Source organism: Lactobacillus sp. UMNPBX6, assembly GCF_002553975.1.
GTDB lineage: Bacteria > Bacillota > Bacilli > Lactobacillales > Lactobacillaceae > Lactobacillus > Lactobacillus gallinarum.
Window position 1 is genome coordinate 1 of the sequence record NZ_PCZD01000008.1, and the last position, 50,077, is coordinate 50,077.

The window sequence follows — 50,077 nt, forward strand, 5'->3', positions numbered from 1 at the left end:
AAGAGTCCATTTGTGACCTCCAATAGATGTTTTTGTGGATATTAACATTCTATCAAACAGGTCCAGATGGACTTTTATTTTTATAAAGTGTTCAACTTGATTTTACAATCGGCGAATAAAAATCAACACTAAATTAATATTTTTATTATTTTTAGTCAAATTTCCTCGTAATCCTTTGCCAAAGTGATGCATTCAATCTTATCAACTTTATTTTGCAACTCCGAGCTCTTCTCAGCACTAGTTAACAACCTTTGTTGACATTGGTTATAAGGCCACCAAGAAAATTTAAGGCAAAGAACTGCATCAACAGCTAAAACAAATGGGTTACGAACTTTGGACACCATATCGTAAAAATATGACAGGAGCTAAAAAGCACAATGATCATCAATTGATGGCTATTCGCAGAACAATTGAAAGCGACTTTTCGCTTCTGGCCTATTACAATGCCGAGAACAATCGAGCACGTAGTCTGATAGGCTTTCAAAGCCGGTTGGAAATTGCAATTTTGGCTTATTGTCTAGAACGATTTAACTAGCACCACGCGTATACATAGCTATATTTTCTAAAAAATTTCTTCATCTTCATTATCTAAATTGAAGAAAATTACATTAGGTGCTGGTGTAGTCTTTCCAGTTCGTTTATCATACTTGCCGCCAAAATATTCATAACGAAATTTCCCTTTACCAAATGGATCTTCACGGCATAAAAACACAACATAAGCTGCCTTGAATTCTTCTTCAGGGCAATCCAATCTACCGAAGATAATTTCTTCTTGATAGCCATTAGCCACTTCAAGAATGTTTTCACCTGCTCGTTGTGAACCTACTTGGATTATCAAACCATACTTGCTGCGTTTTGCATCCCGTGCGATTACGTGAACCACTGCTCGTTCTCCCAAAGCATTTCCGTTCACGTCATCAAGCGATTGCACTTCTTTGATATCAAGCTCTGGAAACAATCGCTGCACCGCAGAAAGTAATTTATCATTATACTTCTTCAAAATTCCAGCGGTTAAATGGTCCACCATCTCTGCCGACAGTTCGTTGTTTAACATAATAAAACCTCATTCCAAAAAAATAGTAGAGTTTTTCCCCTCTACTATTTATTACGCAAAAAAGGCGTAAAATTTTTTTGAAATTTAGTCTTCTTTTCTGAAAAATGGACTTAATAGTGAGACTAATAAGCCGTAAATGAAGTACCAGCGATAGATATTAGCTAAATCTTGGTTTTGAACCCACAGAACTAAAGCAATTACTGCTAAGACTGCTCCTAAAAAGATCGTTGAACCTAAATTTTTATCGGTAAAAAAGCTAGCGCTGGCGCCTAATGAAATCAATGCGATCAAACTATAAATTACAACAATGACCGGTCCCTTAGTTTGCACGTCAACGTCAAGTAAAGTTGCATCGGTGAATAATTGCCAAACAAGAAAGCCAGCTAAGGCAATACCTGCAAGCAATACGATTAATCTAACAAAAAATGAACCAAATTTTTTCATAAATATGTCCCCTCTAATATGTTCCCATTGTACCAAAAAAGCGCTTGGAATTTCTCCAAACGCTTCTTTGTAATTAAGTATTTTATCAATTAGTCCAAACCACACTTCTTGAAGATATCATCAACATGACGTAAGTGGTAGTGATAATCGAATGCATCATCAATATCTTCTTTAGAAAGGTAGTTCATAATTTCGCTATTTTCAACTAGAGGTTTAAATTGTTTTTGTTCATTCCATGACTTAGCAGTCAACTTTTGGACCATATCATAGGCCTTTTCACGAGAAAGTCCTGCTTCATCAATCAACTTAAGGAGTACACGTTGTGAGTAAATCAAACCGTAGGTACGATCCATGTTCTGGAGCATAGTTTCTGGGAAGACATCCAAGTTGCTCAAAATACGGTTGAAGCGGTGCAACATGTAGTCGATACCGATTGTGGTATCAGGTAAAATTACACGTTCAGCACTTGAGTGAGAAATATCACGTTCGTGCCAAAGGGCAACATCTTCATAAGCTGTAACGACATGACCACGCAATACCCGGGCCATACCACAAAGGTTTTCTGAACCAATTGGGTTACGCTTGTGAGGCATTGCGGAAGAACCCTTTTGACCTGCACGGAAGTGTTCTTCAACTTCATGAATTTCACTTCTTTGAAGTCCACGAATTTCAGTAGCCCAGTTTTCAATACTGGTTGCAATCAAAGCAAGCATTGCGATGTATTCTGCGTGCAAATCACGTGGCAATACTTGGCTAGTAATTGGTTGTTGCGTTAAACCAAGTTGCTTCATAACGCTTGTTTCAATCTCAGGTGGAACGTTAGCAAAAGTACCAACAGCACCTGAAATCTTGCCTGATTCTACCCCTTTGGCTGCGTGTTCAAAACGTTCAATATCACGGTTAATTTCGGCATACCAACGAGCAAGCTTCAAACCAAAAGTAGTAGGTTCAGCTTGCACACCGTGGGTACGACCCATTTCAACAGTGTACTTGTACTTTCTAGCCTTTTCCGCAATGGTTTCCTTTAATTCATGCAAATCTTTTCTAATGATTTCATCGGCTTGCTTAAGCAAAAGTCCTTGTGCAGTATCTACTACATCAGTAGAAGTAAGGCCGAAGTGAACCCACTTCTTTTCAGGACCAAGGCTTTCAGAAACCGTACGGGTGAAGGCTACAACGTCGTGATGAGTAACTTGTTCAAGTTCTGCCACACGTTCTGCAGTAAATTTAGCATTCTTAGCAATCTTTTCTGCATCTTCTTTTGGCACTTCGCCTTGTTCAGCCCAAGCTCTAGTAGCAGCAATTTCTACTTCAAGCCAAGCTGCATATTTATTTTCGTCTGTCCAAATTTTCCCCATTTCTGGGCGAGTATAACGTTCAAGCATAAATTACATTTCCCATGGATTCTTCAAAACAATAGTTTGTTCACGATCTGGACCAACTGAAACAGTTACCAAAGGAACGCCAACCAACTCTGAAACGCGGTTCAAGAATTTCTTAGCATTTTCTGGAAGAGCGTCCCAAGTCTTAACTTGAGTAATATCTTCATCCCAAGCTGGAAGTTCTTCATATACAGGCTTACATCTGTATAATTCCTTCAAACTTGCTGGATAATAATCAATCTTTTCACCATCAAGTTCATATGCAGTACAAATCTTGATCTTGTCAAAGCCTGAAAATACATCAAGCAAGTTCAAGCTAAGGCCATTGATACCAGCAACACGCTTTGAGTGACGCAATGCAACGGAGTCAAACCAACCAACACGACGTGGACGACCAGTAACAGTACCATATTCATGAGCAGTTTCACGAATACGGTCACCAACTTCATCAAGCAATTCAGTTGGGAAAGGACCGGCACCAACACGAGTAGTGTAAGCCTTGCAGACACCAATTACAGTATCAAGACGATTAGCACCTATACCAATACCTGAACAAATACCACCAGAAATAGTATTAGATGAGGTTACAAATGGATAAGTACCTTCATCAATATCAAGCATCACACCTTGCGCACCTTCAAATAAAACTTTCTTATTTTGGTCAAGTGCATCATTCACTAAGACAGAAGTATCAGTTACATACTTCTTCATTCTTTGACCATATTCATAGTATTTATCAAAAATGTCTTCAAATTTAAGTGCTGGCTTACCATAAACCTTAGTAAATAATTCATTCTTTACTTCAAGGTTAGCACGCAATTTTTCTTCAAAGGTGTCTTTTTCAAGCAAATCACAAACGCGGATTCCAATTCTTGAAGCCTTGTCCATGTAAGTTGGTCCAATACCATTCTTAGTAGTACCAATCTTGTTAGCCCCCTTAGCTTCTTCTTGATATTCATCTTGCTTAATATCATAAGGCATAATGATGTGGGCACGATTAGAAATTCTCAAGCCACTAGTATCAATGCCACTCTTTTCAAGATTTTCTAATTCGCCAAACATTACTTCTGGATTGATTACGACACCATTACCAATAACTGTATTGTCCTTGGCTGCAAAAATACCAGAAGGAATTAAACGCATCTTGAAAGTTTGACCATTAATATCAATAGTATGACCTGCGTTGTTACCACCATTTGAACGAACTGCAACTGCAGCATCCTTACTCAAAAAGTCAGTAATCTTTCCCTTACCTTCATCGCCCCATTGGCTTCCTACGACTGCGACTGCTGTCATTTAAAATTCACCTCATAAAAATCTCTATAAATATTACGTATGCTAGTCTAGCAATTAATTTACAAATAATCAATATAAAATCCGAATTATTTTATTTTTAAATTATTTCATAGTTCGATTTTTATATTGACAAACACAAATTATTCCCATATAGTATGTCTCGGTCAACAAACAAGATTAAAGGGAGCAGTTTTAAAATGAGTAACTACTTTAGTATGGAAGCCTTTGACTATGATGATATCCAACTTGTACCTAATAAGGGTATCATCAAAAGCCGTCGTGATGCAGATACCAGTGTCAAGTTCGGAAACCGAACATTTAAAATACCGGTTGTTCCTGCCAATATGGAAAGTGTCATTGATGATAACCTTGCTATTTGGCTAGCCCAAAACGATTATTATTACGTAATGCATCGTTTTGAACCCGAAAAGAGAATTCCCTTCATCAAAATGATGCATCAAAAAGGATTATTTGCATCTATTTCGGTCGGCATTAAAGACAGTGAATATGATTTTATTGATGAATTAGTCAAGGAAAACCTTAAACCAGAATATATTACTATTGATGTAGCTCATGGTCACTCCGTTTACGTGATTAAGATGATCAAGTATATTAAGGAAAAATTACCTGATTCATTTTTAACAGCGGGCAATATTGCTACGCCAGAAGCCGTACGTGAACTCGAAAATGCAGGCGCCGACGCAACCAAGGTTGGTGTGGGACCTGGTAAAGCATGTATTACGAAATTGAAGACTGGCTTTGGTACTGGTGGTTGGCAATTAGCCGCATTAAGAATGTGCAGTAAATCTGCTTCTAAGCCATTAATTGCCGACGGTGGGATTCGTCATAACGGCGATATCGCTAAGTCAATTCGTTTTGGCGCTACCATGGTTATGATTGGTTCAATGCTGGCCGGTCATGAAGAATCACCTGGTAATGTAATCAAAATTAATGGTAAAACTTACAAGCAATACTGGGGCTCAGCCTCTGAGGTTCAAAAAGGTGCTTACAAAAATGTAGAAGGTAAGCAAATGTTAGTGCCATACCGTGGCTCAATTAAGGATACTTTAAAAGAAATGAAGGAAGACTTGCAGTCATCCATCTCATACGCTGGTGGTCGCGATCTTAATTCCATTAAGTTAGTCGACTACGTAATCGTTAAAGACAATATTTTTGATGGTGATAAGTAATTTTAATAAAATTTTTGCATTTTTATTATTTTCCTGTTAAGAATATTACGATAATATAGTATTATCTATCTTTTTTCGATAGAATAATATAGGTCGAGTTATTGTAGGGTAGTCAATAACTCGGCTTTTTTTGATTATTTTTTAAAAACGATTGGACAGAGTTTTAAATTGTGTTATACTAGTTGTCGTTGATGAATGCGCCCTTAGCGCAACTGGATAGAGTGTCTGACTACGAATCAGAAGGTTGAAGGTTCAAATCCTTCAGGGCGCACTTAAAAACGGGAAATGGCTCAGTTTGGTAGAGCACCTGGTTTGGGACCAGGGGGTCGCAGGTTCGAATCCTGTTTTCCCGATAAGTTAACCGCATTTCATTGAAGTGCGGTTTTTTTGTGTAAAAAAATAAGTATTTCCTCGGAAATACTTATCATGCTATGCCCCTTTAGTAGCTCGTCTAAAGATAATCTGTGTATCTGAATCTACATATTTCAATAACGGTAAATCGTAATCTTTAACCTGGGCCAAAACATTTACTTTCTCATTGCATGGCAAATCGCGTTTAGTAATCTCGATTTCGCCCTCATAACGCGGATACAAATGATTATCAATCGTCACGCTGCCAGTTGGTCTAGCATAAATATTATCTTGCGGCTCTGTTGACAAAAACATCTTTTTTCTGCTTTCCTTTAAGCGAACTACGTCACGCGCCACATCTGGACGATTATGCCAATCATTGCCAAACAATTCTGGTATATCAGTATCTAAATGCAGTGTAATTGCACCCTGTTTTTGATAATTAGTAATCGATTCAATTGCATCCCTCGTAAGTTGCGGATCTCCCACAAAAATGTGATCGCAATCATAATCTTTCAATTCTAAGATCGCAGCTAATGGGTTTTCATATCGCTGCTTCTCCAACGTTGGCAATCCTGCAAAAATTGGTCCACGCAATTTGCCATTTCCTGAAATAAAGGCTGCTGTTTTCAAACCATATTGCTTAAGCCACTCATTCTTCTTTTGCATCCAGTGTGCATCAAGACCTGTTTCAGGACGTGGGTAGAAGTTATGTCCTGCTGTTAATTTTTCAAAATTTGCATTGCTATAACGCAGATCATCAATATTTTGTTGCGTAATAATGCTGGCATTTAGAACTATCGGCATTTCTTTGGACAACTTGGCAATAATATCAGTAGAAAATCCATGATCTACTCTAAGACCAGTTAGACTCAAGCTTTTAATTTGCTCAACACTATTGACATTAATACCCAAATCTTGCAGATCATCTGCCGTGACATCTGCAATAATTTTCAAGTCTAGTTTTTGACACCAATTAGTTAAGTCCGCCAGCCGATTTAAAATCGTCTCACTATCAGTATCAGGTACAGCTAGCTGAGTAAAAACGCAGGTAAATCCACTATTGCGCATCGTCAGCAAATAATTGTAATTCTCGGACGTCAAATCGTGTCCTAGATAAACAGAAAATCCTAACATTCTTATTCCTCTAAAATTAATTAATTTCTTTTATTATCTATAACTTAAACGCTTTCCTAAATATCTTACTACATTTTTTGCTTGCTTTTTTCTAAAAAATAATGTTAAATACATATAAACAAATTAAAAAGCGATGAAAAAGACGAGTAAATAATCTAATTCTTTCCAGTGAATTAGTGCTAGTGTGAAACTAATAGACCCTGGATTATTGAAAAACACTTTTAGCAGCTCACCGAAATAACAATCCTTAGAGTAGGTTGAGACGTCTCCGGTACGTTACCACGCCGGTGGAGCATGATAGTGCTTCATGAGTCGGTCTATTAAAATATAGACAATGTGGGTGGTACCGCGGAAAAAAGCCTTTCGTCCCTGTTTTTTTAGGGAGCGAAGGGCTTTTTCTTTGCTCTAAGTACATTAGAAAGAGGACTTATATTATGACACTTATTTTACCTAAAGATTATCACCCAACATTAACTGTGCGCGACACTGAAGCTGCGATTGTATTTATTCGTGAAACCTTCCAAGATAAATTGGCAGAAATTCTCGGTTTACAAAGAATGTCAGCTCCAATGTTTGTCGAAAAGAAAACTGGTTTAAACGATAACTTAAACGGCGTTGAGCGTCCTGTTGCCTTTGACATGAAGGCAATGCCTAAAGAAGATACTATCGAAGTAGTTCACTCATTGGCTAAATGGAAGAGATTGGCTTTAAAACGCTATGGTTTCGGAATGCATGAAGGACTTTACACCAACATGAACGCCATTCGCCGGGACGAAGATCTTGATAACTTCCACTCCATCTATGTTGACCAATGGGACTGGGAAAAGATTATTAGTAAACAAGAACGCAACACCGACACACTTGAAGTTACTGTGATGAACATTTTTAAGGCAATTAAGGCAACTGAAAAGCTGGTTGCTGCACGCTACCCTGGCTCTACTTACCGCTTAGCTGATCACGTTTCATTTATTACTACTCAAGAATTAGAAGATCGCTGGCCTGATCTTTCTCCAGAAGAGCGTGAAGATAAGATTGCTAAAGAAGAAAAAGCCGTCTTTATTATGAAAATTGGTGACAAGTTAAAGCGTAGTGGTGAACCACACGATGGCCGTGCACCAGACTACGATGATTGGCAATTAAACGGTGACTTAGTCTTCTGGTACGAACCTTTACAAAGTAAGCTCGAAATTTCTTCAATGGGTATCCGTGTTAGTGAGGAAAGCTTACGTGAACAACTAAAGAAGGCACATTGCGAAGATCGCGAAAAATTGCCATTCCACCAAATGCTTTTGAAGGGTGAATTACCTTATTCAATCGGCGGCGGAATCGGTCAATCTCGTCTCTGTATGTTGCTGTTAGGTAAGGCTCACATTGGTGAAGTACAAGCTTCTATTTGGCCAGAAGATATGGTTGAAAAATGCGAAGCAGACGATATTAAATTACTTTAAGAAAAATGAACTAAAAAAATCAATTTGCTTTTTGATGCAAATTGATTTTTTATTTTGCTTATTCTAATTTATTTCCGTTCTCTTTTAGAAATCCAAGCCATAATCAATGGTAACAATACAAAGCCAAAGATCATCATGGCAATAGCATACCAGTTAACACCCACAACTTGTCCTGCTGCGTTCACTACGCCAAATTGCGCCTTCCAGTTATATTCAACTAACAAGAAGATTACGATCACAATAGATAAAATCGGCACAATGACGTCAGTCATCACGCTCTTATTAGCCTTTAAAACATCTTCTTTTGCCTTACCACGATAGAACTGAATAACAGCTAGCGGTACTACGATAAAGCCCAAGAATCTAACCATCGCACTTAAAGTAATCAAATTGACCATATTGTATTCAAAAGCCATTGGAATTAAGATAGCTAAGCCAACTGAAATAAAGAAAGTTCTAATTGGGAAATTATTCTTTGTTCTCTTGGTAAGTGCTTGTGACATTTGACCTTCACGTGCCATTGCCTCAAGGATACGTGGTGCATTAAAACTAGATGCCACATTTATCCCAAACATTGAAACTAATGCTCCAACTAAGATGACATCACGTAAAATTTCATTTTTAAAAATTGCTGCAATCGCTACAACTTGCTTAGTCGTCATTAAAGCGCGTGGGTTAAGTATCATCGCTACCGCTACAACGCCGATATAAACTACCGCAATGATTAAAATTGCCAATGGAATTGCTCGTGGCAAGTTCTTTTCTGGATCTTTCATGTCTTCTGAACCAGAAGCTACTGATTCAAAGCCAGTAAAGGCATAAAAGGCGGATACAATCGCCATGACAAAAGTAGTAGTAGTCAAAGTTGACACAATTTTTTGACCATTCTGAGTCAATTGATCTACTTCAGACAAATGACTAGAAGCACCAGTCGTAATTAATAAAACCACCCCAGCAATAATAATTAACACCAATGCAGCCAACTTACCGATCGTGGCTAAATTCATTACATACTTAACTACTTTTTGACCAAACAAGTTGATCACGGTAATAATTGCCATCAAGATCAAAAAGCCAATTGTGACATTTATTGCCTTATTGGGATTTCCGCCAAAAATTGAAATAGTTGACTTAATTACCCCAACAGCCATTACGCCCCAAGCTACACTGGCTGAGAAGTAACGCAGAACTCCCATATAAAAGCCAATTTTTTTACCAAAAGCGGCCTTGGAATAAGCATAGGCAGCACCAGATTTAGTGACATACTTTGAAGCTGCCGCAAACGAAATGGCCAGAATCGCTGCAAAAATTGCCGCAATTAAATATACAACTAAGGCTTTACTACCGGCTTGTTGTACTACACTACCAGGTGTTAAAAAAATACCCGAACCAATAATGGCATTAATTGCTAATAGTACAATTGACCAAAAGCCTAATTTATCTCCTGTTTTTTCATTCATCTATTTGCTTCCTTACTTTGCATTATCAACAACAAACTTAAATAAGTTATTCATAAACGCTACATCGGAATTACGGTGCAACATTTCAGGGTGCCACTGCACGGCAATGACATTACCTTTTTTATTTTCAAGTCCTTCAACCACACCATCAGGAGCTGTTGCCACTGCTTTTAAATCTGGTGCAACGTCTTTAATTAATTGATGGTGGAAAGAATTAACGCGAAATTCAGTTTTACCCAAAATTTCAGCCAATTTACTATCAGCTTCCACTTCCATACTATGAGTAGGCAAAGTTGGCGTATGACCTTGCATGTGTTTCAAAGTAAGTTCTTTTCTGTATGAAAGATCTTGGTAAAGCGTACCGCCATGAGCCACATTAATAATTTGAGCACCACGACAAATGCCGAGTACCGGAATACCATTTTCTTCTGCTAACTTTAACAAGCGCATATCAAAATGATCGCGTTCAGGCCAAGTAGCACCAATCTTTTGCATTGGTTCTTCGCCATAAAAACGTGGATCAACATCATGACCGCCAGATAAGATCAAACCTTGAACATGATTAAGCTGTTCACGAATTACCTCATCATTTTCAGTAAATGGAATAATGTAAGGTACACCGCCATTTTGAACTACTGAATCTACATAGTCTTCGTTCACATAACTACGATGATAACCAGGGAAAATTCCTCCATCGTCAATAATTACAGAACCTGAGATACCGATAATTGGTTTTGTCATTTATGCTCCTCCTTTTGCTTACTTTTTGTATGTAATATTATAGAGGATTTCTTTGAAAAAGTACAATATTAGATTTGAATTGAATACGATAATTTTTGAATATTTCTTATTCTAGTCCCTGCTCAAAGCGATACTGTCGCAATACATATTCCTTGAAAAACGGTAAAGTAAAGGCCACTTCACCATAATTTGTAGATTTGATAACTTGATCATCTAACAAGCGTCTACGATAGTTAGCAACAAAATTGCTTGGACGGTTTAATCTTTCACGGATTTCTTTAATTGAAACACGGTGTTTCGAACTCTGAGCCATAGCTAAAACAAATTTTTTATCTTGTGGAGATAAACTACTAAAAATCTTAGTATAGGTATTCTGATCTAATTCAACCAGATACTCTGGCTTAATCTCATCTAGTAGACTTTGGTCTATCACTTTATTTTCTTTAGCAGCATTCCAGACTAAATAGCCTAGTAATTGAAATGCATAAGAATAACCCATTGTCATTAGTGCCATTTTACTAAGAATGTCTTCTGTTACTTGATATCCAGATTTTTTGAAAACATTATTATAACTAATTTCTACTTGAGCTAGGTTTAAGGCTGATAAAGCTATTCTTTTGCCGCGTAATAAAAAAGTCATTACATCTTCATTTTGTAATTCAGAAATATTTTCAGGTAAACCAGTCATCATTAATGCAACGGGATAGTCTTGCCGGTTTAATAATTGATAATATCCTGCAAAAGCTTTTAGCTCTGAATTTGATTTAACTTCATCTAAAGTAATCAAAACTTTGATCCCTTTTTTCTTTAGCTTATCAAACATATTCGTTAATATTCCCTGATAAGTAGAAAAAGTAGGTTTACTAATATTTGCAGAAAGTTGTAATCCAAATGCAGAAAAATTTACACCTTTAATTGATTCAAAAGCTTTTTGAAATTCATTTCCTGCTTTCATATATAAATTATCAACTAAAGCCGCCATTAAATCAGATCCCATAGCCAAATCTACCGCTATCCAATCTGGTTTTTCTACAATTCTCTTGCTCACTTCCGTTAAAAATGTAGTTTTACCTACTCCTCGCATCCCGTAAACAATCGAAATCTTATACGGACTATTTGGATTATTTATTTCATTAACCACATCATCAATCAATTGACCTCGATGCAAAAAAACAGCGGGAATTCTACCAAAACTAGGATTAAATGGATTGTTCATTTTATCAACTCATCAATTACTCTATCTTTTATGTTTATTATATTATTTTTGTGTATCTTTGTGTATCTCTATGTATCTTGAATTCATTTGTGTATCTTTATGTATCTTACTGCAATAAAAAAGCAGCAGGCCTCTCGCCTACTGCTCAATTTTATTTATCTTTTCGATGTTTCACCACATAAACCAGCGCCGCAATAATCAATACTGCTGCACCAACTGCTACCGAAATTTGCGTCTCCGGATTGATAAACATGAAGACAACAATCACAACCAGCATAATCAGCGCAAAGTAATTTGAATATGGATAAAGTGGCAACTTAAATGGGTGGTTTTCCATCAAATGCGGATTCTTTCGTCTGAAGCGCAATTCTGCCAGCAAAATAACAAACCAAGCTACCATCCCTGGCAAAACAGATGAACTATAGACAATCACGAAGATATTAGCCAATGATTTATTCAAAAATTGGGCCAACACATTAAGCATAAAACCAATGAAAATCCCACTAGTGATCCCAATGATCGCGTGACTAGGCACGATCCTTTTTGAAATATGACCAAAAGTCTTCGGTGCTTCTCCTTCATGAGCTAATTTATAAAGCATCCGACTTGATGAATAAATTCCAGAGTTAGCACCAGACAAAGCGGCAGTCAAAACCACAAAATTAATCACTGAAGCTGCTGCCGTAATCCCTACTTTAGCAAAAGTCGTGACAAATGGGGAGCCAATGCTATCTAATTTATTCCATGGATAAATTGTGACAATCACAAAAATTGCCCCAACATAAAAGATCAAAATCCGCCACAATACTGACTTCACGCTTTTAACAATGGCCTTATGCGGATCAGATACTTCACCAGCTGAAATCCCAATTAGCTCAATTCCTTCATAAGAACCAACAATAATGGCCATTGAGAAAAAGAAGCCCTTGAGACCACCAGTGAAGAAGCCGCCATGATTCCACAGGTTAGAAAAGCCTACTGGATGACCGCCATTACCAAAGCCAAATAGAATTACCGCAAAGCCAAGTAAAATCATTAAGATAATCGTTACAACCTTGATCATGGCAAACCAGAATTCCAAGGTTGCATAAGCTTTCGCACTAGCTAAGTTAGCCACCAGCAAAAATAAAATAATAATTACGCCGGCAGCCCAATCAGAGGTGCCTTTCCACCAAAAGCGCAAATACTCTGTTGTTGCCACCACCTCAGAAATTCCGACAACAATGTATTGAAACACATTTGCCCATTCGGCTAAATAGCCGGCAATTGGATGCACATGCTCTGAAGCATAGTCTGCAAAAGAACCAGTACCTGGATCAACATAAAGCATCTCACCTAATGCCCGCATTACGATATACAAAATAACCCCAACAAAAATATAAGCTAGCAGTACTGAAGGACCGGTCCACTTAATGGTTGAGCTAGCCCCCATGAATAGTCCAACACCAATTGCTCCTCCAAGTGAGATCATTTCCATCTGTCCGGCTGTCATCGACCGCTTTAATTCAGGTGCTTTCTTCGCCATTTCCAACTCCCTTTCTTTAGCATCTGTAAAAATTTCCTAGGAAATATATCTATTCTCATTTATCTTTAATCACTATACCTTATCATTTTTTCGAACAAAACTGTAGCTGATCGCTAAAAAGATTGCAAATAAAATCGAAATAATCAAAGCCAGCTGCGTTGATTTGATAAAGAATAATAAGATTAAAATACCAATGTAAAAGGCAAGCGTAAGCCAGCTAGTTACTGGGTAGCCCGGCATTTTAAAGCTGCCTAAATTCTGCTTATTCTGTTTGCGATAAACAATATGTGCTGCCATAATCATGATCCAAACAATCACAAAACAAATCGTTGAAACAGTTGAGACAACGGAGAATATTTCTGCTGGCATTAAATAGTTTAAGGCAACTACTACAAATAAAATTAATGAAGAGGTCATCAAAGCGTTCATTGGAATTGCTTTTTTGGTCAATTCACCTAGTCTTTTAGGTGCATGGCCGTTACGTGCTAATGAATAAAGTGATCGACTAGTTGAAAAGATTGCACTATTAGTCGCTGACATAGCTGCAGTCAAAACGACAAAATTTAAAATCCCTGCAGCCGCTGTAACACCGATGCCGGTAAAGACCTGGACAAAGGGACTTGAAGTAGTTGTAATGTGATTCCATGGATAAACAGACATAATTGCCAACATTGAGCCCACATAAAAAAGGCCGATTCTAACTGGCAAAGTGTTAATTGCCTTAGGAATATCCTTTTGCGGATTAGCTGTTTCACTAGCAGTTTGACCTACAATTTCTACCCCAACAAAGGCAAAAACAACCATTTGAAATGATAAAAGAAAGCCCCAAATCCCAGTTGGGAAAAAGCCACCATGATTAACTAAATTAGTTAGTGAAACATAACCGCCCTTTACATGCGTATGAAGTAACAACATTACAGCACCGGTAATGATTAAGACTACAATTGCCATTACCTTAATCATTGAGAACCAACTTTCCAGTTCACCAAATAATCCGACATTTACCATGTTAATCAACATCAATAAGATCACAATTACTAAAGGGCCAACCCATTGCGGTAGCCACGGAAACCAGTATCTTAAATAAATTCCTGTCGCAGTCAAATCAGCCATAGCTAAACTAAGCCAGCAAGCCCAGTACATCCAGCCCGCTACAAATTCGGCACGCTTACCTAAATATTTTTTGATTGATTCTAAAAATGAATGACTATCAGGATCGGCTAAAATAAGCTCTCCTAAAGCACGCATCATAAAAAAGGTGATAATCCCTACGATTAAGTACGACAAAATAATTGAAGGGCCAGCACTATGAATGGCTGAACCAGAACCTAAGAATAGGCCAGTACCAATGGCTCCCCCTATTGCAATCATTGTTACGTGACGACTCTTAAGCCCGCGTTTTAATCTCGGCTTCTCATCCATAATTACTCGCACCTTCCTCAAAATAAAAAATGGAGCGGCATGTTTTTTAAATGAAACATGTTGCTCCATCAAGTTTGCTTTTTTTGAATTATATAGTCTTATGCCAATTCATGCAATTATTTTTTATCTAAAAAAGATATTCCCTTAGGAATATCTTCATTATTAGTAAACTTTAAATTGGTTCAACGGCCAGTAACGTACTTTAACTACGCCAACGATACTACTACGCTTAATGGTTCCGATATAACGGCTATCCTTAGAAACGCTCCGGTGATCACCCATTACGAAATATGTTCCTTTCGGAATGCGCCCAGTATCCTGCACATATTTAATCTGCGCTCTAGTAAAGTATTGCTGGTAAGTCCGCGCCCGCATCAGTGACTGCATAGTAAAATTCTGAGTCTCAGAATAAAATGTATCTGAGCCATTATCAATTAACTTCGTTCCTTGTTTCAACCAAGGTTGAGCAATCTTTTTATTATTAATGTAGATTTGATTATTTTTGCTGACGATTTTTTCACCAGGCAAACCAATAACACGCTTAATGTACAAAGCACCTGGTTCATCTGGGGCTTTAACAATGACCACTTCACCACGTTTGATTTGTGCATGACGTTCCGCAATCAATCGATCACCATTTTGAAAGGTTGGTTGCATTGATGGACCAGACACCGTATCGTTGCTCAAAACGAAGTGGAAGAGCAACATATAAACGCCAAATAAAATACCCCAGATAATTAAGATATCTAGGAAAAACTTACCCCATGATTCTTTTTCTTCTTTTTTTTCAGCCATAATTTTCTCCATTTTGTCTTTTTTCACAGTTTACAACTTTATGAAGAAATTGCCAAATCAATAGGAAGCTAGAGCAACTGGGCTACTTAATTAGTCAACTCTAAAATTTGCCCATATTTTTGCTTATACTCGTCACTTAAATTATGCTCAATGTCGATTACAGTACCTTTGAAATCAACAATTAACTGAAATATAGTCTGCATACTTTGATGATCTAATCCCGACAAGGCCTCATCTAATAATAAAATTGTCTTCTTTCTTAATAATGCACGAGCTAATTCAATTTTACGCTTTTCACCTCCAGAAAGATGGACTCCATTCTCACCTAATCTAGTATCCAGTCCTTCTGTTGAGGCAAATTTATCCAATTCAACCTTTCGTAAGATTGCAATCATGTCTTCATCAGAGAAATCTTCGCCTAATGTCAAATTAAAGCGCAAGCTTTTTGAAAAAATAAACGTATCTTGACTAATGATACCAGTTTGATGCTTCAACTCATTATCATTTAACTTAGAATTAACTAGAATTTCTCCTGAAAAGAGTGGTATTTCATTTAATAAAGTTTTGAAAATTGTTGACTTTCCCACACCAGATGGTCCCTCAATCATCACATGACTATTACCTTTAACAGCAAAATTAATATCTTTTATCAATGCATGATCATACCCAAAACTAGCGTGATCAAATTCAAGTAAAAGATCCTTAGATAGATTTTGATAAGTTAAATTATTAATTTGCTGCTGCTTAGATTTATCAATCTCTGCTTCCAAAAGTGGAGTGGACGAATTAATCTGATTCAAGAACTGAACAGAACTCAAAATAGGACTCGTTACCCTATCGGCTGCCAAATATAGCGAAATAAAGGCACCAACTGTGATTTGACCATTCATAATAAACAACACACTAACTAATAGGGCAATAATTGTTGAAATCACATAAGTGGTATTTGATAATAAACGTGAAGTTTCTTGATGCAAGTTCATTTTAAAATACGCATTTTCTTCTTGCTTAAGCGAATGTGTAATTAGCTTTTGCATCTTAGCTGTAACGCCATAATTATTAATCAGATGAAAACCTTTAACTCCTTCCGAAACTTCTAAGTTATACTTCTTATATTTAGCGGACCACTTCTTGGTTCCCTTTTCTAGCCATTTTTTAGTAAGCCTGGGAACAACCGTTGGTAAAAAACCACAAACAAGGTAAACCAATGCTACCCAAGAATTAATATAAAGAATATAGATTAAAGTGATCAATGCTTGCTCAAAGCAATAAATTACCATTACTACCGCATTGATAAACTGATTTTCAATTTGCTTTACATCTACATCTATAAAGGAAATTACTTTCGATTCATCGCGATTATCACTGGCAGTAATAAACTTATCATAAGCATCTGCACGCAATTTGGTATTAGCAACTTGAATAATTTTTAAATTAAAATATTGCCAAAACCAAAAAGCAATATTAGTAAATGTCATTGCCACAAAGAAAAGTGCAATAACTAACCAAACTCGATTAAATTGACGTTTTGTTAAAATATTCGTAAGAATTCCCATAACGGCGGGGGAAATAATGCCATCTAAGCCAGTAAAACCGCTAGCTATAACTAAGCCTAGCCACAAAGATGAGTGCCCTTTAAAAATATCTCGAAGATATATAAATTTTTGCTTCATAATTATTCCTCATTGAAGATCTTTTTTAATCATATTCAATACCGCTTCTTAAGTAGTTACTTACAAATCAAAATGAATTCCTTAAAAGAGCTTCTTTATTATCGTCTAAACAAAGATAATGAAGAATTAATTTTGTTTATAGTTTCCTTACCTGAGGTACTTAATCTGCCTAAAGTATCTCATAATTTTTCTGAACTTTTTCACCGAATTAAAAGCTTATAATTATCTTATTTTTTATATTTTTATAATACTCTTATTTTAATTTCAGATCAAACAACTTTGCAGAAATGCAAAACTAATTCAATTTCTGCACAAAAAGAGGATATTCCCTAGGAAATATCCTCTTTTTCTTTATTAACTATTAATTAATCTTATTTTTTATCTTCGGCTTTAGTTTTGTCTTCCTTAATTTTTTCTTCAATCTTTGGAGAAATATCGAAGATTGCTTCACCGTTTAAGTACAAGTGCTTGTCATCTGCAGTGAATTCAAGCTTCTTAGTTTCAGGTTTTCTCAGGATCAACTTAGCAGCTGGAGTTTCAAGATTTTGTTCAACTACTCTTCTAAGTGGACGAGCACCGAACTTCTTGTCGTAGCCCTTTTCTGCCAAGAATGCCTTAGCTTCGTCTGAAACTTCTACCGTTACACCCTTCTTAGCAAGAACATGAGACATCTTCTTCAAGTAAATGTTGATGATCCTGCCCATGTCTTGTTCAGTAAGTGAGTTGAATGGAACGATTGCGTCCAAACGGTTCAAGAATTCAGGTCTGAAGTAGTTTTCAAGGGCTGAGATTAACTTGTCTTGGTCAACCTTGCCATCTTCAAGCAACTTGTCTGAGAAGCCGGCGTTTGAAGTCATAATCAAGATAGTATCCTTGAATGAAACAGTTCTACCTTGTGCGTCAGTCAAACGACCGTCATCCATAATTTGCAATAATGCGTTGAAGACTTGTGGGTTAGCTTTTTCAATCTCATCAAATAAAATCAATGAGTATGGTTGGTGACGAACCTTTTCAGTTAATTGACCACCTTCACCGTAGCCAACATAGCCAGGTGCTGAACCGATCAACTTGTTAACTGCCATTTCGTCTTGGTATTCACTCATGTCCAAACGGATTAAGTGTTCCTTGTTACCAAATAATTGAATTGCCAATTGTTTAGCAAGTTCAGTCTTACCAACACCAGTAGGTCCAGTGAGTAAGAATGAACCAGTAGGTCTGTCGCTGTCTTTGAAGATTTGCTTACGAGCAATAGCGTCAGTAATTACATCGATAGCTCTGTCTTGATCAATAACATTCTTCTTAAGTTTCTTAGCTAAGTCCAAGTTCTTTTGAGCTTCATCAGCGTGAAGTTCACTCATTGGGATCTTAGTCTTTTGTTCAATAATTGCGTAGATGTCTTTTTCAGTTACTTCTGGAGTATTCTTAGAATCTACATTCTTAAGTTGTTTCTCAAGTTCAGCAATCTTACTCTTAATTTCTGAAGCCTTGTCGTAATCCTCTGCCTTAGCAGCTTCAGTCTTCTTAGCTTCAAGAGCTGAGATTTGGTTCTTTAAGCTCTTTTCATCAGTTGGTTGTACAAGCAATGCCTTCTTAGCACCAGCTTCATCCATCAAGTCGATAGCCTTGTCTGGTAAGTAACGGCCTTGAATGTATCTTTCTGATAATTCAACAGCTAATTTAAGACTGTCGTCACTGTATTTTACGTGGTGGTAGTCTTCGTACTTCTTCTTTAAGCCTTCCAAAATCTTAACAGCTACATCAGTAGATGGTTCTGGAACTTGAACAGCTTGGAATCTACGTGATAAAGCTGGGTCTTTTTCAATTCTTTGGAATTCACTAGTAGTAGTAGCACCAATTAACTTCAATTGACCACTTGCCAAAGCTGGCTTCAAGATGTTAGCAGCGTCACCGTTGTTGTTTTCTGAATCAGTAGAACCAGCACCTACAATGTTGTGTAATTCGTCGATGAATAAAACAATGTTAGGATCGCTCTTAGCCTTGTCGATAACCTTCTTTAATCTTTCTTCAAAGCTACCACGAAGACTTGAACCAGCAACCATGTCATTGATGTTTACTGAAATAATGTGCATGTTAGCCATCTTAGCTGGCACATTGCCTGAAGCAATTCTTTCAGCTAAACCTTCTACAATAGAAGTCTTACCAACACCAGCAGGTCCGATTAATACAGGATTATTCTTCTTACGTCTTGATAAAATTTCAATAACGTTATCAATTTGTTCGTCACGACCAATAACTGGGTCAAAATTATTCTTCTTTGCTTCTTCAACTAAATCTACGCCAATTGGTTTTTCATTTGGTTGTTGTGGGGTTTGTTGAATGGTTTGAGGAGCTGAACTCATATTGCTTGAGTAATTAATAGGAATTGAACCTGAATTACCGTTGCCACTTCTTCTGCCAAAGTCGTCATTAAAGAATGAGCTGTTCAATTCGTTAAATAAGTTGTCAAAATCATTGTCAAAGTATGCCATATCTGCAAACACTCCCATCATAAACTTGATTTTTAGCACTCAAAGCATTTAAGTGCTAATTCATTACATTTATAAGTATAGCAGGTTATCCACAGATTACAAGCATAGATTTAAAAGTTTTCCACATTTTTCTTTTAATTTGTGATGTTAATCTAAAAAAGTAATAAAATCGTTGATATATAAGTGTTTATATTGCTTCACAATATATAAAGATTTTATTAAGAAGGATGAAATTATACGCTTAAAGGATTATTGGGTGTAAAAGTTTTCCACAGGATGAATGTTAATCCTGCTCATTTTGTCCATTTTTATCGTTATCTGACTTTTTTCCTTGTCGCGATATTACTTGATTATTCTTATTCTTAATTGGTTCTAATAAATATTGTTGAATAACCTGGACTACTTGTTGATTTTGAGGCAAATCAGAGTGATCAGCCTTATCACCAGTGATTGTCATCGCAGTATAACTCTTTACTTGCTTTTGAAAAATATACTTTCCTGCTGCAACGCTAGCTTCTGGGACGATCCCATCTGACTCATAATTTTTGCCTCCAGATACAGAATACACCACTAAGCTCTTAGGGAGTCTATTTTTGCACTTAATAAAATCTTCCAGCATTTGCGTTTTATGGTTCATATTCTTTTCGCTAAAATTATACGGCGTCCCTACTGTCATTAAACGCTTCATGGTAATTTCATCCGAATAAGTTGAATAATAGTGTTCTAGCCAGTATGTCCAAATTAAACCACCATTAGAATGGCCAAAGGCCTTAAAATTATTAAATTTATAGTCCCATGAAATAGCTTCAAAGGCTTCATCTAACCATCCTGCTTGTTTTTTGATATTGCTATAACCATCTTTATTGTTTTTAAAGCCAATAATAATAAACGGCTCATTATCATTTTTATTAATTGAGCCCGAATACGACAGATTACCATTAGTTGAAACGTTGATTTTCAACACGCTATGTTTAGTTGGAGTGTTTTGATTTAATAATTTAACCAACTCATTAAAACGTTCAGTAGTCGCACTGGATCCAGGCACCATGATTACCGGTGACAAGGCAGATTTCATTCTTTGTGCACGAGCTTGGTTATCTTTTTCCATCCATTTATAACCAGGAATAGCGAAAACCATAACTACTAATAAAACAAGGGCAATCCATTTTAAATTAGGATTTTTAAGCAGTTTGTTGGCCTTTTTCATATTCATAAGCTTTAAGTTTCCTTTCTATCCTTTGTCCCAATAACGAAATAGGTATTAACATCAAAATATCTAAAATAAATAAACAAATAGAAAAGACTAAATTACTCCAGTTGCCGTTAGAACCGAAAAACGAAATAAGAATTCCTGGGGTCCCTTTTAATACTGGATAAACACATGGTGTAATAATATGAAGAAAAATTGCTAATGAAGCAATCATGATGTTAATTACAGGGATCAATACCATAGGTAAAAAGAGCACGGGGGTTAAAATAATTGGCATCCCTATCATGAACCCCCACGTAGAGTTAAATGCTGCAGGCAATAAATTAGCCTTGGCAATATTCTCTGTCTCTTTATTTTGATGTGACAATAAAATGATTACTATTAATGCTAAAACAACGCTAGCACCGCCCATTGCACCGTAAGGATAAACAAGCGAACTACCTAAAAACTTATAAGGAACATTCCATGAACCGCCATGTTTTAATGCATAATCGAGGTTAACAGTAGCTGTCCCGCTTGTAAGTGCTGCAGCCGTAGATAAAGAAGTTAAAGGATAGCCAATCCCAATCCAACTAAGCAGCATAACGACAAACGCCAATGCAATAATTTCAAATATATTGTTGGAATTTTGGATTTGAATAACCAATTCTTTAAAAGTACTGGAGCTCAATATCTTGATTTGCAATTCATAAATAATAATCCCCAAAATCATCCCCGCAATAATAGATACAGATGCAGGCAAAAGCGCATTCCAGGCCCGAGTTCTAACTCGGTGAACATGTTCAAATTCTACAGGCTGGTGATTTTTACCTAACCAATGGAAAATTTCACCAACTGCATATCCCACTAGTAACGCAAGTAACAAAGCATTAATTTGCAATACACTAGATGAAAACATTGACTTATTACTAAGCTTATTTCCCACATTACTTGCATACGCACAAAACATAATTATCATTACTGCAGTCATACCAGCTAACGTAGAATCTTTATGATATAAACGTGCTGTATAACGTGCCGCAAAATATGCCGCATATAAACCAAATAATCCAAAAGTTACCCGCACAAAGCCGTTACAAATAAATGAACCGGCATACCATATTTTGTCGGGCATAGTTGAATCAAAATTCAGGATATTATAAATAAAACTGTCTGGTGAAAAAACAGCATCACGTAGCAACTTAAAATAAGAACCAATAATTGCAATTGGCATCAGCATCCCCAAAGTTCGCTGAAAAATTCTAAATATTGGTAATCTTCTTATGATAAGAATAAAGTTGGTTATTCTCTCTCCCATAGCTTTTCCCTTTACCTATCTTCAATAAATATGATTGAATGAGTTTATATTAATCACATTATACAATGATGCTAGGAAGTTGATAATTATGGCCTATATAGAATTAAAAAATAATACTAAAATTTATCAATCTGGGGATGCAACTATTTACGCCAATAAAGATATTACTTTTTCTATTAATAAGGGAGAATTAGTAGTTATCTTAGGCTCTTCAGGAGTAGGCAAATCCACACTGCTCAATATTCTAGGCGGAATGGAACCTAATACAAGCGGTGATGTGATCGTCGCAGGCAAAAACATTGCATCTTATAACGCCAAACAATTAACAACTTACCGCAGAAATTATGTGGGATTTGTCTTTCAATTCTATAATTTAATCCCTAATCTAACTGCAAAAGAAAACGTAGAACTGGCTGCGCAAATCGTGCCTGATGCAATGAATCCAGATGAGGCTTTAAGAGAAGTAGACTTATCTGATAGAGAGCAAAATTTTCCCGCTCAATTATCTGGTGGTGAACAACAACGTGTCGCTATTGCTCGTGCTATTGCGAAAAAGCCAGAGCTATTATTGTGTGATGAGCCAACAGGAGCACTCGATTACAAAACCGGTAAACAGATTTTAAAAATTCTACAAGACATGAGCCGAAAAAATGGCTCCACTGTGCTCATCGTTACCCATAACGCCGCTATTGCACCAATTGCGGATAAAGTAATTCGTATTCGTGACGGTAGCATTCAAAAGATTGAAACTAATGATCAGCCTGCGGATATCAGCAGCATTGAATGGTAGGTGTTGATAATGCACAAATCAATTTTATGGAAGGACGCTTTCCAAGCCATAACGCATTCGCTTGGTCGTTATATCGCAATTATCTTACTAATTGGTTTAGGTACTTTTGCCTTCGTAGGACTAAAAATAGCCGGCCCCGATATGCGTGCAACAGGTGCGGACTTTTTTACTAAGCACAATTTAGCCGATGTCACCGTTAGTTCCAACTACGGAATTAATTCAACTGATCGAGCAACCATTCAAAATCTCCCTGAAATTAAGCAGGCTACCTTTGGCTATCTGCAAGATGTAAAAGTCAAAAATAAGCAAGATGTCTTGCGGGTATTCTCTCAGTCAAATAATCTCTCAAGCTATGAATTAAGGGCCATTTCCCAGAAAACAATAAAGAAATTGCTCTTTCTTATTTGCTAAAAAATAAGTATCACATCGGAGAAAAAATCAGTTTCGTCAAACCAGGAATCCTAAAGAATAAAACATATAAAATTGTCGGCTTTGTTAAATCAAGCGAATTTTTGGATAAAACACAATTCGGTCAGACCAATATCGGCAATGGTCGACTAAGTGGATTCGCTGTAACAACGCATAATGCGTTCGCTTCACCTGTGTATCAAGTTTCACGTGTAACTTTTAAAAACACCGCTAATCTGAGCCCATTTAGTGTCACTTATCGCAATCGCGTTTACCATGATCAAAACAAATTGCAGAAGGCTTTAAACAAGAATAGACAAGACAAATACGATAAATACGTTCAGCTATATCAAAAACAATATCAAAAGAAGGCCGCTGAGCAATTAATCAAAAAAGGCATCCCTATTACGCCTGAGCAAATTGAGGTACCTAAAAATAAAATCCAAATCGATTATCCTAGCTATACCATTAACAGTCGTGAGGAAAGCCAAGGGTATTCATCCTATCGTGCTGATTCTGAGCGAGTCGAAGTTTTAGCCAACGTCTTCCCTGTCTTTTTGTTTGCCGTTGCTGCATTGGTCAGTTTGACTACCATGATGCGTTTCGTAGAAGAAGAACGTACTAATATTGGAACATTTAAGGCACTCGGTTATAGCAACGCTAGCATTGCGCTCAAGTTCTTGCTTTACAGCACTTCTGCGGCAATTTTAGGCGTGATCTTAGGTGCTAGCTTAGGTTATACTTTCTTGCCTAACATGATTATCAAGGCTTACCTAGCTAGTTCCACATTGGGAAGTGATTACCAGCTTAACTTTGCTTGGTGGCCATTGCTTATTTCGTTAATTATCGCACTACTTGCTACTACTGCTGTTTCTATGTTGACGCTTTATCAAACTCTAAAAGAAAAGCCAGCAGCATTGCTTTTACCTAAACCACCTAAAAATGGTTCTCGTATTTTACTGGAACACATCCCCTGGTTATGGAAACACATGAGTTTTTCTGCCAAAGTTACTGCACGAAACATCTTCCGCTACAAGAGTAGAATGTTAATGACCATTTTTGGCGTAGCAGGTTGTACAGGCTTGCTAGGTATGGGATTCGGCATTCGTGATTCTCTTCAGGGAATTGGCAATATTCAATATTCCGCTGTCCAAAAAAATGACATCATTGCTTTAAAGAGCAAACATGTTACTAAAAAAGAGCAGCATGAATTAGATAGCATTTTTAAAGAAAAAGATATTACACAAACAAATGCCGTGCAGTATCAGCAATTAACCAAGCATCTTAATCAAAGCGGTTCAACTGAAAACATCATGATGATTACACCAGAATCAGCCGCTAATTTTAGGAAATAAATCAATTTAAGAGAAAGGCAAAGTAAAAAGAAACTCACTTTGCCTGACGATGGCGTAATTATTTCTGAAAAATTAGCTACCTTGTTAAACGCCAGGAAAGGCTCAACTATTTCTCTAAAAAACAGCGCTTGAAAAACTTACCGCTTTAAAGTTAAAGGAATTTGTGAAATGTATTTGGGGCATTACGTCTTTATGAATCAAAAAGAATACGCCCGCGCTACTGGTCAAAAATACGCTGCGAATGCCTATCTCGTTACTATGAGAAGTCATGAACCGCAAGAAGTTAATCGTATTAGCAGGAAGTTAGTCAAAACGGCCGCAATTGAAACAGTGATTTCCAATTCTTCGAATAGAAAAATATTAGGCAGCTACACCGGTAGTCTGAACGAAGTTATCTTTATTTTGATTTCAGGGATGCTCGACATTGTCGTTATCTACAATTTGACCAACATCAACGTTGCAGAAAGAATTCGGGAGCTGGCTACTATCAAGGTGTTGGGATTTTATGACAATGAAGCTACCATGTATATCTATCGGGAGACTATTATTCTCTCTGCATTAGGAATTATTGTTGGCTTTGGTTTCGGTTGGTGGCTGCACCACTTTATTATCACCAGCTTGCCGCCAGATGCCGCAATGTTTGATCCAAATATGTATCCATTTAACTTTGTATTCTCCGCATTGATTCCAGCAATCATTACTGCTGCCTTAGCAGTTGTAGTTCACCACAAGATTAAAAAGATCAATATGCTAGATGCTTTGTCATCAATTGATTAGCAAGCATTATGCTATAATGCCTTTATAGAAAAGGGTGGGAACAATTATGCCAAGAAAACACTTTGAATTAAATAGCGATATTGCTAAATTAATCGACAAATATAACGAAATTAACGATACTGACTTTAATGACTTAGTTAATACAGCATTGAGATTCTATCTCGTTAACCAAATGAGCTATAAAGACGTTCAAGAGGCTTTGAAAGAAGCTGATGTTGAAACGTCAAGATACGTTGATGAAGCAATGCGTTCCAGCATGGGCGACATCAATCGTAACTATTAAAACTACTAAAAAAGGCGGCAGGAAAACCTGCTGCCTTTTTTAATGATAATGTTTATAACGGTAATAACGATAGCCGATTTTTTTACCAAAAATTTCTTGGGAAATACCCATTAAGTTCGAAATTAATACGTATAATCCTAAAAAGATTAAACCAAAAATTGCTAAATAAATAAAACTCCCCACTCGTCCTAAATGATTAAAGTGATTTCCTATCAGCAATTGATAAATAAACAAGATAACTATATAAATCTCATTAGTAACCACAATTGGCAATAAGCTAGTAAGACGAATGCCATAGGTCTTGTTAAGTTTATGATAGCTAAGCCAAATTACAATCAAAAATGAAATGTCCGTAGATAAAATTGCACCGTCCGCATTCATAAACATAGTCATTGGGACTTGCAAGATCACTTTAAACACAACGCCCCAAACCATGTAAATCACGGCTAGTTTATTCATATTCAAAGCAAGCAGTAGAGTCAACGAATTCATTACTAGTCCAGCTAACAAACTCTGGACAATATTTTCAACTAGATAATATGCGCCGAGACTATCATGAGAAAAAAGCACCGTATAAATTGGTGATGCCGCAAATGCACCTAATGCTACTACTGGTAATAATACAAATAAAAGTAAACGGTAGTTTTCTAACAATAATTTTTTAATGCTTTCTTGTCGATCCTTACTCTTAAACTTAAGTCCAGCTAATAATGGCAAACTTGTTTCAGATACAGCCGTCGCTAAAGAAATAATTACCGTAGTAATCTTGCTAGGATTAGCTGAAAAAATCGTATAAATATAGCTAACGTAAGTGCTGCTGAGATGATTAAAATTAATCAATACCTGCTTGAACAATAATTGATCTACTAATTGAGTAACGGTAATAAAAGAACCTAATAAAACAAAAGGTATAGAAGCATACCACAGATTAAGCAAGCTTCGTGTTACGTTGTTTAAAGCACGCTCTTCGCTATTTTCAAGAAGCTGCTTATAATGACCCCACCGCTTGCGTAAATACGCAAAGAGGTACAAATAACTAGCAATAGCGCCAACACAAGCACCGAAAACGCTAAAATAAACTGCGATTACGTAATTATGATGAAAAACCTCAATAACTAAAAGAGTTGCCAACAAAATAAAGAGAATCCGCGCAAATTGTTCCCATAATTGGGAAATTCCGTATGGCTTCATATCATTATTTCCTTGAAACCATCCTCTTACCATACTCATTGATGGCAAAATAATTACGGCTGGAACTAAAACACGAATTGAAATCGTTGCACTAGCTACAGAATCAACCGGACTGTTTTTAGCAATGATTGGTGCAGTTACATATAGCAAAATTCCGCAGGCTAACCCCATTACTAACATGATAATGAGTCCCAGCTTGGTAATATACAAACTATCTTTATATCTATTTTGCGAATTTAATTGTGATACTTCCCGGGCAATAACTGAAGGAAGCCCCGCGGTTCCGACAGATAAAAATAATGCATAAGGCGTGTACGAAGAATTAAACAGAGCTTGCGCATTCAATTGGTTGTGATAGCTCCCCAACATAATCAACCAAGGAATTAAATATACAACTCCTAGAATTCTCGATACGATACTACCAAACGATAGCCAAAACGAACCCGATAGGATCTTTTTATTCAACAGTAAAACCTCAAATCTACGTTATCTCATTGTGCCTCATTAATTATACGTGGATTTTTTCATTTTTGGGAACAAAGGGGCTTCTTTTTAGAGAAATTTAGTCGAGGAATAATACAAATTAGTTACATTAGTTACCATATTATTACCTATAGTTTAATTTATCGTTAGGAGGCTTGACCCGCCTCAGAATAATCATTATGATTGAAATGTTTCTATGTGAAAGTTACTGATTATTTATAATTCTATTAATAAAAAAATCATGGGGGATTTACGTTGTTTTTTAAGAAGAGATTTATTACTAAATTAGCATGCGTTGCTATTTTTTCAACTACAGGTATCGCTGCAGTAAAGGCTCAAGCTCCACAAACTGTGCAAGCTTCAACTACTTCCGTAGCTGCACGTTCACTTGGGATTGACGTTGCTAGTTACCAAAGTGCTGACTTGTCTGCTCACGCTAGATCTGGCGCTAAGTTTGCTGTAGTTAAGGTTAGTGAAGGTACAGGCTACAGAAACCCTAAGGCTAGTGGTCAAGTTGCTAGCGCACGTCGTCAAAACATGATGCCAATGGGCTACCACTTCGCTACTTTCAGTGCAAGCACTTCAGCTGCTAAGCGTGAAGCAAATTATGCTATTGCATCAGCCAAGGCTGTAGGTCTTAACCCAGGTTCATACCTTGCTTGTGATTATGAATCAGGCGATGGTAACAACATCAACATGGGTAAGAACCCTACTGCTAACGCAATTATTGCTTTCATGAAGAAAGTTAAGGATGCTGGTTACAAGCCACTTCTTTACGCTAGTTCATCTGTATTGAGAAACAACATTAACACTAACAAAGTAGTTAATGCATTTCCTAACAGTTTATGGGTTGCTTCATACGCTATTTCAGGTCGTATCGACAATCCTAACTTTAACTACTTCCCATCAATGAACGGTGTTTCAATTTGGCAATTTACTGATAACTGGCGTGGCCTTAACGTAGACGGTAACATCAACGTTTTGCCACTTTCATCATCAGGTAATGCAGTTTCTCAAGCTCCTAAGAAGAATACCGGTAAGGCTCGTGTATTGAAGCACAACGCTTATGTTTACGATAAGAACGGCAAGCGTAAGAAGCACAAGGCCTTGAAGAAGAACCATTCTGTTACTGTTCACGGTAAGAAGACTATTCATGGTAAAAAGTACTACAAGATTGGCAAAAACAAATACATCAAGGCTGCTAACCTTTACTAAAAAATAATTAGCTATCAAAAAATGCACCAGGTAAAAACTTACCTGATGCATTTTATTTTGCTTTTTTACTTTAAGAACTTATCGCCTGCAATGTGACGGTAAAAGTTTGCTTTAGCAGTTTGGTAATATGGAGTAACCCATAAATAGCCAATTCCGCAGGTTATAGCGGCCAAAATGTTCCAGCCTAGGAAACTTAAGTCAAAGATAAACAAATCCATCTTGTGGCTCTTCATGAGCTCCTTGCTGGCATTAATTCCGTCAGTTGCACCGACTTGCTTATCGCTGGCTACCATGTCCTTCACGATATACGGTGTCATGGAATAAGAATAAGCTTTGATAATACCTGGGATAATCAAAAGCCAAGTCCATAAGAATGTAAAAATAGAAACCAGCACGAAATTAATCAATTCTGGACCAAAGCGATTCTCAGTAAAGACCGAAAATGCGGCCATATATGGTTTTTCTTCTTTTTGATCGTCTCTTAATTCTAGAAATGCAATGTTTCTACTCAAACCAATGAAACTACCGATCCAAAGGAGAATTGATCCAATTGGACTAGCAAATTGGTAGAAAATATTGGTTCCGTCATAATTTATGTAAGTTTCATCTAACCAGTGACCAGCGCCAGTAAAAATGCCAACGATAATTGCGGTAATCAAGAAGACAATTATTGCCCAGCCCCAATTTCCACGTAAGGATTGCTTGGCATTGTCTTTTAATTCTTTTCTTGTAACAGCCATTTTCCCACTCTTTCTATATCAGTTACATAATTAGTGTCACCTAAGCGTAGATTATAGTCAATAAAAAATGGTATCAAAAAAGCCTAATTCCACCAACACGGAACTAGGCTCACACAGTGTTGACCGCCGTCTCTGACCACATATAGAAGATAACATTTTCGCTACCGGAGAAAATGACTACTACTAGCGGCGGTACATGAAAATTCTAGCATTCAAAAATATAAAAAACAAGCAAAATGACACGGATTGATACAGATTGTTATTTTGATAGTTATAATCCACAAATAATTGCGATAATGCCAAAGATAATTTGTAATACTGCTATTGCAAGATGACCTGCGTTTTTACCTTCTTTGAGGGGATGCTCAGCATTAATAGATTTGTGAATTTGCCAAGCGTTATAAATTCCGATAATTGTTACAAAAATTCCTGCAACAATTGCAGTCCACTTATAGATAGCACCATTATTGGCATTGCCAGCAGACCATAAGATGATTAGCCCAATGCCTATGATAATTAAAGCATAACCGATTCTTCTACTATTGCGTCCAACGTTGGCAGCATTATATCCTTTATTACCAGCAGTTTGCTTCATAACAGAATTACTAATTAAAATTTGAACAATACCCATTATTGCAATAAAAACAAATACACCATATGTAACTAAAGTTGCCATAATATTCGCGCTTTCCAATTAAATCGCTTTTATGATTCACTTAAATTATAGACCATAAGCTGTTTTTTATTCTATATATTTATAATTTAAAATAGTATTAGCTATATATTAAACAAATTCACTTACATACGCAAAAAAGACGAGGCTCAACGCCTCGTCCTTTCTCTTTAATTAAAGTGCAGCATTATCGACATAATGCGGTTTACTTTCTTTTTAATCTTACCAAATTCGCCATGAGCAGTGTGATTATCCTGAATAATAATCATGTCCTTAGCACCTTTGGTAGTACGCAAGAAGGTGTAATAACCTTCACCAGCACCATTAGCTGCCTTGTACTTCTTCAAGTTATAAAAACCACCATTGTAGTATGACGGTGCCTTACCCTTGAAAAGCACTTTTCTGCTTTCTTTAGTCAGTAATTTACCATGTAGGATATACTCAATCGTTTTTGCTAAATCAGCATTAGACATCACAATAGAGCCTGCACCTAATTCATTATGTGCATCCTTCACAGCCTGATCATGATCAACTCTCATGAATTGACCAGAACTTCTTTCGTAGCCTGGAACCCAGCCTGCAGATTTCAACTTAGTCATGCTTGACCATAAAAATTCGGTTTGCTTTAACTTAAGCGGCTTGATGTAAGTCTCACGGAATAGTTTTTCATAAGACTTATGTTCAAGCTTAGACAAGATACCACAAAGGTAAATGTAGTTTACAGCTGTATAATGCCACTTGCCTAACTTTCTACCGTCAAACACAGTGTATTTTGCATCGTGAGCAATATTGGCTTCATCTGAAATAAATTCCGGTGTCCCCAATTGTTGATCAGTTTCTAGATCTAATCCAGAAGTCATGGTTAACAAGTTGCTAATCTTGACATTATCTGCACCATCTACGTTAGGGTAAAACTTAGAAAGTGGATCATCTAAACTCAGCTTTCCCTTTTGTACCTCACGCATGACCATCGCAGCAGTCATTGATTTTTGCACTGAATTAATCAAATAACTAGTGTCAGTACTATTATTTGTAGCGTACTCAAGTAAAGGTTTTCTGTTGCTTGTTACCAAGACAGATCCTTTAATGCCTAAACGATCAATAGCCTGGCGCACTACTTTGCTTTTAAACTGTTCTTATTAGTCAAATCGACGCTCTTAACATCGTCTTTATTCTGCCACTTCTTAGAGTAGTAGTAGTTAGACATGTAGTAGTTGTAACGTCTATTTGGTAATTCCATGAATGGCTTAACAGCTTGATCAACTGCAACCCATCCTTTCCAACCTAAGTGAATAGTATCTTCCATGAAGTACTTTTCATTACCACGTTTTGAAAGATCTACTACATTTTCAAAACCTTGGTTAACAAGTTGGTGTTCAATCTTAGCAACAGATTCCTGGTACATTTTTTCTGATAAACCAGTGTACTTCATCCATTTTCCGTTAATTGGAGGAATAATGAACAATACATTAGTATGTTGCTTAGCAAATTGTTCCAGCATTAATTGGAAGTCACCATATTCAACTGAGTGAACATAGTCGAAATTACGTTGACTACCCTTCAAACGCTTCAATACCTTCTTAGGCAAACGAGTTCTATAGAAAGTATTGTCAATTCCTAAGTTATTTGAATTAGTATGCATTGCAGCTTGTTCTGCAGCGACCTTATTCAAAGCCTTAACAGAGTATGCACTTGGTAAAACTTTAGCTTTCTTTTGAATCTTATTTACACGATCGCGCAATTGGAATGCACTGAAGAAGTTATCTTCATTACTGAGCATTCTACGACGATTGTTTAAGTAAAACTTTTGGAAAGTGGTTAGTTTCTTACCTTCCGCAATTTGCTGAAGACTATTCTTAATTTCGCCCTTAACGTCTGGCATTTCAAGCAAACGCTTAGCAGCGTAACGATCAGTCTTATTATTCTTAGCACTTAACAAGAAATTACATGCTTGAAGTGGTGAATAATACAAAGCAAAGGCATTAGGATCTTGACCCTTTTTGGTAAACCATTGTGGTGAAATAATCACAACAGCCTTTTTATTCTTAAGTTGCTTAGCTGTGCCTTGCATCCCCAAAAACTGAGCCAAAGATTGACTACCTGGACCACCAAGCAAGAATGGACGGTAGTTTCGATGGTACTTTTCCGCAATTACACTAGGGTGCAATGGATCAAATCTTGATAATTCACTTGAACCATAGAAAGGTACATAGCCGTCATCAAAAGCTTCTTGCTTCATGGTGCTGCCCTTAAAGACAGTTGTATTTTGTGAAGCAGCAGCTTCATAGATTGTTTGCTTAGAAAAAGTTCTTTCCCAGGGAATAAGGAATACAACTAATAAAAGGATAAAAGCGCAAATAACTGGGCCAAAGATTTGCCACAGCCGGCGTTTATTACTCATTTTCTAAGCTTTCCACCTTTGCAACAATCTTGTTTGGAGTATCCCATTCAGCACGCTTGAATTCTGAAACGGGAACATCAATATCAAACTTTTCTTGTAAGCTCAAAAGCATTTGTACACTTGCCATTGAGTCCATCAAACCATTGTCAAAGATGTTTTCATCCATTTGATCTGATAAATCTTCACCAGTTAAATCGTTTAAAATGTCTAATACGCCTTGTTTAGTGTCCATAATTAATACCTCTATTCAACACAAATACTTAATTAATATCATTCCATATTATATAAGCTTATTTCCAACCGAACCATAGTTGACTAAGAAATCCTGAGAAAATCAAGAAACTGAAGCAAACTACGTTAAAGGTTAAGAAAATGGCGAACCATTCAGTAAACTTGTTAGATGGAATTTGCTTCTTATGCTTTCCCTTAAATCTAAGCCACATATCGTTGATACAAATAGCTGAAGCGTGGAAGATACCATAAACAATATAATACCACGTTAAGCCGTGCCAGAAACCCTGGATTAAGAACAACAGGAAGTAAGAAACTTGTGACAATCTAATTCGATTCTTAAACAATTTTTTCTTCATTGCAAAGAAAGAGAATCGCATATAGATGTAGTCACGGAACCAGAATGACAAAGTCATATGCCAACGATTCCAGAAATCTTTAATGTTCTTAGAAATAAATGGCTTATTGAAGTTCATTGGGGTATGAATACCCATGAAGTATGAAATTGATACGGCAAATAATGAATAACCTGCAAAGTCAAAGAACAAGTACATGCTGTAACAATACATGTAAGCAAGTACCCACCATGAAAGCTTCAAACCACCATTTGCATTGCCGACTGCTAATGCAGAGGCAGTGATCTTTGGTAACCAATAAGTACCAAAGAACCAACCAATAACAAACTTATATAAAAAGCCTTGGAATAAATATCTTACTGCATATTGCAAATCAGTAATATATGCATCCCTTGTAGGAACCTTTTCATAATCCTTCTTAAATCTACGGTAACGATCAATAGGACCTGATGAAATGGTTGGGAAGAAGAGCAAGAATCTTGCATAAGTTACAGGATCCACCTTCTTAATCGCACCATCACGCATTTCCATAATAACTTGAACGGTCTTAAAGGTTACATATGAAATACCTAAGAACCCAATTACAAAGCCGATGGAATTATCAGGAAAAGCAGTTAAATATTTAACTGCAGCTAATGGAATAATTGCCAGAATTACTGCTAAGCTAAATACCCAAGTCTTATTTTTACCGTGATGACGATAATACTGATAAGCAAAGGTCAAAATAAACTCATAAACCAGCCAGATTAATAAGTTAACCCCTTGTTGCCAGTGACTACCATCAAAAATCAAGAATAAGAAAACAATTGAGAAAATTGCTTCATATGTCTTGAAACGATGACCGAAGTATAACCCCAAAATGATTGGGATTAAAGCAATCATCAAATAAATGAAATATTGCGGATTTGAATAAGGTTGTAAGTTAATGAAATTAAAATTCACTACTTATTAACCTCCTTAATAACCGCTTTGATATCTACCTTACCATTTTGAGAAATTGGCAATTTATCTTGGTAAACAAAACGTTGTGGAATCATGTAAGGCATAACGTTCTTAGCTAAATCTTCACGAATTTCCTTAGTTAAAGCAGCTTCTGAGTGCTGACGCGCTACGCCCTCCTTTAATTCGATTTCTGCAACGATTTGCTTAACAGTGTGGTCCTTATTGTATTTAGGTGCCGCAACGCCATAACGAACGTATTTATTCTTAGTTAAGTAGAAGTTGATTTCTTCAAGTTCGATTCTGTAACCATTGAACTTAATTTGGAAGTCAATTCTACCGCGATAAAATAGCATGTCGCCGTCATCAAAGAATCCGGCATCCCCACTGCGGTAGCTAGCATACTTTTCGCCATCTTTATGGAAGAAAGCAGCTTCCGTTTTTTCTGGGTTATTCATGTAACCCTTAGAAACGCTAGGACCGTTAATGATAATTTCACCTTCGCCAGGTTTATCACCCTTTGAAGTATCAATTGTAATCTTAGTATCTTCCTTAACTTTACCAATTGGCAAACGGTCATACTTTTCAAGTACTTCGTCAGTAATTTCGACTTGAGTAACAGCAACTGTAGTTTCAGTTGGACCGTAAGTGTTGAAGATGTGACTTTCTGGGAATCTCTTCTTAAGCATGTCTGCTTCACTGTGTGGTAATTCTTCCCCACAGAATAAGAAGTGAGTCAAATCTGGGTGATGTTCACTATCAAAAGTCTTATCTAAGAAGCACATTTGTGCAAATGATGGTGTAGATACCCATACGTTGAATTGCATCTTTGGCAAAGTCTGGAATAATTTACCAAAGTTTTGAGTAACATCATGTGGAAGTACCACTAACTTACCAGCAGAAACAAGTGCTGGGTAAAGACTCATAACTGACAAGTCGAAAGAATATGGTGCTTGTGCCAAGAAGCTTGGATTTTCTGGCAAATTGAAGTCTGATAATTCCCAGTTTACGAAACTAAGCAAATTGTCATGACTAATTTGTACACCCTTAGGCTTACCAGTTGTACCTGAAGTAAAGATAATGTAGTAATTATCGTCGCCTTCGACAAAATCGTCTTCATTAACAGTAAAGTCGCCATCTTCAACTTCACTAGCCTTAAGCACTTGAACATCAGACAAATCAACATCTGGCAATGGATCAATTTCCAAAACCATTGGTGATTTTGAAACATCTTGGATCATGGTCAAACGTTCAGCGTTTGAGTAGCTAGCAATTGGAATATATGCGTGACCTGACTTAACACAGCCAAGGAAACTAGCAACCATTTCAAAAGTTTGACCACCCCAGATCATGATTGGAGCATGATCTGGAATATCCATCGCAGCAATCTTGTGTGCCCACGCATTGGAACGCTGCTTAAGTTCGCCATATGTATTGGTTTTACCAAGATAGTCGTAAACAACACGATCTGGTTCTTGTTCAGCTATCTCATCTATTCTCTTAATAACATCTTGAATCATGTAACAGCACCTACCTTAAAATTCGTTATAAATGAAATGAACTGAAGTAAGTCCACTATATTCATACAAATAAATAAGGGCCATCAGGATCCCAAAATAAACAATCGTTTTCAAGACAAACATACCGACGCGTTTGCCTCGAGAATCAATTTTCGATTTCTTATCCATTGTTTCTCCCTCAAGTAATATTTTTGTAACATTTTATTACTTTGTCTTATATTACTACAAATAGCAACAATCAGCGCATCATCGCTATATATTTTAACAAATTTAAACTTTTTCTTAAATTAAGGCTGCATAAAATATACGGAAAGCGTTTTATTATTGCATTTTTTTGCAATTGCGGTATGCGAAGTACAGCGGAATGGCTATAATTACCGCAACAAAAATTAAAGCAAAGATCAATAGTCGCATCATATTTTTAGGATCAGTCCAACGATCGCTTTTTGCCGTGGCCAAAATATACGCTGCAAACAATACGATAATGATTAATTCGCCTAAACAAAACCATGAGTGTAGATTTTGATACAAATACAGATACGTTGTTGCAGGCAGCAGGCAAAACCAGCCCGCAAAACGCAACCAAAAGATTTCCTTTTGACGGTAATTGAGATTCATCGCTTGTTTCCTTTCATCCTAATTGCCAAACAACGCATTAATATTGATGGATAAAATCCGATCCATTACTACAACATTCGGCTTAGCATATTGCTGCGACGCGGATTCAAATAGACAAAGTAGTTGCCCTTTATAAGCTGTAATCTGCTCCAAATATGGCGGCATTTCTAGTTCTAACTCCGCATTCTTTTCATCTAGTGCATTTAAGGCAGAAGTTGGGAAAACGTACAGCTTAGAACTACCGCTACCGTATGACTGACTCAAGAAGATCTTATTTTGATAAATTGCAATCCCTTGAATCTGCTTATCCATGCTAGTTTCGCCAGTTGGATCTGACCACTGCAGCGTACCCGTAACAGATTTCACTTCATTATTAGTAATCGAACCTTTGTTTTTGCCGCTACGAGCAATTCGATATGCCGCAACTTTGCCGCGTCCATACATATTGAAGAATCCAACAAATAATTGACTGTCATAATAGGTAACTGCAGATGCTTTTTCAACTGCTGGAATTGCAATCTGGTGATCATATTTAATTGGAATTCTGCTTCCTGGCTTATATTCTTTCATTTCTTTTAATGAAAATGCGGCTAAAGCTGAGGACTTACCTAATGAACCTGTAATCCAAATATTTTTAGCAACGGGATCATATGCAATACCGCCTAAATGCGGCCTACCTGGAACTTGAATTGTCTTAATATATTTACCCGTCTTTTTATCTAAAACATAGATAACGGAAGCATGAACATGATCCCCGTCATAGGCAGTAATTAAAATGTACTTGCTCGCTACCGCGATTCCTTGAGGCGTCATTGCAGTTGCTACATCGTATTTCTTAGTTTTAAAATTGTAGGCCTTAGTTGAAATCAGTCCTGGAATAATAAAATCTTTTCCGTCCCATGTCCTCGGCGGAACATAAGTAGATACTTTATTAATAAAAGGATAGTTTTCACGTAAAGCTTTTTGATAGTTTTTGAAATTATGCCAAGCTGCACTCGTATTTGTTCCATCATTAGCTTTTACTACTTTAGGACGCTCTCGCAGCATCTCTTGTTTCTGCAACCATTGATAGCCAAAATAGCCGCCTGTTCCGACACCTACTAAGATGAGAACAGTTATTATCAATTGCAAAACAAACTTTCCAAATTTTTTCACCGAACTGTTCCTTTCTTTACCTTTTTGACATGTCTAACATTATAGCCACATTCATTATACTTTTACTAATCTGCCACGAATTTTCATTAAAAATATAGATTTTTCGAAAATAAAGTTTATTTCGTCACACTTTTTTCACAATTTAAGGTTATACTATGTAATGTAGCAAGTAAGACTTCCACTTACTACTACAACTCAACTTTTTTGTTTTTCATTCATACTCCTCCAAGTAAATAATGAAAATAAAAAGAATTGACTTACTCCAATTAGTCAATTTCATATCTATCCCTTTCGGCTCACGTGCGTTGCGTGAGCTTTTCTTATGCCCAAAATCAATTTCTTAAATACTTCACAAGCAAATCTTTACCTTTTCATAAGAATTTGAACATTTTTAATTCACATTTAGCCTGTATTATAAAAAATGTAACAAGGCGGTAGAAACTTGTTACATACTCCCACTTTTTTATTTCATTCATTCTTACTCCTCCAAAGTAGATGAAACTAATAAGGTCCGCAAAATCTTGCGGGCCTTTTCCTTTTTTCCTGTATACTTAAGATAGAAAAGAGGCGCAAATATGTTTTCACCATCAATCAAACACTTAATTCAAGAAAAATCAGGTTCGTTTTTAATTCCAGCTAGCCGGATTGCCTTTGTTCAAGATGACAATCCTTTATATCATGCCTTTTTAATCCTTACTAAAGTTAAATATTCTAAAATTCCAGTTTTAGATAAAGATAAAAAAGTGGTTGGTCTGCTTAGTTTAGCTATGATTACAGACAAGATGCTAACGAATGAAGAAATTTCTACCGCACCTTTAGATCAATTAAAGGTTAAAGATGTCATGCAAACCAAGTTCGATAAAATAAATTTTGTCGAAACTACGCTAGAGGCGCAGCTTCATTTATTGATTAACAACGCCTTTTTACCGGTCGTCGATGACCGCGGCGTTTTCCAAGGATTACTTACTAGACGAGAGTGGATCAAAGCCTTTAACTATGTTACCCATACATATGATAAGCACTACAAATCAATCAAAATAAAATAACCCACGGGCAGTCTATTATGGACTGCCTTTTTTAATGAAGAAAAATAGAATTCTATTTACGTATTCTTATGGTAAAAGAATGTTAGAATGTTTTGAGTAGAGTGATATATTTACTTTTTTGGAGGCTATACATATGAAACGTCAATGGAAATTTATTGTCGTTTTAATTGCCGGGGTAATAAGTTTAATTTTTGAATTTGGTTTACATGCTTCTACTCTATTTGTAACGCCAATTCTTAAATTGCAAATGAATCCGCAAGCAATTATCATCGACATTTTGGGTATTTGGATTTCCGTTCTTTTGTTAATGGAAATATTCAATGACTGGAAATCCGGCCGTTACGGTGTCGATATTTTAGCCGTAATTGCGATTGTTTCTACTATTTTAATCAACAATTATTGGGCTGAATGGATGATCTTGGTAATGTCTACTGGTGGTGAAACTCTGGAGGACTACGCTACAGGTCAAGCCAGCAAGGAATTGCGTTCCCTTTTGAACAATACTCCTAGAATCGCCAACAAGTTAATCAACGGCAAGATTACCGAAGTCAATGTTGATGATTTGAAAATCGGTGACATTGTTTTAATTAAACCAGGTCAACAAGTTCCAGTTGATGGTGAAATTGTTAAAGGTGAATCAAACTTTGACCAATCATCATTGACCGGTGAATCTGTTCCTGTTGCTAAAAAGCCAGGCGATGACTTGATGTCTGGTTCCGTTAACGGTGATGCTGCCGTCCAGATGAAGGTTACTAAGGCTGCTAAGGACTCAGAATATCAGTCAATTGTCGCTTTGGTTAAGTCATCACAAGCTCAACCAGCTAAGTTCGTTAAGATGGCCGACCGTTACGCCGTTCCATTTACCATCATCTCATTGATTATTGGTGGTGTTGCATGGGCAGTGTCTGGGGATGCTACAAGATTTGCGGAAGTTATGGTTGTTGCTTCTCCATGTCCACTTTTGATCGCAGCTCCTGTTGCTTTAGTCAGTGGTATGAGTTCAATGTCAGCTCACCACATTATTGTTAAGTCAGGTCCAACTCTTGAAAAGTTAGCTCGTGCTAAGACTTTTGCCTTTGATAAGACTGGTACTTTAACTGAAAATCAATTGGTGGTTGACCAAATCATCCCTGAAGGCGATGCTCTTTCAAAAGAAGAATTACAAAGCTTAGCTGCTAGTGTTGAACAACAATCTAGCCACGTTATTGCCAGTTCTTTGGTTAAGGCTACTGACAGCAAGTTAATCAAGCCAGTTACCAACTTAAAGGAAACTACCGCTCAAGGTGTTGAAGGTGACGTCAATGGCAAGCATGTTAAGGTGGGTAAATTAAGTTTCGTAGATCCTAATCATGAAAAGATTGACATAACTTCAACTGCTGTCTTCGTTTCAGTCGATGGCAAGTTTGCCGGTTACATTACTATGATGGATGAAATTCGTCCAGAAACGGCTGATACAATTGCGAAGTTGAAGCGCCAAGGTGCAGAAGACATCATGATGCTTACTGGTGACCACAAGCAAGTTGCTGAAAAGGTTGGTAAAAAAGCTGGCATTACTGATATTCGTGCCGATCTTTTACCAGCTGAAAAGATTAAGGCTATCAAGGAAGTACCAAAAGACTTGCGTCCTGTCGTTATGACTGGTGACGGTGTTAACGATGCTCCAAGTTTAACTGCCGCTGATGTCGGTATCGCTATGGGTGCTAAAGGCGCAACAGCTGCCAGTGAAAGTGCCGATGCCGTTATCATGGTTAACGATTTATCTAAGGTTAATGATGCGGTTGCTATTTCTAAACATACAATGAAGGTTGCCAACATCGATGTTTTAACTGCTATTGGTGTGGTTATCATCATCGAATTGATCGCCTTCACCGGTGTCATTCCTGCCTTTTGGGGTGCTATCTTACAGGAAGTTGTCGACATGATCACTATCAGTTTGGGACTTCTTGCTAAGACTAAGCCAAGCAATAAGCAATTTGGTTTGGAAGAGTAAGTAAAAATTAGATATTAACAAAATAAAAAGCTCTAGAGTCGAGATGATTCTAGAGCTTTTTATTTTATTAAATTGTTTAACTCTAAAGGTATCATATTATAATCTTAAAGAAAGAGACCACATCATTATAAGTAATTCTCTTAGCATAATTTCTAAACATCACCAAGGAGTACCATATCTGAAGATGAAAACTAAAATAATATCAATAATACTTTTGATACTCATCGTCCCACCTATTCTTTTCTGTGTACTTAATTCTAGTTACGAGTTATACGTTAATCATCAAGAAAATATTGCATACAGTAAAATGCAATTAGTCTTGAGCCCGTAAAAGCTCGAATAAAATTCTTTCACATCTATGAATATAAAAGTTCATTTTCTAATCAAAAAACATTGAATAAGAATAGACAACTCTTCAACAAAGTTGGATATAAGATAGGCAAACATGATGATCTAGAAACGCCTTATAAATATTCAATCAGTGCCCTAAAATCAAACGGAAAATGGACAGTTTATATTAAAGAAGAACCGTTTGGCAAGGAAAAAAGTTATCGCGAAGATTGATTTAATTGCAACCTAATTTGCATCTAGTTTAGGAAAATATTAAAATTAAACTCAACTGAATATTTCATTTAGTGGTTGGGTTTTTATCAGAATAAAAGCTTTCAAGATTTGCTTCTTTGGGTCAAGAGGCACCTTGAAGGCTTTTTGCTTTTTTATAGAAAGGGAATACATGCATTTTTTAGGGGAATTAATCTTAATCCTATTAACTACAGTCTTATTAGGTCAGCTCTTTGCTCGCTTTAATATGCCTGCAGTTATCGGACAATTATTGTCAGGAATCTTACTTGGACCAGCTATCCTAAATTGGGTAACGCCAAACGATATTGTCAGTCTATTCTCAGAATTCGGGGTTATCCTGTTAATGTTCTTAGCAGGCCTGGAAAGTGACCTCGATTTACTAAAGAAATACTTCAAATTAAGTTTCACCGTCGCTAGTGTCGGGGTTATCTTACCAGTTGTCTTCATGGGAATTGCCAGCTACTTCTTCGGTATGAAGCCACTTGAGGCACTCTTTATCGGAATTGTCTTTGCGGCAACCAGTGTTTCAATTTCGGTTGTAGTATTGCAAGAAGCACGACAACTTCATACCCGTGCCGGTACAGCAATTTTAGGTGCGGCTGTAGTTGATGATATCTTAGCCGTAGTTGTTTTAAGTTTGTTCACTACTTTCAGTCACGAAGGCGGTAAGAGCGGTTTAACTAACAACTTCTTTATCAATATTTTGATTGAAATTGTCTACTTTGTAGTTGTTTGGGTCATCTTTAAGTTCGTTGCCCCATACTTTATGAAGGCTTCCGAAAAAATCGATGTTGACTACTCTGTAGTTATCGGTTCGCTTGTCTTAGCTTTAACTATGGCTTGGGCTGCCGACTTTGTTGGATTATCTGCCGTTGTAGGTGCATTCTTTGGTGGCTTGGCTATTAGACAGACGCCACAATATAAAGAAGTTCACTCTTCAGTTTCCGCAATCGGTTATGCGATCTTTATTCCGGTATTCTTTGCCGACATCGGTCTTTCAATGACCTTTGAGAGCTTCTTCAAGGATATTTGGTTCATTATCGTAATGACAATCTTAGCCCTCTTATCTAAATTCTGGGCTGGTAAATACTCAAGTGAAGTCTTCGGCTTTACTAAGAATGAGGGTAACATTGTAGGTGCCGGTATGATTTCTCGTGGTGAAGTTGCCTTAATCGTGGCACAGATCGGGATTACCCATCACCTCTTCCCTGAAGATATTTACTCAAGCTTGATTTTGGTAATCATCGTTACAACGGTACTTTCACCATTTATTTTGAATTATTTCATTAAGAAACAAAAAGATAGTAAAGAATTTATGTAAAAGAAAATCCTCGACAAAAACGTCGGGGATTTTTTCATGTTCGCTTATGAACGAATACTAGATTTTTTAATTATAAAACGTAGACACAATTTAGCCTACATAATATAATACTGTTAGGAGATGATGGAACATGTTACAAACACCAAATAATATTAAAGCAGTTACTGCTCGTGACTTACGTAATAACTTTAAAAAAATTGCTGATGACATTAATGACTATGATACTACAGTTATCGTTGCTCGTCCTAAAGACAAAAACGTCGTAATTATTTCACAAAAAGAATATGATTCATGGCAAGAGACCTCATATCTTCTAGGGACTAAGGCAAATCGTGATGCATTAGCGGAAGCTAAAGAATCGTTTGAAAATAAAGACACCCGAAACAAAATCTTAACTCCAGAAGAATTCGAGGCCCTAACTAAAGATGACGAAGCTTAACGTAAATTTTAACTATAATGCCTGGGATGAATATCTAGAGTGGAAGAAAGAAGATAAAAAAACTTCCAAGAAAATCGATAGCCTCATTAAAGATTGTCAACGCCATCCATTCACTGGAAAAGGAAAACCCGAACCTTTAAAGGCAAATTTAAGCGGTGCATGGTCTCGACAAATTAATCACAAAGATCGTATGGTTTATTCAGTTACGGCAACAGAACTTCAAATATGGCAACTAAAATATCACTATTCTAAATAGAAAATCCTCGACAAAAACGTCGGGGATTTTTTCATATTCTTAAACAAACTGTTCTAAATCGATTACTTGATCATATCTCTGTAACTCTTCTGGTTCATAATGGTGAATTACTTCCACAAAGGTCAAATCAGACTCTAACAAGTAATCATGAATCTGATCTGAGGTCTTTTTATCAAGGGATGCATTAATTTCATCAAGCAGCAACACTGGCCGCTTCATTAAAATGGCCCGAGCTAATTCAATTCTTGCCAGCTGCCCGCCTGATAATTGATCCGCATTATCCCCTAAAGAATAATCCCATCCCTTCTCTTTCACGATGGTGTCTAGTCCCAACTTGGTGCAGACTTCCATTACCATTTCCCGGGAAATATCTGCGTCTAGTGTCAAATTAAACCACAAGGTATCTGCAAAAATCACTGGACTTTGACTAGCGTATGAAAAGATATTAGCAAATTCTCCAGCCTTAGCTTGGCTATTATTCAAAATAATATCTTTAGCCTGACCGAATTCTCCTGTCATTAAATATTGCAAAAGCGTTGATTTCCCGGTACCCGATGGCCCAATAACTGCTACTTTTTGTTCAGCCTTAATCTTTAAATTAAGACGTCTAGCCAACTCCTGATCTTTTCTAATTAAAGTTAAATCATCCACTTCCAATTCACTAAAATCATTTTCAGAAACGTCTTCAGTTTTCTTGCCTTCGGCAATATACTTTTCAGCTTTAGCAACAATCTTTTTAGTAGTTGATAACTTATTGCGACCCTCTAAAATTGTCAAAATTGGATTAACAAAAGAATTCGACAACTGCACAATTGCAAATAATGCACCCAATGTAGTTTGTCCATTAACTACCATGTAAATCCCTACTAAGAATGGCACTGTAAAGGTAAACAAGTTAGCAATCAAGCTGACCCATGAAACTGTGTCCAAGTTCAGTAAATTCATCTTGCACAGTGCTGCTTCTAATTGGTTAACAAATACCCTACTCTTCTTAACAGCATTATCTTGCTTGCCATACAACTTGAATGTTGAACTACCAGTTAAAAAATTCTTGATATGACTAACATACTTATCATTGGCGTTGGTCCAATTTTCGGAAGCAGTTTGAATTTTCTTTTGAAAAAGGCTGGATACAATCATCGGTAAGCATGAACCTATTAGAAAAAGCAAGGTTACTAACCAGTTAACCGACAATGCATAGCCTAATGCAAAAATAATCATGTACGCTTGCATCATAATTTCAATTTCTGCATCAAAGCGATTAGTTTCTAAGAGCTTAAAATCTGTAGTTAGATAACCTAAGCTAGTAGTATTTTCATCACTAGATTGTTTAAGCATCCCTTTTAAGATGCCAAGCCGTAAAGTAGTATTTGCTTCCTGAATCGCACCTGTTTTTAAGCGATTGAAAATAAGTGAAGCTAAAAAGGTAATCAATAAGCCGCTAACAGCAATTAGCAAAATTTGCGGTAAGTCACTAAAGCTTCTTTGCGTAGCAATATTAGTCAATGCCTGCACCATATAAGCCACGATAATCTGTTGCATACTGGCAATTAAGCCGAAGATAATCATGCTGATGAATTTAGAATGTGAAGAGTATTTGTAAATCATATTTCTATCCCCCGTAACTTACCGTTATGTCACCATTTGAATTATCAATACTTAATACTCTTCGCGCCTTGTCATTTTTGCTGTAAGAGTCGCCTTTATTTGAACCATTTATCTCAACGTGTCCATTCGACGTATCCAGATCATAACCGCCAGCTGTACTATGATCGACCATAATATTACCATTTGAAAGATCAATTTCACCTTGACTAACAGCAACGCCTTGAACCGTAACGCTACCGTTAGAATCATCAATTTCAATATTTTTCAACTTTTCATCTGGCAGTTCAATCGTAATTTGCGGTACTGCAGAATGTTTTTTGAATAAGTCAAAGAGATTTCCATTAACTACCTTAATGCCATCTTTATCTTCAACAATTAATTGCTTATTCTTGACTTCAACTTTTGGAAGCAACTTATGTCTTCCCTCAAAAAGAACACGGTAATGATTGCCTTGTTTGACTTTAATATTTGCATTACTGGTATCAACTTTTACTTGATTAAATTTGCGGTTGGTTAAAACTTTTTGTACTACTTATTCTGAACTAGCTTTATTCATATCCTGCACCTTTAAAATTTCTAAGATAACTAACATAATTACAATAGCCAAAATTAACATTTTCATTCCTCTTTTCATTTCTATCCCTCGCTACTTGAATTGTTCTTAGTATCGCAGGATAATGAATGAAAATGTAAGGAATTTGCAGATCTGCAAATCGAGGTATGACATGTTTAAATATGGTTCAGTTTATAAAGATTTACGCAAAGAACAAGAAATCACGCAAACTGAGGCGTGCCAGGGAATTTGTTCAATTTCTAAACTTTCTCGCTGGGAAAACAACCAGGTAGAAGTAGAATTCAGTACGGCAATTGCGTTACTTAAGCGCATTAACATTACGCTAGATGAATTCACCGAACGTGCAAATATCGAAGCGGAATTTGAACTGCCTGATGAAATAATTGCGGCAATCAAGGATGAAGACGTTCCCGTATTACGTAAATACGTGCAGGCTCATTTAGCTAAATATCACGCTAGCAAAAACATCCTTGAATTAAAGAATATTATGCTAGTCTGTAACCAACTGCTTTTAATTGAGGGGAAGAATTACTTGACCACTGCTGATATTCAAAGAATTGGTTCTTACTTACTGCACACAACAGTTTGGTCAAAATATAATATTATCTTGTTTGCCAATTCACCTTTCTTGTTGAATTCCGAAATTGGTTTCAAGATCGCTATGCGAATCGTTCATAACTTTGACCAAGTGAACGATTTGAGGGATAATCTCACAATCTTTATGGGCGGTCTCTCGGACACTGTTATTGCTTTTATCTTTAAAAAGAAACTAGACTATGCACAACAGCTATTAGATGAATTGCGTAGGGTTGAACTTCCGCCTCATTTCATGTTCTTTGATCTCTCCTTAACCTTTTTACAACGGGTCATCGACTATTGTCATACTGGAGATGAACAGCCCGTTCTAGCAATATTCAATAATTTGATACAATTAAACTGCTCACAACATGCACAACAATTATTAGAAGCCTTCAAGGATGTTAAACAAATTTGGGAGGACGATGAATGAATTCTACAGAGAAAATACGCTTAGCTAAAAAGATTCCCGCAATCATTGCAATTATTGCCTGGGTCATAACTATTATTTTCATGGCAGTCAAAATTTACGGCTGGATGCAAGATCCACACCTACCTGCTATCCATGATCAATTTGTTGCTATTATTGGCTTTATTCCATTAGTTAGTGGTTTTCATCCTGGCATTTGGAGCTTTGATATTGCGGTCCTTGCCACTATTGTTTGGCTAATTTTGCGTTCTTTTTATGGAAAAGAAAATCGTTCCCACTAACGTGAAAACGATTTTTCGTGTTCGCTTGTGAACGTATATTTGGATTTAGTATAATTTTATCTGTAGAAAAGCTGAAGCGGTGGCTATCCTTGAAGGAGATGGTGCTTATGAGTGATTTTTGACTCATGCCAACATCCTAATAGAAAGGAGACGCCTCGTGTCTGTATCAGACGCGTTGCAACTAATGTTAGATTTTGGCTCATTATATACTTCTAAAAAATACTTTATGATTGAGGGATAGGATGAAGAAAATTAAAGAAGATCTATTAGGCAGTATCATCGGTGGTGTAATTCTATTAATCGGTCTTAAGTTTATCAATTTAATTCCCTGGTCATGGCTACAAACTGGCATTAAGATTGGATTATTCTACATTGTAATTGATATTGTTTGTCTGTTATGGAAGCTTTATAAGTTCAAGAAAATATCTAAATCTGAATTAATCAATGACAAAATTGAATAACTAAAAAGGCTCCAATTGGAGCCTTTTACTATGGAGTCAAACATTATTTCAATAATTTTACCAGATTCTTACTCGTTGCTCTGGATCTAGCCACATACCATCGTTTTCACTGACATTGAATGCTTCATAAAATTCATCCAAACATTGAGCCGCAACGTTAGCTCTCATCTCTCCAGGAGCATGTGGATCAAGTTCTGCCAAGGTCTGTCTAACCTCAGCTCCCATCTTTCTACGCCAGATACGTGCCCAATTTTCAAACAATTCGGTCAAATTACCTTTTTCTTCGGCACATGCCTTAACGGCAGCAGTCAATCCACCGAGATCTGCGACATTTTCTCCCACGGTTTGATGACCATTGACTTTGGTTCTTCCAATCTGGATTCCATCAAATAGCTTTACTTCAGCTTGTGCTAATTCAGCAAATTTTTCGAAATCTTCTTTTGACCACCAATCACGTAAATTACCTTTTTCATCAAATTTAGAACCATTCGGATCAAAAGCATGACTAATTTCATGAGCAATTACAGCACCGATACCACCATAGTTTTCACTACTGGTATTCTCAGAACTGTAAAATGGTGCTTGAAAAATAGCAGCAGGGAAAGTAATGTCATTATTAGTAGGTGCATACCCAGCGTTAATGATCATCGCAGGCATATCTTCAGCCCAAAGTTGACGATCAAATTTTTGGTTCAATTTTGTAATGTTAAATGCTTGCTTAGTTTGTCTAATCTTACGAATGCTATCGTACAAATTATTACCGAGAGTAATTTGATCGTAGACCTCTGGCAGCTTAGTAGGATATCCGATTTTAACTTTAAGTGTGCTTAACTTTTTAAGTGCTTCTTTTTTTGTTGCTTCAGATAACCAATCATTATTTTTAAGTCGTTCATTGTAGACCGAAATCATGTGGTAAGTCATCTGTTCAACGTCTTTTTTGGCTTTATCACCGAAGTAATTCTTCCCATAGTAGACACCAACAAATTCACCTAACTCATCTGCGGTAATTCCATATGCTTGCTTAGCAGATGAGCTTAACTCTTGGATACCATAAACTGCTTGAGAATAGGGAAAGTTTGCTTCACGTAATTCTCGAGAAAGATAATTGGCATATCCATATGCAAATTTCACGATCATCCATGACTTAAGTTCAGCAAAGTGTGCATCATTAACTACTTCATTAATATGCTCAAAAAGTTTAGGTTCAGTAACGATGATTTTATCTACTTTTTGTTTGGCTAAAATTTGATTTAAGAAGTTCCCCATCTCAAATTCTTTAAACTGGTTAACAAAATCTTTAAGGTAGTATGGATTATACATCGCCGCAAAGTCGTTATTTTCCTCTTGAGATTTGATTAATGGAGCAAGCTTTTGATCAAAAGCAACTGCCTGTTCAGCATACATCTCACTATCATCTTCACCAAAACCGATTAACTCTAATACATGCTTCATCTGTTTCGCAAAGACGCCCAATAACTTTTTAGCATTATCTTTATTCTGATAACTGGAAGCATCAGGCAAGACTAATCCCGGAGCTGCAAAATAAAAAGCGTTTTGATCAGTATCTTTAAGATCTTGGTCAACTTCAAATGCAAATGGTAATTTAAAATCTTGCTTAAACAATTGTGCAGCTTGCTCATTCAAATCAGCAAAAGATTGCAACTCAAGTAACCGTTGTAAATCTTTTTTAATTGGTTTTGCACCAAGATCATTTCTTGTTTTCATGTTGGCTGCTTGTTCATAAAGCTTTACCACTTTATCAAAGTTAGCAATTTGAGGTAAAGCCTTTTTACCATTCATAAAGTCAGCCAAGTCTTTTCTAAGCTTTTTCTTTACTTTTATATCAAGTTCTCTAAAACCACCGATATAAGGTTGATCAGCAGGAATTTGCGTTTTTTCCATCCAGTTTGAATTAATTGCCAAGTATAAGTTATCTTGAGGACGTGTCTTAGTGTTGGGAACAGTGACATCACCAATGCCACCTCGAATATTAAAATGTTTCATTCTTAATTACCTCTTATTCTTACTCTGTTTTTTTACAATTATTACATATGAGAATTAAATTAAATCAATGACATGACATATTGCGTAAGTGAGCTATTTACTTGAGTTCTTGAAAGGAAACTTACAACTGATATTGTTCTGTAATCTTTATTATTCTTCATAATGTTTAACTCCTTTGTTTTAATGTTGATTTAATCTTAGCAAGGAATTAAAATTATTTTTAAAAATTTCGTATTTGACATTTTTTGAGGTGATTTGTTGATGACAATTGGTGAGCTATTGAAGCAATACCGTATTGAACAAGGAAAAAAGCAAAAAGAATTTATTGCCGGAGTTGTTAGTCCTTCTTATTATTCCAAGATAGAAAAAGATACCCATCGCATTACAGCAGAAGATCTGTTAGCAATTTTAAACAAGAATAAAATTGCACCAGCAGATTTTTTCAAGAAAATGAATAAAGTTAATCGAGACCGGGATACTCAAACTGATTATTTTAGTACAGAAATAGATACTGCATACTATGCAAATGATCGTGAGCGTATCCAAAATCTATTGAAAGAAATTGAAAACAGTAAGCTAGATAAAGACACAAAGGCAACTATTCTTTTAGTAACAAAAGGCACCTTAGAATCAATAAAAAAGCCTGACAAAGAGCCTGACAATGAATTGCGCCAGGAATTAAAGGATAAGATCTTCTCTATTCCTAACTTTAATCGCTTTAAATTTGAACTGTATACGAATTTTATGCCCTTCTATGACCTAGACAGCAATGTCGTAATTACTAAGAACATCATTAAACAATTTAAAAACGGTGATGATAAGAAAACCAAAATGGAATTGCCTGGTTTAATTTTCAATATTGTTAGTCAAGCTATCGAAAATAATCGTTATGATGTTGCTAAATATTTCATTGAAGAAGAAAAATCAATGCAGACGGGGTATCAAAATTTTTTGTTCAAAGATGCACTAGTTGTAATGGAAAATTTGGTTGCATATCATGACGACCATGATTCTAAACACATAGATACTTGCATGCTAGTCTATAAAAATATGAAGTTGGCAGGGATGCCCGCTTTTGCTGAACAGGCCAAAGAATTCGTTGAACAATATAAAGATCAACAGTCTTCATATCGCTAGCATTTAACTCAATTTAATTGCAGTTTTTGACTTGATTTCATATAATAATAAATAGAGTAGAGGGAGTTTAATTCTCGCCCCTCTCATTGCACCGGACGTACGGTTCC

General features: G+C 36.5%; 43 protein-coding genes, 2 tRNA genes, 2 pseudogenes and 2 other annotated features. Of the genes and pseudogenes, 18 read left to right on the plus strand and 29 right to left on the minus strand.

The genetic code is table 11. The annotated features are described in order from the left end of the window. Nucleotides 1-289: 289 nt before the first annotated feature. A pseudogene (locus CP357_RS02400) lies at nucleotides 290-535 on the plus strand (transposase); the annotation flags it as partial. A gap of 27 nt (nucleotides 536-562) precedes the next feature. Here CP357_RS02400 and CP357_RS02405 read toward each other — a convergent pair. The 4 genes from CP357_RS02405 to CP357_RS02420 form a co-directional block, all read right to left on the minus strand. Further along, nucleotides 563-1,054, minus strand: a complete 492-nt coding sequence (locus CP357_RS02405) for a hypothetical protein (RefSeq protein ID WP_098036457.1) — start codon at nucleotides 1,052-1,054, stop codon at nucleotides 563-565. 84 nt (nucleotides 1,055-1,138) lie between these two features. Beyond that, nucleotides 1,139-1,498, minus strand: coding sequence for a hypothetical protein (locus CP357_RS02410; RefSeq protein WP_098036458.1), 360 nt, complete (start codon nucleotides 1,496-1,498; stop codon nucleotides 1,139-1,141). Nucleotides 1,499-1,587: 89 nt separating this feature from the next. Next, entirely contained in the window at nucleotides 1,588-2,883 is a 1,296-nt protein-coding gene (gene purB, locus CP357_RS02415; RefSeq protein WP_098036459.1) for an adenylosuccinate lyase, read from the minus strand. 3 nt (nucleotides 2,884-2,886) lie between these two features. Further along, complete coding sequence (locus CP357_RS02420; protein ID WP_005720011.1) at nucleotides 2,887-4,176, minus strand: adenylosuccinate synthase; 1,290 nt, start codon at nucleotides 4,174-4,176, stop codon at nucleotides 2,887-2,889. A gap of 197 nt (nucleotides 4,177-4,373) precedes the next feature. Here CP357_RS02420 and CP357_RS02425 point away from each other — a divergent pair, with 197 nt between their 5' ends. From CP357_RS02425 to CP357_RS02435, 3 genes are all read left to right on the plus strand, one after another. Continuing rightward, nucleotides 4,374-5,366 (plus strand): GMP reductase, encoded by a 993-nt coding sequence (locus CP357_RS02425; protein WP_013087027.1) that lies wholly within the window; start codon nucleotides 4,374-4,376, stop codon nucleotides 5,364-5,366. A gap of 197 nt (nucleotides 5,367-5,563) precedes the next feature. Then, nucleotides 5,564-5,637: transfer RNA gene (locus CP357_RS02430), tRNA-Arg, on the plus strand. An 8-nt stretch (nucleotides 5,638-5,645) separates the two neighbouring features. Beyond that, a tRNA-Pro gene (locus CP357_RS02435) sits at nucleotides 5,646-5,719 on the plus strand. A 76-nt stretch (nucleotides 5,720-5,795) separates the two neighbouring features. Here CP357_RS02435 and CP357_RS02440 read toward each other — a convergent pair. Then, nucleotides 5,796-6,854, minus strand: a complete 1,059-nt coding sequence (locus CP357_RS02440; RefSeq protein WP_005720009.1) for a DUF871 domain-containing protein — start codon at nucleotides 6,852-6,854, stop codon at nucleotides 5,796-5,798. A gap of 124 nt (nucleotides 6,855-6,978) precedes the next feature. Beyond that, nucleotides 6,979-7,228: a binding site (T-box leader), on the plus strand. Between the two features lie 60 nt (nucleotides 7,229-7,288). On the opposite strand from CP357_RS02440, the gene asnA reads away from it, so the two are divergent. Then, complete coding sequence (asnA, locus tag CP357_RS02445; protein ID WP_065990223.1) at nucleotides 7,289-8,302, plus strand: aspartate--ammonia ligase; 1,014 nt, start codon at nucleotides 7,289-7,291, stop codon at nucleotides 8,300-8,302. A 68-nt stretch (nucleotides 8,303-8,370) separates the two neighbouring features. On the opposite strand, the gene CP357_RS02450 is transcribed toward asnA, so the two are convergent. From CP357_RS02450 to CP357_RS02495, 10 genes are all read right to left on the minus strand, one after another. Continuing rightward, a complete protein-coding gene (locus CP357_RS02450; protein ID WP_065990222.1) occupies nucleotides 8,371-9,762 on the minus strand; it encodes an APC family permease in 1,392 nt (463 codons plus the stop codon). A gap of 12 nt (nucleotides 9,763-9,774) precedes the next feature. After that, nucleotides 9,775-10,503, minus strand: a complete 729-nt coding sequence (locus CP357_RS02455) for a gamma-glutamyl-gamma-aminobutyrate hydrolase family protein (protein ID WP_005723688.1) — start codon at nucleotides 10,501-10,503, stop codon at nucleotides 9,775-9,777. A 106-nt stretch (nucleotides 10,504-10,609) separates the two neighbouring features. Continuing rightward, nucleotides 10,610-11,719: an ATP-binding protein gene (locus tag CP357_RS02460; protein WP_065990220.1), complete on the minus strand. Its 1,110-nt coding sequence runs from the start codon at nucleotides 11,717-11,719 to the stop codon at nucleotides 10,610-10,612. Nucleotides 11,720-11,870: 151 nt separating this feature from the next. Beyond that, nucleotides 11,871-13,244, minus strand: a complete 1,374-nt coding sequence (locus CP357_RS02465) for an amino acid permease (RefSeq protein ID WP_065990218.1) — start codon at nucleotides 13,242-13,244, stop codon at nucleotides 11,871-11,873. A 72-nt stretch (nucleotides 13,245-13,316) separates the two neighbouring features. After that, nucleotides 13,317-14,666, minus strand: a complete 1,350-nt coding sequence (locus tag CP357_RS02470; protein ID WP_005721860.1) for an amino acid permease — start codon at nucleotides 14,664-14,666, stop codon at nucleotides 13,317-13,319. A 162-nt stretch (nucleotides 14,667-14,828) separates the two neighbouring features. Continuing rightward, a complete protein-coding gene (lepB, locus tag CP357_RS02475) occupies nucleotides 14,829-15,461 on the minus strand; it encodes a signal peptidase I (RefSeq protein WP_061205060.1) in 633 nt (210 codons plus the stop codon). Nucleotides 15,462-15,547: 86 nt separating this feature from the next. Next, the gene (locus tag CP357_RS02480; RefSeq protein WP_065990215.1) at nucleotides 15,548-17,134 is read right to left on the minus strand and encodes an ABC transporter ATP-binding protein; all 1,587 of its coding nucleotides are present in this window, start codon (nucleotides 17,132-17,134) and stop codon (nucleotides 15,548-15,550) included. 371 nt (nucleotides 17,135-17,505) lie between these two features. Continuing rightward, on the minus strand, nucleotides 17,506-19,623 hold the full coding sequence (locus CP357_RS02485) for an ATP-dependent Clp protease ATP-binding subunit (protein WP_098036460.1): 2,118 nt from the start codon (nucleotides 19,621-19,623) through the stop codon (nucleotides 17,506-17,508). A 283-nt stretch (nucleotides 19,624-19,906) separates the two neighbouring features. Further along, nucleotides 19,907-20,836, minus strand: a complete 930-nt coding sequence (locus tag CP357_RS02490; RefSeq protein ID WP_098036461.1) for an alpha/beta hydrolase — start codon at nucleotides 20,834-20,836, stop codon at nucleotides 19,907-19,909. Then, nucleotides 20,805-22,130 carry a PTS transporter subunit EIIC gene (locus CP357_RS02495; protein ID WP_098036462.1) on the minus strand — a complete coding sequence of 442 codons (1,326 nt, stop codon included), beginning with the start codon at nucleotides 22,128-22,130 and terminating at the stop codon, nucleotides 20,805-20,807. Before CP357_RS02495 ends, CP357_RS02490 begins: the two co-directional genes overlap by 32 nt. An 88-nt stretch (nucleotides 22,131-22,218) precedes the next feature. On the opposite strand from CP357_RS02495, the gene CP357_RS02500 reads away from it, so the two are divergent. The 3 genes and pseudogenes from CP357_RS02500 (at nucleotide 22,219) to CP357_RS02510 (ending at nucleotide 25,743) form a co-directional block, all read left to right on the plus strand. Further along, nucleotides 22,219-22,920, plus strand: a complete 702-nt coding sequence (locus tag CP357_RS02500) for an ABC transporter ATP-binding protein (RefSeq protein WP_087176260.1) — start codon at nucleotides 22,219-22,221, stop codon at nucleotides 22,918-22,920. A 9-nt stretch (nucleotides 22,921-22,929) separates the two neighbouring features. Further along, nucleotides 22,930-25,460 (plus strand): annotated as a pseudogene (locus CP357_RS02505) (FtsX-like permease family protein). A gap of 46 nt (nucleotides 25,461-25,506) precedes the next feature. Further along, on the plus strand, nucleotides 25,507-25,743 hold the full coding sequence (locus CP357_RS02510; RefSeq protein ID WP_025005976.1) for a hypothetical protein: 237 nt from the start codon (nucleotides 25,507-25,509) through the stop codon (nucleotides 25,741-25,743). A 39-nt stretch (nucleotides 25,744-25,782) separates the two neighbouring features. Here the strand turns inward: CP357_RS02510 and CP357_RS02515 are convergent, their stop codons facing one another. Then, nucleotides 25,783-27,399, minus strand: coding sequence for a polysaccharide biosynthesis protein (locus CP357_RS02515; RefSeq protein ID WP_087176261.1), 1,617 nt, complete (start codon nucleotides 27,397-27,399; stop codon nucleotides 25,783-25,785). A 273-nt stretch (nucleotides 27,400-27,672) separates the two neighbouring features. Between CP357_RS02515 and CP357_RS02520 the strand changes: the two genes are divergently transcribed. Beyond that, nucleotides 27,673-28,632 (plus strand): GH25 family lysozyme, encoded by a 960-nt coding sequence (locus CP357_RS02520; RefSeq protein ID WP_098036463.1) that lies wholly within the window; start codon nucleotides 27,673-27,675, stop codon nucleotides 28,630-28,632. A gap of 65 nt (nucleotides 28,633-28,697) precedes the next feature. Here CP357_RS02520 and CP357_RS02525 read toward each other — a convergent pair whose 3' ends face one another. The 10 genes from CP357_RS02525 to CP357_RS02570 all read right to left on the minus strand — a co-directional run bounded on the left by CP357_RS02525 (nucleotide 28,698) and on the right by CP357_RS02570 (nucleotide 37,265). Further along, the gene (locus CP357_RS02525) at nucleotides 28,698-29,372 is read right to left on the minus strand and encodes a DUF975 family protein (protein ID WP_098036464.1); all 675 of its coding nucleotides are present in this window, start codon (nucleotides 29,370-29,372) and stop codon (nucleotides 28,698-28,700) included. 271 nt (nucleotides 29,373-29,643) lie between these two features. Continuing rightward, nucleotides 29,644-30,048, minus strand: coding sequence for a hypothetical protein (locus CP357_RS02530; protein ID WP_025005980.1), 405 nt, complete (start codon nucleotides 30,046-30,048; stop codon nucleotides 29,644-29,646). A 167-nt stretch (nucleotides 30,049-30,215) separates the two neighbouring features. Next, nucleotides 30,216-31,160, minus strand: a complete 945-nt coding sequence (locus CP357_RS02535) for a serine hydrolase (RefSeq protein WP_087176265.1) — start codon at nucleotides 31,158-31,160, stop codon at nucleotides 30,216-30,218. Continuing rightward, complete coding sequence (gene dltD / locus CP357_RS02540; RefSeq protein ID WP_025005982.1) at nucleotides 31,160-32,446, minus strand: D-alanyl-lipoteichoic acid biosynthesis protein DltD; 1,287 nt, start codon at nucleotides 32,444-32,446, stop codon at nucleotides 31,160-31,162. Before dltD ends, CP357_RS02535 begins: the two co-directional genes overlap by 1 nt. Beyond that, nucleotides 32,439-32,678, minus strand: coding sequence for a D-alanine--poly(phosphoribitol) ligase subunit DltC (gene dltC, locus CP357_RS02545; RefSeq protein ID WP_013438765.1), 240 nt, complete (start codon nucleotides 32,676-32,678; stop codon nucleotides 32,439-32,441). The genes dltD and dltC overlap by 8 nt, the downstream gene beginning before the upstream one ends. 58 nt (nucleotides 32,679-32,736) lie before the next feature. Further along, nucleotides 32,737-33,975: a D-alanyl-lipoteichoic acid biosynthesis protein DltB gene (gene dltB, locus CP357_RS02550; protein WP_098036465.1), complete on the minus strand. Its 1,239-nt coding sequence runs from the start codon at nucleotides 33,973-33,975 to the stop codon at nucleotides 32,737-32,739. Further along, the gene (gene dltA, locus CP357_RS02555) at nucleotides 33,975-35,492 is read right to left on the minus strand and encodes a D-alanine--poly(phosphoribitol) ligase subunit DltA (RefSeq protein ID WP_098036466.1); all 1,518 of its coding nucleotides are present in this window, start codon (nucleotides 35,490-35,492) and stop codon (nucleotides 33,975-33,977) included. The genes dltB and dltA overlap by 1 nt, the downstream gene beginning before the upstream one ends. Before the next feature lie 15 nt (nucleotides 35,493-35,507). Next, nucleotides 35,508-35,660: a teichoic acid D-Ala incorporation-associated protein DltX gene (locus CP357_RS02560; RefSeq protein ID WP_025005985.1), complete on the minus strand. Its 153-nt coding sequence runs from the start codon at nucleotides 35,658-35,660 to the stop codon at nucleotides 35,508-35,510. A 153-nt stretch (nucleotides 35,661-35,813) separates the two neighbouring features. Beyond that, nucleotides 35,814-36,110: a hypothetical protein gene (locus CP357_RS02565; protein ID WP_087236089.1), complete on the minus strand. Its 297-nt coding sequence runs from the start codon at nucleotides 36,108-36,110 to the stop codon at nucleotides 35,814-35,816. Between the two features lie 18 nt (nucleotides 36,111-36,128). Then, nucleotides 36,129-37,265, minus strand: coding sequence for a YncE family protein (locus CP357_RS02570; protein ID WP_087176270.1), 1,137 nt, complete (start codon nucleotides 37,263-37,265; stop codon nucleotides 36,129-36,131). A 575-nt stretch (nucleotides 37,266-37,840) separates the two neighbouring features. On the opposite strand from CP357_RS02570, the gene cbpB reads away from it, so the two are divergent. The 5 genes from cbpB (at nucleotide 37,841) to CP357_RS02605 (ending at nucleotide 42,899) form a co-directional block, all read left to right on the plus strand. Next, nucleotides 37,841-38,311, plus strand: coding sequence for a cyclic-di-AMP-binding protein CbpB (cbpB, locus tag CP357_RS02580; protein ID WP_025005988.1), 471 nt, complete (start codon nucleotides 37,841-37,843; stop codon nucleotides 38,309-38,311). Nucleotides 38,312-38,444: 133 nt separating this feature from the next. Further along, nucleotides 38,445-40,301: a heavy metal translocating P-type ATPase gene (locus tag CP357_RS02585; protein WP_098036467.1), complete on the plus strand. Its 1,857-nt coding sequence runs from the start codon at nucleotides 38,445-38,447 to the stop codon at nucleotides 40,299-40,301. A gap of 637 nt (nucleotides 40,302-40,938) precedes the next feature. Beyond that, nucleotides 40,939-40,995: a sequence feature (sodium ion sensor (DUF1646 type); this cis-regulatory element may regulate processes involved in with the transportation of sodium ions), on the plus strand. Between the two features lie 39 nt (nucleotides 40,996-41,034). Then, nucleotides 41,035-42,204: a cation:proton antiporter gene (locus CP357_RS02595; RefSeq protein WP_025005990.1), complete on the plus strand. Its 1,170-nt coding sequence runs from the start codon at nucleotides 41,035-41,037 to the stop codon at nucleotides 42,202-42,204. Nucleotides 42,205-42,334: 130 nt separating this feature from the next. Then, nucleotides 42,335-42,643 carry a type II toxin-antitoxin system Phd/YefM family antitoxin gene (locus CP357_RS02600; RefSeq protein ID WP_003625002.1) on the plus strand — a complete coding sequence of 103 codons (309 nt, stop codon included), beginning with the start codon at nucleotides 42,335-42,337 and terminating at the stop codon, nucleotides 42,641-42,643. Beyond that, complete coding sequence (locus tag CP357_RS02605; RefSeq protein WP_087176272.1) at nucleotides 42,630-42,899, plus strand: Txe/YoeB family addiction module toxin; 270 nt, start codon at nucleotides 42,630-42,632, stop codon at nucleotides 42,897-42,899. The genes CP357_RS02600 and CP357_RS02605 overlap by 14 nt, the downstream gene beginning before the upstream one ends. Before the next feature lie 39 nt (nucleotides 42,900-42,938). Here CP357_RS02605 and CP357_RS02610 read toward each other — a convergent pair whose 3' ends face one another. Beyond that, complete coding sequence (locus CP357_RS02610) at nucleotides 42,939-44,507, minus strand: ABC transporter ATP-binding protein (protein ID WP_098036468.1); 1,569 nt, start codon at nucleotides 44,505-44,507, stop codon at nucleotides 42,939-42,941. 4 nt (nucleotides 44,508-44,511) lie between these two features. Further along, nucleotides 44,512-44,973 carry a DUF4097 family beta strand repeat-containing protein gene (locus tag CP357_RS02615; RefSeq protein ID WP_233187194.1) on the minus strand — a complete coding sequence of 154 codons (462 nt, stop codon included), beginning with the start codon at nucleotides 44,971-44,973 and terminating at the stop codon, nucleotides 44,512-44,514. A gap of 259 nt (nucleotides 44,974-45,232) precedes the next feature. Between CP357_RS02615 and CP357_RS02620 the strand changes: the two genes are divergently transcribed. The 3 genes from CP357_RS02620 to CP357_RS02630 all read left to right on the plus strand — a co-directional run bounded on the left by CP357_RS02620 (nucleotide 45,233) and on the right by CP357_RS02630 (nucleotide 46,829). Beyond that, nucleotides 45,233-46,090: a helix-turn-helix domain-containing protein gene (locus CP357_RS02620; RefSeq protein WP_098036469.1), complete on the plus strand. Its 858-nt coding sequence runs from the start codon at nucleotides 45,233-45,235 to the stop codon at nucleotides 46,088-46,090. Next, nucleotides 46,087-46,368 (plus strand): hypothetical protein, encoded by a 282-nt coding sequence (locus tag CP357_RS02625; RefSeq protein ID WP_098036470.1) that lies wholly within the window; start codon nucleotides 46,087-46,089, stop codon nucleotides 46,366-46,368. Before CP357_RS02620 ends, CP357_RS02625 begins: the two co-directional genes overlap by 4 nt. A 242-nt stretch (nucleotides 46,369-46,610) precedes the next feature. Continuing rightward, nucleotides 46,611-46,829 carry a hypothetical protein gene (locus tag CP357_RS02630; RefSeq protein WP_025005996.1) on the plus strand — a complete coding sequence of 73 codons (219 nt, stop codon included), beginning with the start codon at nucleotides 46,611-46,613 and terminating at the stop codon, nucleotides 46,827-46,829. Between the two features lie 57 nt (nucleotides 46,830-46,886). Here CP357_RS02630 and CP357_RS02635 read toward each other — a convergent pair whose 3' ends face one another. Then, nucleotides 46,887-48,833, minus strand: coding sequence for a M13 family metallopeptidase (locus CP357_RS02635; RefSeq protein WP_098036471.1), 1,947 nt, complete (start codon nucleotides 48,831-48,833; stop codon nucleotides 46,887-46,889). A 261-nt stretch (nucleotides 48,834-49,094) separates the two neighbouring features. On the opposite strand from CP357_RS02635, the gene CP357_RS02640 reads away from it, so the two are divergent. Next, nucleotides 49,095-49,970: a helix-turn-helix domain-containing protein gene (locus tag CP357_RS02640; RefSeq protein ID WP_098036472.1), complete on the plus strand. Its 876-nt coding sequence runs from the start codon at nucleotides 49,095-49,097 to the stop codon at nucleotides 49,968-49,970. The last annotated feature ends 107 nt before the right edge of the window (nucleotides 49,971-50,077 follow it).

Coding starts and splice junctions, on each gene's coding strand:
- CP357_RS02405 (WP_098036457.1), bottom strand. CDS start 1,054: ATGTTAAACAACGAACTGTCGGCAGAGATGGTGGACCATTTAACCGCT.
- CP357_RS02410 (WP_098036458.1), bottom strand. CDS start 1,498: ATGAAAAAATTTGGTTCATTTTTTGTTAGATTAATCGTATTGCTTGCA.
- purB (WP_098036459.1), bottom strand. CDS start 2,883: ATGCTTGAACGTTATACTCGCCCAGAAATGGGGAAAATTTGGACAGAC.
- CP357_RS02420 (WP_005720011.1), bottom strand. CDS start 4,176: ATGACAGCAGTCGCAGTCGTAGGAAGCCAATGGGGCGATGAAGGTAAG.
- CP357_RS02425 (WP_013087027.1), top strand. CDS start 4,374: ATGAGTAACTACTTTAGTATGGAAGCCTTTGACTATGATGATATCCAA.
- CP357_RS02440 (WP_005720009.1), bottom strand. CDS start 6,854: ATGTTAGGATTTTCTGTTTATCTAGGACACGATTTGACGTCCGAGAAT.
- asnA (WP_065990223.1), top strand. CDS start 7,289: ATGACACTTATTTTACCTAAAGATTATCACCCAACATTAACTGTGCGC.
- CP357_RS02450 (WP_065990222.1), bottom strand. CDS start 9,762: ATGAATGAAAAAACAGGAGATAAATTAGGCTTTTGGTCAATTGTACTA.
- CP357_RS02455 (WP_005723688.1), bottom strand. CDS start 10,503: ATGACAAAACCAATTATCGGTATCTCAGGTTCTGTAATTATTGACGAT.
- CP357_RS02460 (WP_065990220.1), bottom strand. CDS start 11,719: ATGAACAATCCATTTAATCCTAGTTTTGGTAGAATTCCCGCTGTTTTT.
- CP357_RS02465 (WP_065990218.1), bottom strand. CDS start 13,244: ATGGCGAAGAAAGCACCTGAATTAAAGCGGTCGATGACAGCCGGACAG.
- CP357_RS02470 (WP_005721860.1), bottom strand. CDS start 14,666: ATGGATGAGAAGCCGAGATTAAAACGCGGGCTTAAGAGTCGTCACGTA.
- lepB (WP_061205060.1), bottom strand. CDS start 15,461: ATGGCTGAAAAAAAAGAAGAAAAAGAATCATGGGGTAAGTTTTTCCTA.
- CP357_RS02480 (WP_065990215.1), bottom strand. CDS start 17,134: ATGAAGCAAAAATTTATATATCTTCGAGATATTTTTAAAGGGCACTCA.
- CP357_RS02485 (WP_098036460.1), bottom strand. CDS start 19,623: ATGGCATACTTTGACAATGATTTTGACAACTTATTTAACGAATTGAAC.
- CP357_RS02490 (WP_098036461.1), bottom strand. CDS start 20,836: ATGAATATGAAAAAGGCCAACAAACTGCTTAAAAATCCTAATTTAAAA.
- CP357_RS02495 (WP_098036462.1), bottom strand. CDS start 22,130: ATGGGAGAGAGAATAACCAACTTTATTCTTATCATAAGAAGATTACCA.
- CP357_RS02500 (WP_087176260.1), top strand. CDS start 22,219: ATGGCCTATATAGAATTAAAAAATAATACTAAAATTTATCAATCTGGG.
- CP357_RS02510 (WP_025005976.1), top strand. CDS start 25,507: ATGCCAAGAAAACACTTTGAATTAAATAGCGATATTGCTAAATTAATC.
- CP357_RS02525 (WP_098036464.1), bottom strand. CDS start 29,372: ATGGCTGTTACAAGAAAAGAATTAAAAGACAATGCCAAGCAATCCTTA.
- CP357_RS02530 (WP_025005980.1), bottom strand. CDS start 30,048: ATGGCAACTTTAGTTACATATGGTGTATTTGTTTTTATTGCAATAATG.
- dltD (WP_025005982.1), bottom strand. CDS start 32,446: ATGAGTAATAAACGCCGGCTGTGGCAAATCTTTGGCCCAGTTATTTGC.
- dltC (WP_013438765.1), bottom strand. CDS start 32,678: ATGGACACTAAACAAGGCGTATTAGACATTTTAAACGATTTAACTGGT.
- dltA (WP_098036466.1), bottom strand. CDS start 35,492: ATGATTCAAGATGTTATTAAGAGAATAGATGAGATAGCTGAACAAGAA.
- CP357_RS02560 (WP_025005985.1), bottom strand. CDS start 35,660: ATGGATAAGAAATCGAAAATTGATTCTCGAGGCAAACGCGTCGGTATG.
- CP357_RS02565 (WP_087236089.1), bottom strand. CDS start 36,110: ATGAATCTCAATTACCGTCAAAAGGAAATCTTTTGGTTGCGTTTTGCG.
- cbpB (WP_025005988.1), top strand. CDS start 37,841: ATGTTTTCACCATCAATCAAACACTTAATTCAAGAAAAATCAGGTTCG.
- CP357_RS02585 (WP_098036467.1), top strand. CDS start 38,445: ATGAAACGTCAATGGAAATTTATTGTCGTTTTAATTGCCGGGGTAATA.
- CP357_RS02595 (WP_025005990.1), top strand. CDS start 41,035: ATGCATTTTTTAGGGGAATTAATCTTAATCCTATTAACTACAGTCTTA.
- CP357_RS02600 (WP_003625002.1), top strand. CDS start 42,335: ATGTTACAAACACCAAATAATATTAAAGCAGTTACTGCTCGTGACTTA.
- CP357_RS02605 (WP_087176272.1), top strand. CDS start 42,630: ATGACGAAGCTTAACGTAAATTTTAACTATAATGCCTGGGATGAATAT.
- CP357_RS02610 (WP_098036468.1), bottom strand. CDS start 44,507: ATGATTTACAAATACTCTTCACATTCTAAATTCATCAGCATGATTATC.
- CP357_RS02620 (WP_098036469.1), top strand. CDS start 45,233: ATGTTTAAATATGGTTCAGTTTATAAAGATTTACGCAAAGAACAAGAA.
- CP357_RS02625 (WP_098036470.1), top strand. CDS start 46,087: ATGAATTCTACAGAGAAAATACGCTTAGCTAAAAAGATTCCCGCAATC.
- CP357_RS02630 (WP_025005996.1), top strand. CDS start 46,611: ATGAAGAAAATTAAAGAAGATCTATTAGGCAGTATCATCGGTGGTGTA.
- CP357_RS02635 (WP_098036471.1), bottom strand. CDS start 48,833: ATGAAACATTTTAATATTCGAGGTGGCATTGGTGATGTCACTGTTCCC.
- CP357_RS02640 (WP_098036472.1), top strand. CDS start 49,095: ATGACAATTGGTGAGCTATTGAAGCAATACCGTATTGAACAAGGAAAA.